The sequence below is a fragment of the Psychrobacillus sp. FSL H8-0510 genome, assembly GCF_038008345.1.
Lineage (GTDB): Bacteria > Bacillota > Bacilli > Bacillales_A > Planococcaceae > Psychrobacillus > Psychrobacillus psychrotolerans.
Window position 1 is genome coordinate 2,883,573 of sequence record NZ_JBBOYZ010000001.1, and the last position, 57,671, is coordinate 2,941,243.

At 36.1% G+C, this 57,671-nt stretch carries 63 protein-coding genes and 1 other annotated feature; of the genes, 20 read left to right on the forward strand and 43 right to left on the reverse strand.

Translation table 11 applies throughout. From position 1 onward, the window contains the following. Positions 1 to 17 precede the first annotated feature (17 nt). The 8 genes from MHI40_RS14640 to hemE form a co-directional block, all read right to left on the reverse strand. Positions 18 to 2,207, reverse strand: a complete 2,190-nt coding sequence (locus tag MHI40_RS14640) for a YhgE/Pip domain-containing protein (protein WP_340763260.1) — start codon at positions 2,205 to 2,207, stop codon at positions 18 to 20. 67 nt (positions 2,208 to 2,274) lie between these two features. Then, the gene (locus MHI40_RS14645; RefSeq protein ID WP_093538610.1) at positions 2,275 to 2,844 is read right to left on the reverse strand and encodes a TetR/AcrR family transcriptional regulator; all 570 of its coding nucleotides are present in this window, start codon (positions 2,842 to 2,844) and stop codon (positions 2,275 to 2,277) included. A gap of 91 nt (positions 2,845 to 2,935) precedes the next feature. Then, entirely contained in the window at positions 2,936 to 3,400 is a 465-nt protein-coding gene (locus tag MHI40_RS14650; RefSeq protein WP_340763262.1) for a FixH family protein, read from the reverse strand. Between the two features lie 5 nt (positions 3,401 to 3,405). Continuing rightward, positions 3,406 to 4,791 (reverse strand): sensor histidine kinase, encoded by a 1,386-nt coding sequence (locus MHI40_RS14655; RefSeq protein WP_340763263.1) that lies wholly within the window; start codon positions 4,789 to 4,791, stop codon positions 3,406 to 3,408. Beyond that, on the reverse strand, positions 4,788 to 5,459 hold the full coding sequence (locus MHI40_RS14660) for a response regulator transcription factor (protein ID WP_340764533.1): 672 nt from the start codon (positions 5,457 to 5,459) through the stop codon (positions 4,788 to 4,790). Before MHI40_RS14660 ends, MHI40_RS14655 begins: the two co-directional genes overlap by 4 nt. Further along, entirely contained in the window at positions 5,459 to 6,394 is a 936-nt protein-coding gene (locus MHI40_RS14665; RefSeq protein WP_340763264.1) for a YncE family protein, read from the reverse strand. The genes MHI40_RS14660 and MHI40_RS14665 overlap by 1 nt, the downstream gene beginning before the upstream one ends. Positions 6,395 to 6,531: 137 nt before the next feature. Further along, positions 6,532 to 7,461: a ferrochelatase gene (hemH, locus tag MHI40_RS14670; RefSeq protein WP_340763265.1), complete on the reverse strand. Its 930-nt coding sequence runs from the start codon at positions 7,459 to 7,461 to the stop codon at positions 6,532 to 6,534. Between the two features lie 17 nt (positions 7,462 to 7,478). After that, positions 7,479 to 8,531, reverse strand: a complete 1,053-nt coding sequence (gene hemE / locus MHI40_RS14675) for a uroporphyrinogen decarboxylase (protein WP_093538605.1) — start codon at positions 8,529 to 8,531, stop codon at positions 7,479 to 7,481. A 200-nt stretch (positions 8,532 to 8,731) separates the two neighbouring features. Between hemE and MHI40_RS14680 the strand changes: the two genes are divergently transcribed. Further along, positions 8,732 to 9,226 (forward strand): antibiotic biosynthesis monooxygenase family protein, encoded by a 495-nt coding sequence (locus tag MHI40_RS14680; RefSeq protein ID WP_340763266.1) that lies wholly within the window; start codon positions 8,732 to 8,734, stop codon positions 9,224 to 9,226. 297 nt (positions 9,227 to 9,523) lie between these two features. Here MHI40_RS14680 and MHI40_RS14685 read toward each other — a convergent pair whose 3' ends face one another. Both MHI40_RS14685 and MHI40_RS14690 read right to left on the reverse strand, forming a co-directional pair. Then, on the reverse strand, positions 9,524 to 10,720 hold the full coding sequence (locus tag MHI40_RS14685; protein ID WP_340763267.1) for an ABC transporter permease: 1,197 nt from the start codon (positions 10,718 to 10,720) through the stop codon (positions 9,524 to 9,526). Then, positions 10,713 to 11,453, reverse strand: coding sequence for an ABC transporter ATP-binding protein (locus MHI40_RS14690; RefSeq protein ID WP_093538602.1), 741 nt, complete (start codon positions 11,451 to 11,453; stop codon positions 10,713 to 10,715). Before MHI40_RS14690 ends, MHI40_RS14685 begins: the two co-directional genes overlap by 8 nt. A gap of 121 nt (positions 11,454 to 11,574) precedes the next feature. On the opposite strand from MHI40_RS14690, the gene MHI40_RS14695 reads away from it, so the two are divergent. The 6 genes from MHI40_RS14695 (at position 11,575) to MHI40_RS14720 (ending at position 14,861) form a co-directional block, all read left to right on the forward strand. Next, a complete protein-coding gene (locus tag MHI40_RS14695) occupies positions 11,575 to 12,000 on the forward strand; it encodes an HIT family protein (RefSeq protein WP_093538601.1) in 426 nt (141 codons plus the stop codon). A 119-nt stretch (positions 12,001 to 12,119) separates the two neighbouring features. Continuing rightward, positions 12,120 to 12,644: a tryptophan transporter gene (locus MHI40_RS14700; RefSeq protein WP_093538600.1), complete on the forward strand. Its 525-nt coding sequence runs from the start codon at positions 12,120 to 12,122 to the stop codon at positions 12,642 to 12,644. 227 nt (positions 12,645 to 12,871) lie between these two features. After that, on the forward strand, positions 12,872 to 13,243 hold the full coding sequence (locus MHI40_RS14705; RefSeq protein ID WP_093538599.1) for a YtxH domain-containing protein: 372 nt from the start codon (positions 12,872 to 12,874) through the stop codon (positions 13,241 to 13,243). A gap of 176 nt (positions 13,244 to 13,419) precedes the next feature. Further along, positions 13,420 to 13,953, forward strand: coding sequence for an HTH-type transcriptional regulator Hpr (locus MHI40_RS14710; protein WP_340763268.1), 534 nt, complete (start codon positions 13,420 to 13,422; stop codon positions 13,951 to 13,953). A gap of 106 nt (positions 13,954 to 14,059) precedes the next feature. Then, positions 14,060 to 14,596 carry a DUF3267 domain-containing protein gene (locus tag MHI40_RS14715; protein ID WP_093538597.1) on the forward strand — a complete coding sequence of 179 codons (537 nt, stop codon included), beginning with the start codon at positions 14,060 to 14,062 and terminating at the stop codon, positions 14,594 to 14,596. 79 nt (positions 14,597 to 14,675) lie between these two features. Beyond that, positions 14,676 to 14,861, forward strand: coding sequence for a hypothetical protein (locus MHI40_RS14720; RefSeq protein WP_090570160.1), 186 nt, complete (start codon positions 14,676 to 14,678; stop codon positions 14,859 to 14,861). 112 nt (positions 14,862 to 14,973) lie between these two features. Here the strand turns inward: MHI40_RS14720 and MHI40_RS14725 are convergent, their stop codons facing one another. Continuing rightward, positions 14,974 to 15,084, reverse strand: coding sequence for a YjcZ family sporulation protein (locus tag MHI40_RS14725; protein ID WP_090570162.1), 111 nt, complete (start codon positions 15,082 to 15,084; stop codon positions 14,974 to 14,976). Positions 15,085 to 15,223: 139 nt separating this feature from the next. Between MHI40_RS14725 and MHI40_RS14730 the strand changes: the two genes are divergently transcribed. Next, positions 15,224 to 16,174, forward strand: coding sequence for a peptidylprolyl isomerase (locus MHI40_RS14730; RefSeq protein WP_093538596.1), 951 nt, complete (start codon positions 15,224 to 15,226; stop codon positions 16,172 to 16,174). Between the two features lie 256 nt (positions 16,175 to 16,430). Here the strand turns inward: MHI40_RS14730 and MHI40_RS14735 are convergent, their stop codons facing one another. The 7 genes from MHI40_RS14735 to MHI40_RS14765 form a co-directional block, all read right to left on the reverse strand. Beyond that, entirely contained in the window at positions 16,431 to 16,781 is a 351-nt protein-coding gene (locus MHI40_RS14735) for an NIPSNAP family protein (RefSeq protein ID WP_340764535.1), read from the reverse strand. A 144-nt stretch (positions 16,782 to 16,925) separates the two neighbouring features. Next, positions 16,926 to 17,192 (reverse strand): hypothetical protein, encoded by a 267-nt coding sequence (locus tag MHI40_RS14740; RefSeq protein WP_340763272.1) that lies wholly within the window; start codon positions 17,190 to 17,192, stop codon positions 16,926 to 16,928. A 229-nt stretch (positions 17,193 to 17,421) separates the two neighbouring features. Next, positions 17,422 to 18,360 (reverse strand): 3'-5' exoribonuclease YhaM, encoded by a 939-nt coding sequence (gene yhaM / locus MHI40_RS14745; protein WP_340763274.1) that lies wholly within the window; start codon positions 18,358 to 18,360, stop codon positions 17,422 to 17,424. Then, positions 18,357 to 21,071 carry an ATP-binding protein gene (locus MHI40_RS14750; protein WP_340763275.1) on the reverse strand — a complete coding sequence of 905 codons (2,715 nt, stop codon included), beginning with the start codon at positions 21,069 to 21,071 and terminating at the stop codon, positions 18,357 to 18,359. The genes yhaM and MHI40_RS14750 overlap by 4 nt, the downstream gene beginning before the upstream one ends. After that, the gene (locus MHI40_RS14755; RefSeq protein WP_340763276.1) at positions 21,068 to 22,279 is read right to left on the reverse strand and encodes a metallophosphoesterase family protein; all 1,212 of its coding nucleotides are present in this window, start codon (positions 22,277 to 22,279) and stop codon (positions 21,068 to 21,070) included. The genes MHI40_RS14750 and MHI40_RS14755 overlap by 4 nt, the downstream gene beginning before the upstream one ends. A gap of 97 nt (positions 22,280 to 22,376) precedes the next feature. Further along, positions 22,377 to 22,688 carry a hypothetical protein gene (locus MHI40_RS14760; protein WP_340763277.1) on the reverse strand — a complete coding sequence of 104 codons (312 nt, stop codon included), beginning with the start codon at positions 22,686 to 22,688 and terminating at the stop codon, positions 22,377 to 22,379. Next, positions 22,681 to 22,890 (reverse strand): helix-turn-helix transcriptional regulator, encoded by a 210-nt coding sequence (locus MHI40_RS14765; protein ID WP_093538589.1) that lies wholly within the window; start codon positions 22,888 to 22,890, stop codon positions 22,681 to 22,683. Before MHI40_RS14765 ends, MHI40_RS14760 begins: the two co-directional genes overlap by 8 nt. Positions 22,891 to 23,030: 140 nt before the next feature. Here MHI40_RS14765 and MHI40_RS14770 point away from each other — a divergent pair, with 140 nt between their 5' ends. Beyond that, a complete protein-coding gene (locus MHI40_RS14770) occupies positions 23,031 to 23,216 on the forward strand; it encodes a YhzD family protein (RefSeq protein ID WP_093538588.1) in 186 nt (61 codons plus the stop codon). Positions 23,217 to 23,391: 175 nt separating this feature from the next. Here the strand turns inward: MHI40_RS14770 and MHI40_RS14775 are convergent, their stop codons facing one another. Continuing rightward, positions 23,392 to 23,970 (reverse strand): DNA-3-methyladenine glycosylase I, encoded by a 579-nt coding sequence (locus tag MHI40_RS14775; RefSeq protein WP_340763278.1) that lies wholly within the window; start codon positions 23,968 to 23,970, stop codon positions 23,392 to 23,394. A 334-nt stretch (positions 23,971 to 24,304) separates the two neighbouring features. Here MHI40_RS14775 and MHI40_RS14780 point away from each other — a divergent pair, with 334 nt between their 5' ends. Beyond that, on the forward strand, positions 24,305 to 25,189 hold the full coding sequence (locus MHI40_RS14780; RefSeq protein ID WP_340763279.1) for a DMT family transporter: 885 nt from the start codon (positions 24,305 to 24,307) through the stop codon (positions 25,187 to 25,189). A gap of 129 nt (positions 25,190 to 25,318) precedes the next feature. Here MHI40_RS14780 and MHI40_RS14785 read toward each other — a convergent pair whose 3' ends face one another. From MHI40_RS14785 to MHI40_RS14800, 4 genes are all read right to left on the reverse strand, one after another. Further along, positions 25,319 to 26,098 carry an enoyl-CoA hydratase gene (locus MHI40_RS14785; RefSeq protein ID WP_445678326.1) on the reverse strand — a complete coding sequence of 260 codons (780 nt, stop codon included), beginning with the start codon at positions 26,096 to 26,098 and terminating at the stop codon, positions 25,319 to 25,321. A 214-nt stretch (positions 26,099 to 26,312) separates the two neighbouring features. Further along, the gene (locus MHI40_RS14790) at positions 26,313 to 26,657 is read right to left on the reverse strand and encodes a YlbF family regulator (RefSeq protein ID WP_093538584.1); all 345 of its coding nucleotides are present in this window, start codon (positions 26,655 to 26,657) and stop codon (positions 26,313 to 26,315) included. A gap of 19 nt (positions 26,658 to 26,676) precedes the next feature. Further along, complete coding sequence (locus MHI40_RS14795) at positions 26,677 to 27,819, reverse strand: DUF445 domain-containing protein (protein ID WP_340763282.1); 1,143 nt, start codon at positions 27,817 to 27,819, stop codon at positions 26,677 to 26,679. Between the two features lie 66 nt (positions 27,820 to 27,885). After that, positions 27,886 to 28,275 (reverse strand): ferritin-like domain-containing protein, encoded by a 390-nt coding sequence (locus MHI40_RS14800; RefSeq protein ID WP_340763283.1) that lies wholly within the window; start codon positions 28,273 to 28,275, stop codon positions 27,886 to 27,888. Between the two features lie 72 nt (positions 28,276 to 28,347). Between MHI40_RS14800 and MHI40_RS14805 the strand changes: the two genes are divergently transcribed. Beyond that, positions 28,348 to 28,551: a YheE family protein gene (locus tag MHI40_RS14805; protein ID WP_090570212.1), complete on the forward strand. Its 204-nt coding sequence runs from the start codon at positions 28,348 to 28,350 to the stop codon at positions 28,549 to 28,551. Between the two features lie 22 nt (positions 28,552 to 28,573). Here the strand turns inward: MHI40_RS14805 and MHI40_RS14810 are convergent, their stop codons facing one another. From MHI40_RS14810 to chrA, 4 genes are all read right to left on the reverse strand, one after another. Beyond that, complete coding sequence (locus tag MHI40_RS14810) at positions 28,574 to 29,842, reverse strand: MFS transporter (RefSeq protein ID WP_340763284.1); 1,269 nt, start codon at positions 29,840 to 29,842, stop codon at positions 28,574 to 28,576. A 332-nt stretch (positions 29,843 to 30,174) separates the two neighbouring features. After that, a complete protein-coding gene (locus MHI40_RS14815) occupies positions 30,175 to 31,914 on the reverse strand; it encodes an ABC transporter ATP-binding protein (protein ID WP_340763285.1) in 1,740 nt (579 codons plus the stop codon). After that, positions 31,911 to 33,653, reverse strand: coding sequence for an ABC transporter ATP-binding protein (locus MHI40_RS14820; RefSeq protein ID WP_340763287.1), 1,743 nt, complete (start codon positions 33,651 to 33,653; stop codon positions 31,911 to 31,913). Before MHI40_RS14820 ends, MHI40_RS14815 begins: the two co-directional genes overlap by 4 nt. Before the next feature lie 376 nt (positions 33,654 to 34,029). Then, on the reverse strand, positions 34,030 to 35,187 hold the full coding sequence (gene chrA, locus MHI40_RS14825) for a chromate efflux transporter (RefSeq protein ID WP_340763288.1): 1,158 nt from the start codon (positions 35,185 to 35,187) through the stop codon (positions 34,030 to 34,032). Between the two features lie 221 nt (positions 35,188 to 35,408). Between chrA and MHI40_RS14830 the strand changes: the two genes are divergently transcribed. Next, positions 35,409 to 36,743: a hemolysin family protein gene (locus MHI40_RS14830; protein ID WP_245762770.1), complete on the forward strand. Its 1,335-nt coding sequence runs from the start codon at positions 35,409 to 35,411 to the stop codon at positions 36,741 to 36,743. Positions 36,744 to 36,824: 81 nt separating this feature from the next. After that, positions 36,825 to 37,709, forward strand: coding sequence for a cation diffusion facilitator family transporter (locus MHI40_RS14835; RefSeq protein WP_340763290.1), 885 nt, complete (start codon positions 36,825 to 36,827; stop codon positions 37,707 to 37,709). A 147-nt stretch (positions 37,710 to 37,856) separates the two neighbouring features. On the opposite strand, the gene MHI40_RS14840 is transcribed toward MHI40_RS14835, so the two are convergent. The 4 genes from MHI40_RS14840 to MHI40_RS14855 all read right to left on the reverse strand — a co-directional run bounded on the left by MHI40_RS14840 (position 37,857) and on the right by MHI40_RS14855 (position 43,050). Further along, positions 37,857 to 38,504: a response regulator transcription factor gene (locus tag MHI40_RS14840; protein WP_340763291.1), complete on the reverse strand. Its 648-nt coding sequence runs from the start codon at positions 38,502 to 38,504 to the stop codon at positions 37,857 to 37,859. 12 nt (positions 38,505 to 38,516) lie between these two features. Next, positions 38,517 to 39,632 carry a GAF domain-containing sensor histidine kinase gene (locus MHI40_RS14845; RefSeq protein ID WP_340763292.1) on the reverse strand — a complete coding sequence of 372 codons (1,116 nt, stop codon included), beginning with the start codon at positions 39,630 to 39,632 and terminating at the stop codon, positions 38,517 to 38,519. 133 nt (positions 39,633 to 39,765) lie between these two features. Next, complete coding sequence (locus MHI40_RS14850; RefSeq protein ID WP_340763293.1) at positions 39,766 to 41,487, reverse strand: phospho-sugar mutase; 1,722 nt, start codon at positions 41,485 to 41,487, stop codon at positions 39,766 to 39,768. Between the two features lie 21 nt (positions 41,488 to 41,508). After that, positions 41,509 to 43,050, reverse strand: coding sequence for a carbon-nitrogen hydrolase family protein (locus MHI40_RS14855; protein WP_093538573.1), 1,542 nt, complete (start codon positions 43,048 to 43,050; stop codon positions 41,509 to 41,511). Positions 43,051 to 43,178: 128 nt separating this feature from the next. On the opposite strand from MHI40_RS14855, the gene MHI40_RS14860 reads away from it, so the two are divergent. From MHI40_RS14860 to MHI40_RS14870, 3 genes are read left to right on the forward strand one after another with little or no spacing between them, the layout of a single operon-like run. Then, positions 43,179 to 43,604 carry a disulfide oxidoreductase gene (locus MHI40_RS14860; protein ID WP_093538572.1) on the forward strand — a complete coding sequence of 142 codons (426 nt, stop codon included), beginning with the start codon at positions 43,179 to 43,181 and terminating at the stop codon, positions 43,602 to 43,604. A gap of 1 nt (position 43,605) precedes the next feature. Then, a complete protein-coding gene (locus MHI40_RS14865; protein ID WP_093538571.1) occupies positions 43,606 to 44,076 on the forward strand; it encodes a thioredoxin family protein in 471 nt (156 codons plus the stop codon). A 52-nt stretch (positions 44,077 to 44,128) separates the two neighbouring features. Next, a complete protein-coding gene (locus MHI40_RS14870; protein WP_340763294.1) occupies positions 44,129 to 44,986 on the forward strand; it encodes an RluA family pseudouridine synthase in 858 nt (285 codons plus the stop codon). A 151-nt stretch (positions 44,987 to 45,137) separates the two neighbouring features. Here MHI40_RS14870 and MHI40_RS14875 read toward each other — a convergent pair whose 3' ends face one another. The 11 genes from MHI40_RS14875 to queG form a co-directional block, all read right to left on the reverse strand. Beyond that, positions 45,138 to 46,853 (reverse strand): MutS-related protein, encoded by a 1,716-nt coding sequence (locus MHI40_RS14875; protein WP_340763295.1) that lies wholly within the window; start codon positions 46,851 to 46,853, stop codon positions 45,138 to 45,140. A gap of 85 nt (positions 46,854 to 46,938) precedes the next feature. Further along, the gene (locus MHI40_RS14880; protein WP_340763296.1) at positions 46,939 to 47,328 is read right to left on the reverse strand and encodes an NUDIX hydrolase; all 390 of its coding nucleotides are present in this window, start codon (positions 47,326 to 47,328) and stop codon (positions 46,939 to 46,941) included. Continuing rightward, the gene (locus tag MHI40_RS14885) at positions 47,283 to 47,417 is read right to left on the reverse strand and encodes an NUDIX hydrolase (RefSeq protein ID WP_340763297.1); all 135 of its coding nucleotides are present in this window, start codon (positions 47,415 to 47,417) and stop codon (positions 47,283 to 47,285) included. The genes MHI40_RS14880 and MHI40_RS14885 overlap by 46 nt, the downstream gene beginning before the upstream one ends. A 192-nt stretch (positions 47,418 to 47,609) precedes the next feature. Continuing rightward, positions 47,610 to 47,768, reverse strand: coding sequence for a hypothetical protein (locus tag MHI40_RS14890; protein WP_340763298.1), 159 nt, complete (start codon positions 47,766 to 47,768; stop codon positions 47,610 to 47,612). Positions 47,769 to 47,982: 214 nt separating this feature from the next. Further along, positions 47,983 to 48,534: an NUDIX hydrolase gene (locus MHI40_RS14895; protein WP_340763299.1), complete on the reverse strand. Its 552-nt coding sequence runs from the start codon at positions 48,532 to 48,534 to the stop codon at positions 47,983 to 47,985. A gap of 14 nt (positions 48,535 to 48,548) precedes the next feature. Beyond that, positions 48,549 to 48,767 (reverse strand): hypothetical protein, encoded by a 219-nt coding sequence (locus tag MHI40_RS14900; RefSeq protein ID WP_340763300.1) that lies wholly within the window; start codon positions 48,765 to 48,767, stop codon positions 48,549 to 48,551. Positions 48,768 to 48,786: 19 nt separating this feature from the next. Then, complete coding sequence (locus MHI40_RS14905) at positions 48,787 to 48,996, reverse strand: hypothetical protein (RefSeq protein WP_340763301.1); 210 nt, start codon at positions 48,994 to 48,996, stop codon at positions 48,787 to 48,789. Positions 48,997 to 49,227: 231 nt separating this feature from the next. Further along, positions 49,228 to 50,058 (reverse strand): aldo/keto reductase, encoded by an 831-nt coding sequence (locus MHI40_RS14910; RefSeq protein WP_340763302.1) that lies wholly within the window; start codon positions 50,056 to 50,058, stop codon positions 49,228 to 49,230. Between the two features lie 39 nt (positions 50,059 to 50,097). Further along, positions 50,098 to 50,280 (reverse strand): hypothetical protein, encoded by a 183-nt coding sequence (locus tag MHI40_RS14915; protein WP_093538562.1) that lies wholly within the window; start codon positions 50,278 to 50,280, stop codon positions 50,098 to 50,100. Between the two features lie 330 nt (positions 50,281 to 50,610). After that, on the reverse strand, positions 50,611 to 51,084 hold the full coding sequence (trmL, locus tag MHI40_RS14920; RefSeq protein WP_093538561.1) for a tRNA (uridine(34)/cytosine(34)/5-carboxymethylaminomethyluridine(34)-2'-O)-methyltransferase TrmL: 474 nt from the start codon (positions 51,082 to 51,084) through the stop codon (positions 50,611 to 50,613). Positions 51,085 to 51,096: 12 nt separating this feature from the next. Further along, on the reverse strand, positions 51,097 to 52,236 hold the full coding sequence (gene queG, locus MHI40_RS14925) for a tRNA epoxyqueuosine(34) reductase QueG (RefSeq protein WP_340763304.1): 1,140 nt from the start codon (positions 52,234 to 52,236) through the stop codon (positions 51,097 to 51,099). A gap of 56 nt (positions 52,237 to 52,292) precedes the next feature. Between queG and MHI40_RS14930 the strand changes: the two genes are divergently transcribed. The 3 genes from MHI40_RS14930 to MHI40_RS14940 are packed head-to-tail and all read left to right on the forward strand — an operon-like array spanning position 52,293 to position 54,712. Then, positions 52,293 to 52,988, forward strand: a complete 696-nt coding sequence (locus MHI40_RS14930; RefSeq protein ID WP_340763306.1) for a B3/B4 domain-containing protein — start codon at positions 52,293 to 52,295, stop codon at positions 52,986 to 52,988. Continuing rightward, positions 52,988 to 54,046, forward strand: a complete 1,059-nt coding sequence (locus MHI40_RS14935) for an ATP-grasp domain-containing protein (RefSeq protein WP_340763307.1) — start codon at positions 52,988 to 52,990, stop codon at positions 54,044 to 54,046. Before MHI40_RS14930 ends, MHI40_RS14935 begins: the two co-directional genes overlap by 1 nt. 39 nt (positions 54,047 to 54,085) lie before the next feature. Next, entirely contained in the window at positions 54,086 to 54,712 is a 627-nt protein-coding gene (locus MHI40_RS14940; protein ID WP_093538557.1) for a TerD family protein, read from the forward strand. A gap of 61 nt (positions 54,713 to 54,773) precedes the next feature. On the opposite strand, the gene proS is transcribed toward MHI40_RS14940, so the two are convergent. Next, positions 54,774 to 56,213 (reverse strand): proline--tRNA ligase, encoded by a 1,440-nt coding sequence (gene proS / locus MHI40_RS14945; protein WP_093538556.1) that lies wholly within the window; start codon positions 56,211 to 56,213, stop codon positions 54,774 to 54,776. A gap of 49 nt (positions 56,214 to 56,262) precedes the next feature. After that, positions 56,263 to 56,477: a binding site (T-box leader), on the reverse strand. A gap of 226 nt (positions 56,478 to 56,703) precedes the next feature. Here proS and MHI40_RS14950 point away from each other — a divergent pair. Continuing rightward, the gene (locus tag MHI40_RS14950; protein WP_093538555.1) at positions 56,704 to 57,486 is read left to right on the forward strand and encodes an alpha/beta fold hydrolase; all 783 of its coding nucleotides are present in this window, start codon (positions 56,704 to 56,706) and stop codon (positions 57,484 to 57,486) included. The last annotated feature ends 185 nt before the right edge of the window (positions 57,487 to 57,671 follow it).

Sequence of the window (57,671 nt, forward strand, 5' to 3'; positions counted from 1 at the left end):
CGAGATGGGTTAAAAGTTTAAGCCTCAACTGTTTCTTTAGAGTGGCGTTTTTTGAACATTAGCATGAAGTAACCAAAAGTTAAGGCAAAACATACTATCATAAACCCTAATAATACACTGTTAGTTGACCAGAAATTGCTCATGTTTCCTGTTGAAATGGAAGCTTTAAAACTTTGGACTGAATAAGTCATCGGTAAGAATTTATTAAAGATTTGTAACGGCTGAGGTATTAGCTCCAATGGGAACGTACCTGCACTAGTTGTCAATTGAAGTATTAAGATGACAATTGCTACAAAGCGACCTGGGTCACCTAGAACTGTTACAAGCAATTGCACAATTGCCAAGTAGGTAAAGCTTGTAATGATTGTTGATAATATGAATAACCCTACACTTTGCGGCTCTAATTTTAAGGCAAACAAAGCGATAGCTACAACTACTAATGACTGAATTATCCCTACTATTCCCAATACGGAGATCTTACTGAAAAACCAAGATGACCCGCTTGTAGGCTTAATCGCAGACTGCACGAATGGAAATACGATCGATATTAGTAATGCTCCAACAAATAATCCTAAAGATAAGAAGTATGGTGTAAATCCGGTACCATAGTTTGGTACTTCATTTACTCCTTCAACTTCCACATCTACTGGAGAAGCAACCATTTCGTAGGTTGACTCATTTGCGGATACCTCTTTAGATTTTTCACTAGCATCCATTAAGCTGGATTGTAAAGTTCCAGTTCCTTCTGCTAATTGTTCTGTTCCCTCCGTTAATTTAGCGGAGCCAGATGCTAACTCTCCAGATTTTTCTGCCAATGTTCCAGTTCCAGTTTTTAACTGATTTGAGCCAGATGCTAACTCATTCAGACCAGCTACTAAACTAGAGGAGCCATTATATGCTTGTTGAATACCTGTTGTAAAATCGCTCATTTTAGATGCAAGTGTACTAGTACCAGTTGCTAAGCTTGCAGAACCCTCTATTAATGCACTAGAAGAGCCATTTAGTTTGGAAATCCCTTGCTGTGCTTGTGTATAACCGGCACTAAGCTGATTTGCCCCGCTGCTCACTTGAGTAGTACCTTTTTCTAGTGCAGCTGTACCATTAGCTAGCTTTTCAAGACCCGCTGATACTGTAGAACTACCCGTTTCTAACTGTTTCACTGTTTCAACTAGTTTTGCTGCCTGTTCTGCTGGTAATGACTCAGATAACTGAGTTAACTGTTGAGATAGTGCTTGAATCCCAGCAGTTACTTGAGTAGAACCTTCGGATAACTGATTCGTACTGTTATTAATAGTTGCACTGCTAGACTGTAATGTAGCTAAGGAATTTATTAATTCCTTTTCTTTTTCACTTAATAATTGATAGCTATCATTTAGTTTAGCTACGCCGCTTGTATATGTTTGAATTCCACTATTTAGTTGAGCTGCACCAGTAGCTGTTTGATTGACTCCGTCTGCTAATTGCTTTGAACCACCTGAAAGTGTTGATAGTCCACTATTTAACTCGGTTGAACCAGTTGCAGCTTTCTGTATGCCATTTACAACTGTACTAGTACCATCTTGAAGCTTGATCGTACTGCTGGCCAATTGCTCTAAATAACCTTTTAAGTCAGATGCTCCCGTATTAATCTCTGCAGCACCATCTTTTAATTTACCAGCTCCATCCGAAGCCTCGGCAAATCCATCTCCCAGTTTTGTAATAGAATCAAATAATTGCTCCGCATAGGTTTCAGAGACTTGCTTATTCACCTCTGCACGTATTCGGTCCATTGCAGTTTCCCCAATTTGAGAGGATAGGAAGTTATATCCTTCATTTGCTTTGTATGTTATTACCATCTTTTGGGGCTCTTCATCTAACAATGTTGTTGCATGTTGTGAAAAGTTTTCAGGAATCTCGATTAATAAATAATAGTCCTCATTTACTAATCCTTCATCTGCGTCTTCTTTTGAAACAGAAATAAACTTAAACTGTTCACTTTCCTTTAACTTCTCTGATAGGTCGTCCCCTAACGATAGAGCAGTATCATTATACGTAGCACCTTCGTCTGCATTTACTACTGCTACAGGTAGATCACTTAAGTTTGCATAGGGATCCCAAAATGCCCATAGGAACATTCCTGCGTACATAACAGGTATAAACAATACCGCTATTATAGAAATGAGTAACTTTCTATTTGTGAAAATATTTTTCCATTCTGATTTAATCATTAATATTCCCTCCTAGTACTGTATGACCAATTCGTTCAGTTGGTCAATTTTCTCCAAAAAATAAGTCTCAAATAATGAGACTATGAAAAATGGTATCTTGAAAAAAGTCTGTTATTTCCTTTTCTGTTAACGGTTTTTCGTGTGTTAGATTCCAGTCGTTAACGAACGCCAAATACCCTTTTAATAGTAAGTATGCAACGAGTTCACTATTTACTTGACGAATTTCTCCTGCATTAATATACTTATCAACCTTCTGTTTAATAAAGGAAACAATTGCTTGCTCAATTTGCGCCCTTACCTGTATTACTGCGGGGGTTCTCCATTCCTGTTCCTCTGCAATAATTTTAGCAAACAGTTGGTGAGTGTCCCGGAATTCTAGCATTTTCATCAAAGCGGCATATGCATTTTCTTGGAAAGAAGCTTCTTCATTAATCACTTTTGTCGCTTCCTGTTTCATCTCCGTAATTACACGAAGTACAATTTCTTGAAAAAGTACTTCTTTATTTTCAAAAAAGGTATATATTGTTCCTTTTCCTACATTTGCAATTTTAGCTATTTGCTCCATCGTTGTAGCTTTAAAGCCAAACAAAGAAAAGGATTTAGTTGCAGCTTCTAATATTTCCTGCCTGCGATCCATTCGCTACACCCCAATCTAAAAAAATGACCAGAAAACCGTTTCGGTCATCTAGTCATTATAATACACCCATCTTATTTCATTGGCAAGGTATTTATTCGTGATTCATTTCACTCATTGAATTATCACTATCATCTGGCAATACCTTACTCATATCGGGTTCACCAACAATCATTTCCTGCTTTGGCATAACATGAAGTCCCCTTGCATTTGTATGAGCAAACATATAATAAACTCCATCATGATCAAATGAATAATTTGCTTCATATACGCCATCTTCTGTTAAATTTCCCTCTATCATATGCCCTTCGTCACGCAAGCCTGATTCCCATACCTCAAATTCAACGCTAGCATCATCCACTGCTTCATCCGATTGCGTTACTTTTGCAGATAAAACAACATCATCTACAGAAAGTGTTTCAGCTGTTTGGATGTCTACTATCACTTCTTCCAGTGTGCCTTCATTATTACTTGTTGATGGACTTTCCGATACTTCTTTATCTCCGCAACCTACAAGTGTCATCGTTGCAAATACTAGAACTGCTAATGTCTTTTTCATAAAAACTATTCCTCCCAAATTGGTAATGTTATATAAACCGTTGTTCCTTTTTCTACTTCACTTGTGAATATTAGCTTGCCTTTTTGCATTTCGATAAGTTGAGAAGCAATGGATAGTCCAAGACCAGTTCCCCCATCTATACGACTTCTAGCCTTATTCACACGATAAAACCTTTCGGTAATACGTGTCAAATGCTCCGGTGCTATTCCACACCCTTCATCTTGAATATGAATAGTTGTGTCATTCTTTGCTAGTTCATTTCCTATTTTGATGGAGGATGAGACAGGCGAATAGTGAATAGCGTTTTCTAAAATATTGATTAATATTTGTTTGGTCATTTGCTCATTAGCTTTTATAATTGTATCCTCGTCTATTGTAACAGTAAACGATATTTGCTTTTTATCTGCTAATGTTTTGACCAGCTGCAATACCTCCCGCACAATCTCCGATAACACTAAAGGCGATATATGAACTTCCTGATGCTGTTCAGAACGTGCTAATGTTAGCAAATCATTTGTCAGTTTCTGCATACGATTAGCCTCTTGCACAATAAGTGTATAAACCTCTTTTTTCTTTTCTTCTGGAACAAGATGTTGTTCAAATGCTTCCCCATACCCTTTTATATAACTAATCGGCGTACGTAGTTCATGGGATACAATAGATAAGAAATCTCTTTTTTTCTCATCTTCTTCCTGAATAGACGTTGCCATTTGGTTAAAGGTTTTAGCAAGTTCCCCAATTTCGTCGGTCGATTTCACATCAACTCTTGTGTCGTATTTTCCTACTGCCATTTCATTGGCTGCTACTTTTAGCTTATCTAGCGGCACGAGAACTTTTTGCACTGTCTTTAAACTGATCCATGCCATTAAAAGGAGTAGTAGAGATACTGTTATCAACAAAAAAATGACATCCTTCGAAGCCATTTCCGTCATTTTCGTTAATGGTACATAGACATAAATAATTCCTTCTAGCCTATTTTCATCGACTAAAGGATAAATAACGGATACAACTTCTCGGTTAAATCTCTTTTCATAACCTCGTTTAATGACTGCCTCACCTTCAATAAGCTGAGCGCGTTCCTCAGGACCAATTAATGACTCATAATCTATATCAAAAGGAATACAAGCACTAAGCTCTTTCGGATTTCGTACAGTAAAAACCTCTACGTCCGAAAATCGATTGAAATCTTCTGTTTGTTTGATGAAGTCATTTGTAACTGCCCCACCCTTATACGTACCCCGTAAGTTTTCTGCTATCTCTATCATGGAGGTTTCTGTATCCTCCACATAAAGTTCTTCATAAAGAAAATTAGTGAATATCATTAAGAAGACAATCGTGATAGTTATGAACAATAAAAGCAACATCCAAATTTTTACGGATAGTTTTTTCATTCTACTACCTCAAACCGATAACCTATTCCCCACACCGTCTCAATATATTTCCCAGCTTGTTCTCCCAGCTTTAAACGAAGTGTTTTAATATGCGTATCAACAGTACGCGTTCCGCCTTCATAATCCATTCCCCAAATTCGTTCTAATAGCTGCTCTCTGGAAAATGCTTTTCCTTCATATTTCATGAATATATGAAGTAATTCATATTCCTTTAACGTCAGTTGAATTTTTTCATTATTTACTGTAATTTGTCTACTTACTACATCATGTTCAATAATTCCTACTTTATGATGTTCATATGAGTTTATCCCAACTCTACGAAGTATAGCATTTATACGAGCCATCAATTCGATAGCTGTAAAAGGTTTGATGACATAGTCATCCCCACCAAGCTTTAACCCTTTGACTAAATCTGTTTTAGCATCCAGTGCAGTTAAAAAGATAATCGGTACTGGAGAAAATGTTCTTATTTTCTCACAAACCTCAAATCCATTCATGCCAGACATCATCACATCTAGCAGTATTAAGTCTATGTTGGACATTCGCACTTGTTCAATTGCGTCTTCTCCATTATCCGCGTGGAGGACATGATGACCTGCTTGATATAAATGAAGTTCAACTAGCTTGCGCATTTCTCTTTCATCATCTACGACTAATATAGTAGTCATCATTCAATCTCCCTTACGATTAACTGGAATGGGCCTTTTCCGACCTGCAGTTTTTTGGTAATCTCCCCAGACTGGATAAAATATAATTGATGATCATCATAACCAGCAAGCACCATACTATCACCAAAGGAGCTTATCCAAAACGGGTTTGCTCCTGCTTTGATAGAGTTTAAAACCTCACCAGTTTCGGATATTTCATAGACTGAACTACTACCGTGACTTACGGTGAAAACATGTCCATTTTTCGCTCTAGCCATATTAATAGGCATTAATGGAACTTCAATTTCACCTATTAGTTCACCAGTAGTTATATTCATTCTTTTAATAGAGCGATTAGGACTACTTCCTGCACCGTGGCCGCCTAACCAAAGTTCGTTGTCCTTTATAAATAGACCATGAGAAGAAGTCGGAATCGCCCACTCATCTACTTGTTCTAACTCCATAGATAGTTTAGAGAGGAATTCATCTTTAAAATTGACGACAAAAAGATTATTGCCATCAGAAATCATTGCCATTGGATAATTTCCAGTAGCTTGAGTCTGTATTTTTTCCCCTTTTGTATTATAAAGGGAAACTGTATTATCTATAGCATTGGTAATATAGATTTTTTCTTCATATACATACGCATAAGTAGAGCCTTCACCTACGTCAATAGTGGCTACCTGTTTACCTGTTGATAATTCAAGGAGCTCTGCCTTTTCAACGGTGTATCCATAAACTAGAAGTAAATCATCTGTTGCTAATGCAAAACCAGTGTAGGCCTCTTCTAGCTCCCATGACTCCATTATTTCAGCTTCATTTGATATAAAGTCTATGCTTCCGGCTAATGTATTCAAGCTAGCAATAAAATCCGTATCCGAGGGGATGGCTGGAAAGCTTGCCTCTGAACACCCTCCTATAAAGCAAAGTAATAAGAGCATATATAACTTTTTCACCTATCCACCCCCATTTCTTTCATTATAACGAGAATATGTGAAAAAAGTTTGAAATAGATTTCAATTTTTTGTTCCACCTAAACACTAAAAAATTACCCTAAACATCATTCAGATGTCTAGGGTAATTTAGGTAACTATTATTTTAAGTGTTTTAAAACGACATCTGCCATTGCATCGATAAATTGAGGTTGTGCATTTGGCATTTCAGGGCGTACATAAGTCGCTTGGATATCATCGCATACTACTTTACATTCATAGTCATTATCGTAAAGAACTTCTAAATGCTCTGCAACGAATCCTACTGGCGTGTAAACAAATGTTGTATATCCTTTTTGTTCGTGTAATTCACGAGTTAAATCTTGTACATCTGGTCCAATCCAAGGCTCAGGAGTTTGTCCAGCACTTTGCCAACCCACTTCGTAGTTTTCCACGCCTGCTGCTCGTGCAATTAAATCTGCTGTTTCTTGCAATTGTTCGGGATATGGATCGCCTAATTCTTTTATTTTTTCTGGTAATGAGTGAGCAGAAACGATTAAACATGCTTTTTCGCGTTGCTCTTCCGTCATTGCTGCGAATGCTTCGCTTACTCTGTCACTCCAGTATTGGATGAATTTTGGTTCATCGTACCAGCTTTCGATTGAAGTAATTTTAAGGTTACCCAGCTTTTCTGCTTCCTCTTTAATACGACCATTATATGATTTAATAGAGAAAGTAGAGAAATGTGGTGCCAATACCATTGATACTGCTTCTGTAATACCATCTTTATGCATTTCTGCAACTGCATCCTCTAAAAAAGGCTCGATATGTTTTAAGCCAATATATAACTTGAATTCAATCTCATCTTGCAATTCATTTAAACGGTCACATAATCCTCTTGCTTGGCTTTCAGTGATTTTAGCAAGTGGGGAAATACCTCCAATTGCTTCGTAACGTCCAGTTAAATCAGCCAGTTGCTCATCACTCGGTTTACGACCATGTCTGATATGTGTATAATATCGTTCAATATCTGCTTCTGAGTAAGGAGTTCCGTAAGCCATTACTAATAATCCCATTGTTTTTTTCATCATCTTCACCTCATAAAAATTTAGTTTGATTTTGCTGCGATTAGTTCTTTACTATAATCATGAACAAAAGAAGTTAAACGTTTAAGTGTTTCCGGTTCTACTTCTGGGAACACACCGTGTCCAAGGTTAAAGATATGCCCAGGCTGAGCCACACCTTGTTCTACGATAATTTTCGCGCGTTTTTCAATTTCATCCCAACTGCCAACTAAATAAGATGGATCTAAATTCCCCATTAAAGGCTTTGTCAGTCCTTTTGCACGGGCTTCTTCAATAGATAAGCGCCAGTCAATACCGACTACATCAACAGGAAGGTCATGCCATTCCTTCGCTAAGTGGCTAGCACCAACACCAAATGTAATAAGCGGAACGCCTGTTTCACGAAGCTCCGTGAAAATACGTGTCATAACCGGTTTGATGAAAATACGGTAATCTGCTACATTCAAAGCCCCTACCCACGAATCGAATACTTGAATAGCCTTCGCACCAGCTTTTACTTGAGCTTTGATGTAGACAATAATCATATCTGCAAGCTTGTCCATTAATGCAAACCAAGCCTGTGGTTCTGAAACCATAAATGCTTTTGTTTTGTTATAGCTTTTTGAAGGACCGCCTTCAATCATATAACTAGCAAGAGTGAATGGCGCCCCTGCAAATCCGATTAATGGAACATTTAGCTGCTCAGTCGTTAATAATTTAATCGTATCCAATACAAATGGCACATCATCTTCAGGAGATAAATCCCCTAAGTTTGCTACATCTTGAACTGTACGGATTGGATTAGAAATTACAGGGCCAACTCCATTTTTAATCTTTACATCTACGCCTATTCCAACAAGCGGTGTTACTATATCTTTATACAGAATTGCTGCATCGACGTTGTAATTATCTACTGGTAAACGTGTAACATATGCACAAAGTTCAGGTTCGTGTGTAATTTGCTCTAAAGAATATTTTTCTTTTATTTTTCTGTATTCAGGTTGTGATCTTCCCGCTTGCCTCATAAACCAAACTGGCGTGTGTTCAACTTGCTCTCCACGTGCTGCACGAAGAAGTGTATCGTTAAATTTAGTCATTAAAGGTACCTGCCTCTCATTATATAAACGTACTGTTTTTCCTATACGTTACAACTATAGACGTTCTTTTTTCTAAAGTATAGCCAAACAGTGCATTTGTCATAAATTTGTCCGGAATTCTGTATGATACTTGTGTATTATGTTTTTAAAATCATTAATATGGGAACGATATAAGAAAAGAGAGAAAGGGAGTTAATTTCATGAATTTATATATGACATCCGGGACTCCGGAATTTATGCAGTCCATAAAAAAGAAACATCCAAACGAAGAACTCTTCCTATTACACGGAACTGGAAATTCCGTTCTAATCCACGAAACCTCCAATAAATCAGTTTTTCAAGTGCCCAGAAAATATAAAGTGCTAGAATCGGCAGGGAACTTTTCACACAATGGTTACTTCGTTTTACAACATATTCCCATTACAGATGAAGGGAAAACAATTTTCGAGCACAAATACACAAACCTTGGTCCTACTGCGCAAAATGAACCAGGTTTTATCGCTTTAAGAGTGCTAGAACCTATTAAATCCGAAACATATATCATTTTATCGGAATGGACTAGTCCGAGTAGCTATGAAGTATGGGAAAAAACAGTCAACCTAGATTTTAGTATGATTGCAGATAAACAAAATTTGTTTACAAGCGCACCATATATATCTACTTACCAATCCATAGAAGAAGAGGAAGCTTTTTAAAGCTCCCTCTTTTTTTCTTACCATATAAGAAAGTATATAAAAGTACCGCAAGAACATCGGTTTTACAGGACTTTTTAGAATGAGTCTGCTGATTTCCGTTACATGTGGAGAACAAAGGCTAAAGTGCGCCACGTCCTGTGGCAAAGCCTTTGTGACCAACATCCTTTTGGCCTCCGCGGGCGAGGAAGAGGCTGAAGCCGTGCCCACGGAAAGCGTTCGCTCGCAGAGGATATCAACTGCATACCCAAGTTTCTGTTTTTAAAGGACTAGCCGTCTTTTTGCCTGGTTTTTATTATGTTATATTTTGCTTACCCGAAGCGTCAGTTCAGAAATAACGATCATCACAATCGGTATGAACAGTAACTCCATTATGAACCCTGCTTGTACTAAAATTACGATGAAGACGAAAATTGCCTGAATGAGTTGAATTATTCTTATCAGTTTATCAACAGCTTTTTTTCGTGTACCCTCTTTAATAGGAAACAGTAAATCCATTCGGAATTCTTCTCCTGTCGCTAAAGACTGGCGGAGTTGAATGACCGTAGCAAATGAAAGAGCACTAGTAAAGATGATCGCAACGATTGGAAACGGTATGAAAATGGCCCCGATCATAGCGAGCGCTGTAAGACGAACCCATAAATAGAAATAATCATTTGTACGGACAAATGTACGTACCACTAAATATAATTGTGTGTGTTTTTGTTCATAGGGTGCAAGTTTGTAAAGAATATCAAGCCACTTTCTTCTTTTCGTCATCCCCTGAATATGCGGGACATCTGTAAAGTAATTAGCAAAACGATAAAAACGCATCATACGTGCTTGCTCTACTTCAATGAAATGATCAAAAGGAAAAGGTACTTCTGCTTTTTTCTTCTTCCAAGCTATTAAATAGAGTATTTGAATAATAACGACCGCAAGTAAAAATAAATAGGTACCACTTAGTAAGAAATATAAACCGGCAAACAATAAAATCATTCGCATGAAATAATCTACCCACACATTTTTACCGTTGGATGCCCATCGATATTGGAATTCCGTTTGGATACTCCAATACTTCCAAATAAGGATCGCTCCGAAGAAGAATATTATTTCTTGTGATGTGGAACCAGCTATTCTTGTTAGCAGTGGTATCGACACAACCAATGCTGCTAACGGTACTATAATGGATGAAAAGAAAGTCCATGTAAGCGCGAGTTTTAAATATTCACCTAGTTTTGTTTCTAATGGAAGAAAGTAAACACTATCTGCTTTTTTCATTAACGTAACTGGCGTACTCAAAGCGAGTAAAATACTCACGATGAATGATACAACTAAAAAGGCGGGAAAATCCTTTGGAGCTGTATTCAACCATTCACTATACGTATAACCGGCTGCCCCAATTACGAATACAATGACAATTGCAATATGCCCAGAAATAATATACTTCAAGTATTTTTGCAATTCATTTATATAAAATATAAACCGTTTACTCCATACTTCACGCAAATTATTCATTTTGTTGTTCCTTCGTCATTTCGATGTAAAGATCATCTAATGTTGCATCAGGCATTTGAAATGCCGCCCGTAAATCGTCCATTGTCCCCTGAGCACGAATTTTCCCGTTATGCAAAAGTAGGATACGATCACAGTATTTTTCTGCAGTAGTCAATATATGTGTGGACATTAATATGGATGCCCCTTCATCTTTTCTTGTTTTCATCTGCTCCAGTAATGATTTAATACCTAATGGATCCAGACCTACAAACGGTTCATCGATAATGAACAATGTTGGATTCACTAGGAACGCACACATAATCATTACTTTTTGTCTCATTCCTTTAGAAAAGTGCGCTGGAAACCAGTTCAATCTTTTTTCCATACGGAATTCTTTCAATAATGCTTCTTTTCTTGCCTCAAAAACAGATTCATCTAAATTGTAGGCCATCGCTGTTAGCTGAAGATGTTCCTTTAACGTCAACTCATCATATAACACTGGCGTTTCAGGTATATAGGAAAACGATGTACGATATTGTGCTGGATCCTCTTTCAATGTTTTACCGTTAAGTAGGATTTCACCCTTTAGAGCGTTCATTGTTCCGATAATATGTTTGATGGTAGTACTTTTACCAGCACCATTCAACCCGATTAACCCTACTAGTTCTCCCTTTTCAATCGAAAAGTTTAAATCATGTAACACAGGCTTTCTTGTATAGCCACCTGTCACGTCTTTGACTTCTAATACAGTCATCTTACGCACCTCACTTCTTATACATAGTTTACCAAAAAAAACTCAAAAAATCTTCTATCATTCCACAGCCTGTCCTATTATATGTTAAACTTTTCATAACGATGAATATGGAGGCTATATGATGAGTGAATGTATTTTTTGCAAAATAATTGATGGTTCTATTCCAAGTGCGAAAATCTATGAAGATGAGTATGTGTATGCTTTCATGGATATAATGCCATTAACAAAAGGTCACACACTAATTATTCCTAAAAATCACAAAGAGAACGTGTATGATTTATCCGAAGAAGAAGCTAGTAACTTATTCAAAGTTGTCCCTAAAATTGCGAGTGCTTTGAAAGAAAGTTTCGGTCCAGTGGGCATGAACCTATTAAATAACAATGGAGCACCTGCCGGTCAGAGCGTATTTCATTTCCATTTACACTTCATCCCGCGTTACGATCAAACAGATGGCTTCCGTCCAACTTGGATCACAAAAGAGAAAACATTTACTCCGGAGATCATCCAAAATTTAGCAGGAGAATTATTTGAAAAATTGAAGAAGTAATTCTTGCTATTACTACATCGAGCAAGTAAAATCATATATAAGTTTCTTGCTAACGATCATGAGGATACGTTAGAGGAAAATAACAAACAGAGCATAGAATAGCTGAGGAGAGATGAGAAATGAATACGAAGAATTTAGTTTTGATGGCCCTTTTAGTAGGTGTCGGAGCAGTACTTTACATTATTATCCCAGGAATTAATGGTGGGATGAAACCAGACTTTATGCTGACAATGATGTTTATAGGAATACTATTATTTCCTAACGTAAAAAGCACATTCTTACTTGGTATTTCAACAGGTGTTATTTCTGGACTGTTTTCTACTTTTCCAGGAGGATTTGTTCCAAATATCATTGATAAAGCAGTAACAGCATTTGTTTTCTTAGGTCTTGTATTATTATTAAACAAATTAGCCAATAAGGTTGCAGTTGGTGTAATCCTTACAGGAATTGGCACACTAATATCAGGTACAGTTTTCTTATCAACTGCTATTTTTGTATTCGGAGCAGGTGCAATTTTCCAGGAATTATTTGTTATTGTAGTAATTCCAGCGATTGCTATAAATGCAATAGCATTCTTCATCATCTATCCGATTATAGGTAAATTGATTAAACGTACTAGTTTTGAAACAGCCCTAACCGTATAAATATAAGCTAACTGCTTTCCTTTTCGAAGGAAAGCTTTTTTTCTATAGAAAACTATCTAATTAGCGACATATAAATAAATTTCTAAAGTGATGCTCCGTCCAGACACAAGTGCCTTGCTGCTGTGCAAATTGCCTATCGTGGAGCTTGCCCTTTTGTTATATAAAATAATATGTTTTAATTATCATAAGGTAAGGAATAATACATATAAGCAAAGGAGTGAATTATTATGAAACTAGCACCATTATTTTACGGGTTAACAACTGGTTTACTAGTTGGGGCTTCTACTGTACTTATGACCACTCCAAAATCAGGTATGGAAGTTCGATCTTCCTTAAAGTCTACCTCTAATGATTTTAGAGACAAGCTTTCGGACATAAAGCTTCAACTAGCAGATGTTAAAAGTTCAATAAACAACTTAACAAATTCTTCAAAAGAAGTAGTACCAAGTACAATTGAAGACCTTAAATCTAGTATTGCCCAGTGGAAAAACGAAACTGCACCTCTTCAAGCCCATCTTCAAGCAGAAATTTCGTCTATTCAAGAAGCAATGGCAGATTTAGAAAGTAAGTTACCAAAGAAAAAAGAAGCAACAATATAATATGAAAGGAGGATATATTCCAAAATGGGATATATCCTTTTTTTTATAAACGGTTTCACTCTAAAATTATCCAAAATATTATTATAAAAATAATAATATTTATTAAACTTGTATTCACTTACTTACTTTCTTGCTATAATGTTTTTAAGAAATTAAATACAGAAAGCAGGGTTAACATGGCAGATCAATTTTATACGAAGAAAGAAGCAATGCTTTACAGTCAGCGGATAGCGCAACTATCTAAAGCACTTTGGAAAGCAGTAGAAAAAGATTGGCAATCATGGATAAAACCTTATGACTTGAATATTAATGAACATCATATTTTATGGATATCATATCACCTTAAAGGTGCAACTATTTCTGATATAGCAAAATTCGGAGTCATGCATGTCTCCACAGCATTTAATTTTTCTAAGAAATTAGAGGAACGAGGATTACTTTCATTTTCTAAAAGAGAAACAGATAAGCGAAATACGTATGTAGATGTGACCAAAAAAGGACAGGTACTTTTAGAAGAGATGTATGAAAATTACCATGAGACTCCACACGCTATACTGGAAGGCTCTCTCCCTATCAAAGAGGTATATGGAAAATTTCCAGATTTCATGGATGTAACTGCTGTTATTCGCAATATTTACGGGGACGATTTCATGGATATCTTCGAAAGATCATTAAAAAATCTCGAGAGTACAATTGTAGCAAAAGACTAATAATACGAGGTTAATAATCCCCCATAAATAAAGAGGTTGCTTTTTCTAATAAAAAGGATTATCTTATGTATCTAAATTAAATTTATATATATAGGAGTTGCATACCTTGCACTGCTGGAAAACAATTAATGTGAAAAAACAATATGGCTTAGAAAGATTATTTGTTCTTTCTTCTTTAGTAGTAATTATGGTTTTTTCTTTTGCATATGCCTTATTAGGAATTATTAATGATACACATAAATCGGATGATTACTTTTGGATATTTACGATAGCATTTTTGGGTGTTTATCCACTTCATAAAATATTTCATTTTATCCCAATGATTGGACTTAAAGAAAAAATAAAATTTATTGTCTTTAATCAATTTAGATTTATTCCCACTGTACATTTAAGAATAATAGAACCAATTCAAAAAGGTAGATTTCTTTTCATCTTACTAGCTCCTTTTATTTTCTTAAATGCTTTACTTGTCATAGGAGCGTTAGCAGTTCCTGTTTTTGCACACTATTTTACTATTTTGTTTGCTTACCATTGTGGAATTTGCTTAATCGATTTAATTTATGTAAAAAACTTAAGTAAATCACCTAAGTGCGCTTTAATCGAGGAAACAGATGCAGGGTACGAAATTTTAATAGCGGAATAAAACTATTAACAATATGTAACACTTGTATATCCTCCTCATTGTTTGTTATGCTTAGTCAGTATATGAAGGGAGTCTAGACATGATTATATTCACATTAGTTCTATTCTCAGCATTTTATTTGCTACAAATTAACCGAATGACATATGCTTTAGTAATGTCAAAAGAAATACCGGAAGAGAAACATCCGAAGATTTTTCGTACGATCAATATCCTGATCACGATTCTTCTTGTTTCCTTTTATGTTGAGCTAGTTTACGCAGTTTAAGAGAAAAAAAGTGGACCCAAATCTTCATAAGATTGGGTCATTTCTTTTTTTCACTCTACAAATACGAGAAACTAAGATCGTTTTTTAGACGATCTCAGTTTCTCCTATTTAATTAGTAGAGAAACGCTGCGCCTACAATGATCAATAGAATAAATAAAACTACGATCAAAGCAAACCCTGAACCACCGTTATATCCGCCGCCACCGTTATATTGTCCGCTCATTTAAAACACCTCCTTTTCCATGTATCCTATGCGGCATTTTAAATGTTCGGTAGGCAAATGTAAGGGAACTATTTTTGTTTTTATTTCGTTTATGTTATAGTAACTACGGCAACACATAGAAGTTAGGAGAGAATATTTCATGAAAAAAACAGTATTAACATTAACACTTGCAGCATCAGTTCTTGCTTTAGGAGCTTGTAGCGGGGACTCAGACAAAAACAGTGAAGTTATTGCTACATCTAAAGTCGGAGATATTACACAGAATGATTTGTATGAAGAGATGAAATCATCTATCGGCGATCAAGCATTCCAATTGCTAATGATTGAAAAAGTACTTGCAGATAAGTACGAAGTGTCTAAGGATGAAGTAAACACTCAGTTAAAAGCTGATAAAGAGCAGTACGGGGAAAGCTTTGAAGCAATGATTGCTCAACAAGGCTATACTGAAGAATCTTACAAAAAATTCTTAGAACTAAACCTATTGCAAGAAAAAGCTTTAATAGAAGATGTTAAAGTAACAGAAGAAGAAATTAAAGCAGAATATGAAAATATTAAAAATGAAATTAATGCTCGTCACGTATTAGTAGCAGACGAAGAAACAGCGAAAAAAGTTAAAGCTGAATTAGAGTCAGGTAAAGACTTTGCAGAAGTTGCAAAAGAATACTCTACGGAAGAAGCAGCTCAAACAAGTGGCGGAGAACTAGGTTGGTTTGGTAAAGGCCAAATGGTTCCAGAATTCGAAAAAGTAGCATTTGGTTTAGAGAAAAATGTAATATCTGAACCAGTTAAATCGGAATTTGGTTACCACGTTATTGAAGTAACGGATACTCGCACAATTGAGAAATCATATGAAGATAAAAAAGCTGAAATTGAAAAACAATTGAAGTTAGAAAAAGCAGACCAATCAAAATTATTACCAAAAGTGGCTAAAATGATGAAAGACGCTAAAATCGAGATTAAAGATGAGGACTTAAAAACATCATTAGATCAATTTTTAGCAGCTGCTGAAGAACAAAAAACACCAGCTGAAGATGCAGAAGCTAAAACAGATACAACTGAAGATGCTGAGGCAACTGAAGACGAAAAATAAATAACACAAGTAAAAAGGTTGAACATGACGGAAGTCATGTTCAACCTTTTTTATTTTGCTCTCGTTCTTTTTTCAGAATCCTATTATTCATGTGAGGAACGAAAAAGTGCAACTTAATACATAAAATAATTATCAATATGATCTTTCTTAAAGCACCTGTGTTTAAGAAGATATGTTTAATTTCCCTAGTAAAATGTGGAAGACGTGAATGAACCAACACGCATAAGCACCCAAAGATTTAAACACGTATTTAAGATTAATAATCTACTTTATTTAAAGTAGACACTAATGCTTCATTTTTCACTTCCAATATATAATCAGTAAAAACATGTTCCCTTCCACCATTTTTTTCATACCACTCTTTAATGCGTTTAATATGAGCATTGTCAGCTTTTACATTGTTCTCTATTTCTATATAATCGTTATAACTGTCATATTCCCAAATAGCAAATATTTCTGTGGTATTATCATTGTTATCCGACATCCATCGCCCTACCAAACGAGCTCCGTGCTTTAGTTGATTAGGTAAATTAGTATTGTTGAAGTGTTCATTAAACTTCTCTACAAATTCATTTTTTATAATGTAAAATTTTCTCCTATAAAATATATATGTACCTCCTATAACTTAAGTATTCTAGCACCATATTCTGAGGGCTCAGCTTATTTTAATAGTAATTTCTGTTATGCAATTTTATAGATATTGAGCGTATTAAAATCTTCATTGGGTGTGATAAGCTCACCAAATTAGTCATTAAATTTTACCGACAATTGCATAAAGAAAACCTATAAATAATGCACCCAACGAAACAGAAAGTAACGAGATATACTTCATTAACCCTTTTTCTTTCTTAAAGAAAGCACAGATGCCAAGCACTATGCCTGTTAGATAGATACCAAAGCCAATGCATATTCCCCACCAACCAAAAATATCAATATTAATGGGTGGGAATGCCATATATGCACCAAAAATTCCAACAATAATTAATATAATGGAAATCTTACTGAACTTTCTTTTCATGTGTTCATCCCCTTCAATTCTATCTATTCTCTATTCCTTTAAGATTTCCCTTGTTCAATTAATCTCTCTATACTTTTTAACTTAAAAGGGTGCTTTACTCCTTTATGAAGTAAGCACCCTTTATAGAATTAGTGCGTCTGTTAGTTGTAGCTTCACAAACTACGAAAATGATCGGTAATACAAAGCCAAAAAAAAACGTAAAGGCTTCGCACCTTTACGCTTTTTTTGTCTATTCAAATGTTGGCTTATAGAATGAACGGTTTTCTAATGGGAATAATCGCTCGGAGAATTCACCAGGGTTTGTTTTGTCTAATGCACGATTAAGCATATTCATCTTCGCATCAATATTATCGATATAATGGAGCATCTCCGCTTCACGAAGTGCAGGACGTTTTGGACTTCCCCACTCTTCTTTACCGTGATGAGACAGTACCATATGCTTAAGAAGCATTACCTCTTCTCCCTCGATTTCCAATTCTTCGGCAGCTTTAGAAATTTCAGTTACCATTATGGTAATATGTCCAAGTAAATTACCTTCCACTGTATATGTTGTTGCTACAGGTCCTGAAAGCTCCACTACTTTTCCAATATCATGTAAGATAATTCCTGCATATAAAAGATCCTTATTTAACGTTGGATACAAATCGCATAACGATTTTCCTAATTTTAGCATAGACACAACATGATCTATTAGTCCAGAAGCATAATCATGATGGTTTTTAGTCGCTGCAGGGAACGTCATAAATGATGTCTGATGTTTTTTCATCAGATGTCTCGTAATACGTTGTATTATTGGATTTTTCATTTCAAAGAAGTATTGTAAAAGCTCTTCCATCAATTCTTCTTTTGGTTTTTCTGAAGATGGAACTAAATCATTAATCGAAATGGTTTCTTCCGCTTTTACTGGGCGAATACTTTTTACACGTAACTGGAACTTTCCACGGTAATCTTGGATTTCCCCACCGACACGTACAATTTGACTCGCACCATAAAGCTTTTCATGCTCATCATTTGTATCCCACAGTTTTGCTTCAATATCTCCACTCTTATCTTGCAATATTAGTGACATAAATGGTTTTCCAACGGTTGTTACACCTTTTGTAGATTGTTTTATAAGTAAGTAGTGATCAACTGGTTCGCCTACTCGCAATTGTGTAATGCCTTTCATTTCACAACCCCTACCTTTCTAGGTAATAATGTCGCTACTTGTATGACGGATGCGTCTTCCCATACATATTGCATGTTGTCATGACAAGTAAAATAGAGTAATTGGTGTTCTTTTTGTAGCTCTGCCATTAATTGTACCACTTGTTGAAGTCTGACACGATCGAAATGTACAAATGGATCATCCATGATTATGGGAAATGGTGCTTTTCTTTGCAAGGAAACTGCTAGGGCCAGGCGTAAGGAAATATATGCTTGCTCTTTTGTCGCTTGACTGAGCTCTGCAATTTTAAAGCGTTGTCCAGTGGTTTTAACTGCCTCAAAGTTCCCTTCTGGTGATAAGATCAATTGTACATATGATTGGTTTGTAAGCAATTGAAAGTAATGTTGTGCATTTTCTAATACTTCTGGAAGTCGCTCTTCTTTTAACTGTTTCATCATCTGTTTAATCGATTCAACAACTACTTTTTGAGCCGCCCATTTTTTTACGAGCTCATGTAGTTCTGCTTTTTTCTGTTCTAATAATTGTAATTGTTCACTCTGCTCTTCATCCTCTAATAATCTTTTCGTTTGATAAGACAAAGTTGCTTTTTCATCATTATATTTATGTCTCTGTTGTTGTAGCTGATGTAGTTCTCCCTTACACTTGTCCTCAAATGTAATTTCAAAATCGTTCAAGTTTATATGTTTTCCAGCTAATTGCATGTGGATATGGCGTAATTCCTTTTCAAGCTCCACTTTTTTCTCATAGAGAGAATTTGCCGTATAATAATCGCTTTCTAAATCCACATTTGCCTCCTGATATAATAGGCGGATTTGTTCGGTAAAAGACTCTTGAAGTAAAGCAAGCTCTTTATATTTCTTTTGCAGCTCGGAAATCCTTGTCGCTTTATACTGCTGATCTTCTAACTTTTGCTTTTCAGCTAAATAGAAATCTCGTAATTGGTGGAATAGCATATCTTCTGAGAGATTAAAAGGAACTTTTTCCAATGCTTGTCTATACAATTCCTGTATTCGCAGACCAACTTCATAGAGCTTTGTTTCCATTTGGTCTAGCTGAATTTGCTGTTCTTGAATTAGGCGAAGTCGCTTAAATAGTTCAGGTAATAGACTTGGTGATAATTGTTCACTAATATGATAGCTTGTCAAAAACTCATTTACCTGTTTTGATATATTTGTTTTATTAGTTTCTAACTCATTAATTTTTTGCTTCAAATGTGAAATCTCTTGTTGTAGTGACTGCAGTTCCTTGTTTAATAAATCTGCATATATTCGAACATCATCCGATTGCTTCCATGTATTCATCATGAAAGTAAATCCTGCATATACAATTCCGCTAATGATAATAGCAGTAAGAGGAACTATCCAATTTGATTGTGCAACACCTATAATAACCCCGATAAGAACAATAGCTGCAATAATACCAAACATTATTTTATTGGTTTGTTGAGCCGAAGAGGATTTATTAACCTTTTTGGACTCTATCACTCTTTGTTGTAAATGGAGTAAGTCCTGTTCCTTCATTTGAAGTAATCTTTTTTCTTGCTGTATCTCAAGCTCCAAGTTTTTTTCAGTTTGAAGCGTCGTAACCAGTTTGTCCTCTTGCTGTATGGAAACATCTGCGTGGACTATATGCTGTAAGCTTTTTTCCCAGTTTACTCCTACTAGAGCTAACTGCTGCATTTGGCTTTGCAGTGTTTTACTTTGCTCCTCTTCTATTTGTATTCGTTTGGAGCGAAGCTGATGCCATTCTGCCTCTCGATTTAGAAATGATTGTAATCCCTCTATTTGCGATGAAGTTAAGCTAGTTGTATTAATCGTTAAAGAATCTAACTCTTTTTTCACTTGCTCCATCTCTATAGAATTACGATTCAACTTATCTTTCGTCAACTCAAATCTTCGAATACCATCTGAAGGAAAGGTCTGTTCTTTTACTAAGTCGAGCTCCAGATTTAAGTCCATTTCTGTTTCTTTCAATGGTTTCAGTTGCTTCCATTCCATATAGCGTTGTAACTGCTGAGAAATCTCTTTTTCTTGTTGATCTAGTTCCTCAACTATCGTTTCTATTTCGTTCAGACGTTTTATAGCAGGTTCGTATTTTCCTACTTCTTCTAGCTGATGCTTGTAGGCAGTCTCCAGTTCACGTAGTTCTTCTATCTTTTGATTGATTAAAGGTTTTCTGCCAGTGGGCTTAAATAGCTCTCCCATATCTTTTATAAATTGATTTTCGACAATCGCTAATGTATCGATGCCGGTTGTTCCTGAAGATAATAACGTTTTCGTAAGCTCTTCTTCTGTCATCTTCTCGAAGCCCTGTAACTGAAGTAAAGAAAAAGAAAAAATGGCTTCAAAGTCTGAGCGTGAATAAGCGTGGAGAATACTAGACAGCTCCCTTTCGCCTCCACGGGTCCCATCTGGATAATATAATGTAACCTCTCCACTTGCTTTCCCTTTAACTCGCTCAATCGTTACAAGCTGTCCTTGATCATCAATTATTTCGACTTTACCTCCATAAGTAGCACTGCTTTTAGGTTCATAGCGAAGTAACTGTGCATTTCTTTGCGGAAATCCAAATAAAATATGCAGGATGAATTGTTGAATAGTAGTCTTTCCTACCTCATTTTCACCAAAGAACACATTTATACCATCGCTAAGTTTAATCTCTATATTTTCATGCTTTCCAAAGCCATATATTTGAAGCTTTACAAGTTTCAATTGCTACCCCTCCTTGCAATAGCCTCTAAAACTAATGATTCTGCTTCTTTTACGACGTCATCCATAAAAACTTGATCTAAGGGCTGTAAATATCTACTCCCTCTAGAATGCTGATAAAGTTCATTTAAAGCGAGCTTCCATTCTGAAGTGTTCCATTCATTCAAAGAAGATAATAGCATAGTAGATTCAGGGCTTTTCTCAATGGGAGTTTCTATATACAGTTCTTTGATTATTAAAAAGTTATTTGCTTGTTCGAGACTCTCCTGGATTAATACTTGCCAATCATCTTTATTGCTAGATTTTAATAATTCAATCGTTTCATCTGTCATCCCATTTAACGTAAGTTCCAAGATTGCTTTTCCGTGTATTTCACTGTAATTTCTTAGTGCAGTTTCAATATGGATGATTAATTCATTTGCATGGATTATATCTGCACAATCTATAGAAAGTTTGTCATAAATAAAAGCAGATGATGGGACAAATTGAAGGTCTACTTGATTGTTAAGTAAAGATACTTCATAGAAGCCTTTTATGCCACTTTCATTGCGGTGCCTACTTTGCGTATTTCCGGGATAAACAATAGGTGGTTCGGAATGGATTATTTGACGCTTGTGTATATGACCAAGCGCCCAATAATGATAGCCTTTCTCTAGCAGATCACTTTTTCTAAATGGTGCATATACATCATGCTCCTTATTGCCTTCTACACTACCATGGAGCATCCCAATATGAATTTCCTCATGATTAAAAATTGGAAAGTGGCTATGCATTGGTTCCTGAATATGACGTTCTTTATAACTAAATCCTGTAATATGGACTTTTTCTTCTCTTATTAAGAGTGTTTTGGTTTCTACCTTTTCGCCAAATACATGAACATTTGCAGGCAATTGAAAACGAACCCAATTCCCACTTAAATGATCATGATTGCCATGACAAATGTAAACCGGAATATTTTCTACATTCAGAGCTTCCATTCCTTGTTGAAATAAATGCTGTGCACGGAGACTCCGATTTTCCCCATCATAAATATCGCCAACTATTAATACAAAGTCCGGTTTACTTTCCACCGCGTAATTAATCATGTTTTGAAACGCTTGAAAAGTACTCTCCCGTATTTCTTTCCACCTTTTTTTAGGAATAGAGGAAATACCTTTAAAAGGGCTGTCCAAATGTAAATCTGCCACATGTAGAAAACGAATTCTTGCCATCAAGTACACCTCATCCAAAAATAGAATATTTGTTCTTATTTTACCATAAGGAAAAGACTGTATACAACTAAATGTGTACAGTCTTCTACGATCCTTCTTAGTTATCTTGATTTGCAACAAATGCTCCGATTGTATAGGAAAGCATATGAACCACCCAAAGACCCGTTAATAAGAAAAAGGTCAGCCCAGGTCCCTCCATTACTATGACAATCATCCAGACAACTAAGATTGCAATAGTCGTCGCTACCCATGAATAGGAACGTGCTTTTTCATGTATTCTATTGTATCGTTCATCAAACCATCTCTTTTTCTTACCGATTTTCCGATTGATCATGAAAACTATACCTATTATTACAATTGCTAATGGCAAACCGATTAAAAATGTAAGTAAATCAAATTTTTCATACATCCTTCTCTTCCTCCTCGTAAATGAATAGATCCTCAATCGTACATGTAAATAGTCTGGATAACTTAAAAGCCAAATTAATCGATGGATTGTATTTTCCTTTTTCTAACGATATTATTGTTTGTCTGGATACATCTAGCTTTTCTGATAGTTCATCCTGTGTCATTCCAAATGCCATCCGTTTATCTCGAACGTAGTTTTTCAACTTGCCCCTCCTTTTTTGTAAAGTTAGCTTTACGTAAAGTTTACTTTACTTCTCACTTTATTGTCAAGCTAGCTTTACATTTTGTTTTCATAATTTTTTGTGTATAATATATAGTAGAATAATGAAGGGGTGTTTGACTCATGAAACCATACCGATTTACTGCCTTTGAACCAACCGGAGAACTAATTTTAGAGGAAACTTGGGAATATGAAAATGACGAAGAAGCAAAGGAAAAAGGAGAAGCAATTATTGAAGAAAAAGGCTTTTCCAATAAAACACATCGTTTAGTAAATAGTTCTGGGAAACTAGTATTATTTCATGTATAGAACAACAAAAAGGACTTAACCATTATATTGGCTAAGTCCTTTTTTTATTTTTCATATAGACCCGATAGGCTTCAATAGTGCTCATTTGAGTAAGCCCGTAGAATATTCTTCGTTAATGCAAATTTCTAGTAAATTATCATTTCCACCCATCAATATATTGTTTGTTAAAGTCATATCAAGTCTTTTCATGAATTATTTGATTTAAAGTATGATGATCGCATGATTTAATATGATCATCTACTATGCCTATTGCTTGTAAAAAGGAATACGTTGTAACAGGTCCCACAAATTTGACGCCTCTCTTTTTTAACTCTTTGCTAACCTGTACTGATAATGGAGATTGAGCAGGGATTTGAATGTCTGTCTCCCAATTATTAATAATTGGTTTAAAATCAACAAAGTGCCATAAAAAATTGGAAAAACTCTTAAATTCTTTTTGTATCCTCACTACTGCTTCTGCATTGGTGCGAATGGATTGAAGCTTCGAAAAATGTTTAATGACATTGTAATTTTCTTTTATAAACTCTAAATCCGTGTCACTCAGACTAGCACAATATTCGATGTCAAAATTTTGAAAAGCATCTTTGTAAGCTTCGCGTTTTGCTAAAACAATACTCCACGACAATCCAGCTTGTGCCCCCTCCAACGTCAACATTTCGAAAATATACCGGTCATCCCAACTAGGTCTGCACCATTCTTCATCATGATAAGCTTGCATAAGCTCACTGCTTTGCGGCCATAAACATTGTTCCATTAATAGCTTCACCTCTTTCATCTTGTTAAACTTACTGTACCATTCTTAATAAGATAACTGCATGTCATATTTAAATCGAGTATTGGTCTTGTCCGTAGCATACCTAAAACAATATCATTCTTTCAGCATTTAATCCGATCAACTTTTTCAGTTGATAGTTTTGTAATCTCCCATACTGAGCAAGTCAAAAGCGGTTAAACATCAAAAACGGAGAGATTGATTTAATGAAGACATATTGCACCATAATTGTATTCCATATTTCGACCGTAGTTGAAATGTTTAGAAGTTATAATAGACATAAATAACTCAGTATAATATGTAGGGAGATAAAAAAATGAATACTTTCAAATTTACATTGTTAATACTCTTAACGACATTTTTAATGGGTTCTTCTTTTGCAGTAGGTAAAATAGGTTTGTCTTATTCATCCCCTTTGTTATTAGCAGGATTACGCTTCACACTTGCTGGATTCATAATGGCGGTAAGTGTTATCGTTATAAAAAGACCGCACCCAGTATCTAAAGGAAACTGGATAAAGATGCTTATTATTGGTACTTTCCAAACTGCCGGTGTTATGGGTTGTATTTTTTTGAGTTTACGAACCATTACAGCTAGTGAATCCTCAATTCTTACATTCACTAACCCGTTACTTGTTGTTGTATTCGGTACCTTATTTTTAAAATCACGCTATAAATTTTATCAATGGATTGGTGTACTTTTAGGGTTAGTAGGGGTAAGTATTGCAGTAGGTGCCCAAATTGAATTAAAGATTGGCGTTCTTTTTGGCATTCTTTCTGCTGTTTTTTGGGCAATTTCCACATTATTAGTTAAAAAATGGGGGGCACTTTTCAATACGTGGGTTCTATCCGCTTACCAGATGCTTTTTGGTGGATTACTACTTCTACTTGGCAGCTTTATTCTTGAAAAACAAGTCTTCATTTTGAATAGTAATTCATTGTTCATTTTATTATGGTTAAGTATTATGTCTTCTATTGTCCAATTTGCCGTCTGGTATTATCTTTTACAAAAGGGGGATCCAGGAAAAACGAGTGCCTATTTATTTTTGGCACCTTTCTTCGGTGTATTATCTGGTTGGTTACTATTAGGGGAGACGTTATACCCTTCTATCATCGTTGGTGGCTTGTTTATTATTATTGGTATCTATCTTGTAAATAGGACTTTTCAGAAGAAAAATAACCTAGTTAAAAGAACTTTATAAAAAGTTCACTTATCTTAATTTCACAAATTATCCCAGCAGTTTAATTGTCGCTTCCATCCTCTTTTGTTATTAATAAAGTATGTAATCAAATGAAAAGGAGGATCAGCTAAATGATCCTCCCTGTAAATCTTATCTTCCTTTAAACTCGGGTTTTCTTTTTTCAACAAATGCTTTAATACCCTCTAAATGATCTTCGGTTCTTCGCATTGCGGATTGCGTAACAGCTTCTTTTTCTAGAACAGTTTGCAATTCATTTATCTTCGTTGCGTGTAAGATTTCTTTTGATGCGATCATAGCAGCAATTGGAGATTGGATTAGTTTTTGTGCATAGGATGCTGCAGTTGCAGAACCTAAACCATCGGATGCAATTTCATCCACAAGTCCGATTTTTTGTGCTTCTTTTCCAGAGAAAAGCTGCCCGCTCCACATCAGTTGTTTTGCTTTTGGGATCCCTACTCTTTCCTTTAAGAAGAAATGGCCTCCACCGTCTGGAACAAGCCCAATTCCGATAAAATTCATAGCGAGTTTACTATTTTCCTCTGCTATGATAATATCGCAGCCTAATACCATACTAAAACCTAATCCAGCAGCAGCGCCGTGAACTGATGCAATAGTAATCTGTGGTAACTTATATAAAGCTGTAGCAATTCTTGTAAGATACGTCATCGCCTCGTCAATGTCTAAAGGATTCTCTTTATCTAGCATTGCTTTAATGTCTCCACCAGCAGAAAATGCTCGCCCTTCACCTTTTATAACTAACACTTGAACTGATTTTTCTGTTTGCAGAGATTCTAGACTTTCTGCTAGCTCTCTCATCATTACCCCATTCATCGAGTTCATCGCTTCTGGACGATTCAATGTTAAAGTCGCAATACGACCATCTTTTTCTAACAATATAGTTTTGTACATATACATTCCCCTTTATAAGTGAATAGTCATTCATTCTTGTTAAATTCGCCATTATACTATTAAAGTCCTTCTTAGAAAGGGGAAAACTATTTATAGCTTTTAGTTACCCGCATTCGATGAGGATTTACTAGCGCAACGGAGTATTTATCCATTTCTCCTGTAAATGAAAAAAGGAACCTCTCCATAGTAGGAGAAGTTCCTTTCATTTGTTTTCTTAGATACCTTCATAAAGTTCTTGAACGGGTTTGATCAATACACGGTTTACTTCTTCAATAAGTTGGCTCAAAGCCATTTCAGCTTGAAGCATATGGAAAATCTTTTCGTTTCCTTGTGCGAGCTGAGCCGTTTTTTGTGCATACTCAATCTCTTCTCCAGAGATTTCTTCACCATTCATTTGCTTCTCTTGAAGAGACATTTGAACTTTGCGGAAACTTTGGAATAATACTAGAGCCTGTTCGTCAGCTTTTACAGATTCTACTGCTGTTTGTACGTTGGAAAATTCATCTGTTTGACGTAGTGTTTTTTCAAGTTTGTTAATGTCATCATAAATGTTAATCATGTTGTAAGCTCCTTTAGGGTTAATTAGTAAAGAAAACGATTAGTCCTTGAATAATACCGATAAGTCCACCAAGAACACCACCTAGAATGGTGATCATTTTGAACTCTCTTTTCGATATACCAAGAACAATTTCCTCTAAGCGAGATACTGGGAAAGTATCTACTTGCTCTTTTACCATATCTTCTAATTTCATTTTACGCAAGACTTCTTCTAGCTTTGTTTCTGCTTCATGGAATGCAAATGTCGTCACTTTAGGTATAAGATATGACTCTGTCCATCCAGTTGCTCCAGGGAAGTAATGGAGGAAATTATAGTTTAATCTTTCTTCCACAGCCAATTGTCCTGTTAAGTATACTTTAACGTTTTTAACAATTGGTTCAAAGTCAAAGCCGTCCATCATTTCATTGAGCGGGCGATCTTTTAACTTCTCCCATTCGCTTCGTACTATTTTTTCTAACATATTTTTAGTACCTGGAGCTCTTAGGAATTTTAGTATTTCCGGCTGAACTTTTCCAGCAAGTGATGAAGATTCCCCCATGAACATTTGTATCATATTGCCAAGCGTCCCTTTTGTAGAAAGGAAATCATCAATTAGATTTTTCACCGTCATTCTGCCTTCTTCTGATTCGAAGAAATCTTCACCTTTGAGTAGAATGTACGAAACTATTTCTCCGACTTTAGTGTCCGCTTTTAGTTGCCAATCTATTGGTGCAAGTTGACGTATAGTTTCTTGTTCAAACCTAGTTTTTAATTGACTAAATTGAACGTCCACCTGTTCTTCTATTTTATCATTTACAATAGTCGGAACATTTTCTAGTCCAGCAAGCTTTAACCAATCTGTTATCGTTTTATCCGACTGAAAGATTTTATCGTTTAGTTGCTCGGTTAAAAAATGATTTGCCTTTTGTTTCATTTCTTCGTTAAAATATTTTTTCTTGAAAATATCAGGTGTCAGCAAATGTTGAATTACTGTATTACCTAATTGTTTTGCAAGTTCATCACGTCTCTTAGGGATGAGACCAGGTGTGAATGGAATGCGCCAAGACCCTATATATTTTGCCTCATGAGGTCTGAATAGCATTTTAATAGCAAAGTGATTAGTTACCGCTCCGATTGCTGCTCCGACCACTGCCATAAATGTGATTGTCCATATAAAATTCATCAATTTCACCTTTTTCCTCTAGCTTCTAGATTATTATAGCAGAGGAGAGGCAAACACTAAAAGAATTTACAATAGATGAAGCAAAGTAGTAAGACGAATTGCATGCTCCGTTTCATCGTGCATCGCAACAAATAGAGGAGCATATGCTTGTTGGATTGGTATTTGTAAGAGCATTTCCTTATACAGTTCTGCAGCCTCTAATTCATCTCTTATCGCATTCTTTAAACACTCTTCCATGTCTGTACATAAAGTGGGTTCTGGAAAGTTTTGTACAAATGTACCAGTGAGCATATAATAGAGTTGTTGGAACATTTCGTAATGGCTTTTTTCATCCTCATAAATATGTTCGATAAAACCTTGCCAGTATGGATCATCCGTCAATTTATACATAGAACGATAAAAATGATAATCCTGATATTCATTAAGTATTGCTTGCCTTAGCTGATCATTAAACAATTCGATGCTCCTTCACTAATCATTTATATTAGTGTATGCGAACAAATTCACTCACATGAAAGGTTGATATTCTTGCTACAACACTTTAGCTTCAAACCACTCTATGAAAACAAACAACTACCTGGTTGGTCCGTCTCTTTCTTTTATAAACAACAAAGATACGCTGCAGAATATGAACCGGATGGCACGATTAAGTGGCTAGGTGAAACACCTGCTGATGAAGAAACAGTAAAAAAAATGATACATGAGTTAATGCTATTTCACGTGTATGACTGAGGTGTCACTGTGCAAGAAGCACTCATACTTGTTTCTTGCGCAAAGCACGCTTACGCCCAAACAGTAAATAAAAATAAGTAGATGCAATAATATAGAGAATCCCTGTAATTGTAAATGTATAAGCATATCCCCAGTAAAAGCCAAATGTCATAACAAGCCCTGTCGAAATTGCACCAGTACTTGCCCATCCTACATTAAAGACCATTTGATTTACCGAGTTAGCAAGTCCTTTATATTTATCTTGTACTAGTTCCATTGCAATTGCACTTTGGATAGGATTCCCCGCGTTCATTAGAGCTTGGCGCATCAAAAATGCAATCGAAGCGATGATTAATGAATTGGTGTAACCTGTGATGAACAGAAATGGAATCGATAGTAGCTGAAAAATGACCAATGCCTTAACTTTCCCTACCTTCTTCACAAGTGCTGGTCCAAGTAGCATCGCCACGGCTGCCATCGCTGATCCGAGTGACAAGATAATTCCAATATAAGTGTTCGATGCATCGAATCGGTTCGCAAAGTATAAGTTCAAGTAAGGAATAACTAGACCAGACCCTGTTCCTATTAATAGATTTGCAACTCCAAATAACACAATAACCTTCATATTTTTTCTGAACCCAGTCGGAGCATTTCCTTCTGATTCCTCGGTACTTGCCTCTGTTTGACCTTCTATTTTTTGCGTTGGTTTCAGCTGAAACAATGGAACTATGCCCATCGTAAATATAATCGCTCCAATAATTAGTACATACATAATAGAATCTACTGTGGAGATATTCCCAATTAAATGAAGCGCATCTGCTAATACCCCTCCTCCAAGACTTCCAATAACACTTGCTATAGTCATCAACGAAAAATGAATACTAAAAAGATGCATTCGTTCTCCAGCAGTGGAGTTTTCAGCAAGAAAAGGAACACCGGATACTTGCACCAATGCCATAAACAACCCAGTAAAGAAAGCTGCATAAACTAAGCTTTGTTCGCCGGTGACCAAACTTCTATAAAATAAAGTACCAGCAGCAAAAATTGCACCAGTAATAATAATTCCTTTCCTACCTAGCCGGTCGCTTAGATATCCAGCCGGTATTAACATAATCGCTGAAGCAAGAGATGTCATAGAGATGATTTTACCGTTCAATGTTTCTGGAAACCCGAGTTCCTTTATATATAGATTGTACATAACTAAAAATACACCCATCCCCACTTGAATGAGTACATTGGCAAGCATGAACATTTTTATATTTCTATTGAATAAAGCGATGCTCTTTTTCCAATTTGCAAACCAATAAATCATAAGGTACCTCTTCTTTTTTTTTATTTCGGTACACTAAATATACGATTATCGTTAGAAAATTTCAATATATAATTGCGAGCTTGGCGGATAAATATTTCGATTGGATTCTTGGAGATGTTTGGTGGGCGGATAAGTGCATTGTTCGGGCACATGGCTTGTTCTCTCGGGCGGATAACCTATTCGCTCGAGCGTTCGGCCGCTTGATGAGCGGATAAACGGGCTGCTCGGGCGCATAGCTCAGTTTCTCTGGCGGATAACCTACTTTCTCGGGGATTCGACCGTTTGAGGGCGGATAACCTATTCAAGAAAAAAAGGGAATATCCCCGCATGTGTTATACATGCTGAGATACTCCTGCTTGTAGTTTATACATTTGTTCATAGCGACCTTGTAGCTCTATTAACTCGTCGTGCGATCCACTTTCTACAATTTCTCCACGGTCTAGTACTAAAATGCGATCTGCATTCTTAATAGTAGAAAGTCGATGAGCAATGATAAAAGTAGTTCTTCCTTTTTTCAGTACATCCATTGCATGTTGTATAATTTCCTCTGTTTCTGTATCAATATTAGATGTCGCTTCATCCAAGATTAATATAGCAGGATCAAATGCAAGTGCTCTAGCGAAGGAAACAAGCTGTCTTTGACCAGATGACAAGGTGCTACCCTTTTCTATTACAGGCTCATCTATGCCTTTTTCTAGATTCTTCAACACTCGTTCCCCACCAACAGCTTCTAAAGCTGCTATAACCGTATCTCTAGAAATACGAGGATCACTTAAACTCACATTTGACTCTATCGTACCTGAAAACAAATAAGGGTCCTGCAACACGATGCCCATATGATCTCGAATTGTTTGTCTAGGTACAGTCGTTATATCTATACCATCGATTAGGATTTTACCTTTAGAAGGATCATAGAAACGGAACAATAAATTCATAATGGAACTTTTCCCAGATCCTGTATGACCAACTAATGCTACTGTCTCTCCTTTGTTGGCAACAAAGTTTAAATTTTTCAAGACATATTCATCTGCTTTATAGGCAAATGATACATTTTGAAATTCTACATTCCCTTCATATCGTTCCATACGTTCGTCTTTTACATCTTCTCCAGTTTCATCTAGTAATTGAAATACTCGATGACCAGCAACCAATGATCTTTCTAACTGAGCAAATTGGTTTACAATCCCAGTGATTGGATTAAATAAACGAGTTGTATAGTCTACAAAGGCATAAAGCATACCTGCTGAAATGATTGTATTTGGTTCCATGGATAAGCTTCCGAAATACCAGATGAACATGACGAACATAATCGTACGAAGCACACTTACTAAGTTAAACGAAGTTGCTGAATCTAATGTAAGTAACTTTTTCTGGTACGTATAGTGTTCATCATTCATCTCTTCAAATTCGCGTTCCATCTGCTTCTCACGTTTAAATGCTTGAATAATAGACATCCCTTGGATGGATTCATTTAGCATTGCATTCAAATCTGCAATTTTCGTACGAACTACGTGATTATATTTTGATGCATACTTTCGATAAGCAATCATCCACACATATACAATAGGAACAACAAAAAGTGCCATGAGAGCCATTTGTACATTTAAGATGAACAAGGCAACATAAACCCCTGCAATCGAAATGATACTAGTCGCAAACTGAGAAAGTACTTGCACATACAAATTACGAATAGCTTCTGTATCATTCGTAACACGCGCAACTACTTTTCCTGCCGGCAAGTTGTCAAAATACTGTATCGGCAAAGTTTGAATATGTTGAAAAACATCATTACGCAGCTTTTGAACAACGCGGTTAGCACCAACCTGTAAGTTGATGAACATAAAATATCTAAAGATCGCTGTGACAATGGCTAAACCAAAGTAGACAGCAAGTAACATTAGTATCGGCTGAAGGTTAATAGCCCCTTCTGTGATATGGTCGTCAATAATTTTCTTTGCAATAAATGGACCAGTTAGATCTGCAAACACTGCAATAGTTAAAAAGATTAGACCAAGGATAATTGGTTTTTTATAAAATAACGCATAATGGTAGAGTCGTTTCCCTGTACTCATGACGACACCCCCTCTAGCTGCTGACGATCAAACTGCTCTTTGTACCAACCATTTTGTCTTAGAAGCTCTTGATGTGTTCCTTCTTCTATAATAAGACCTTCATCTAAAACGATAATATGGTCTGCATGTTGGATACCAGACAATCGATGCGTCGTAATAATTGTTGTCTTTCCACTGCGTTCATTTTGTATATTTTCAATAATTTTGGCTTCTGTCTTTGCATCTACTGCAGAAAGTGAATCATCTAACAGTAGTATTTCTGGATTTTTAATAAGTGCTCGAGCAATGGATACACGTTGTTTTTGTCCACCGGATAATGATACCCCTTTTTCTCCAACTAACGTTTCTAAGCCCATCGGTAAGTTCATCAGATCCTGTTGGAAATGCGCTAGGCGAATTGCTTCCTCTAGTTCATCTTCTGTTGCATCCTCTTTACCAAATAGAATGTTTTGACGAATGGTTCTCGAAAACAAGACATGATCCTGCGGTACATATCCAATCCACTCTAGCACCTGATCTTTCGTTTGTGCGGAAATTGCGGTCTCTCCAATTGTTAGCTGTCCAGCACCAATCGGATATTCCTTTAATAATTGCTTCATAAAGGTAGTTTTCCCAGAACCCGTTTTCCCTACAATCCCAAGTGTCTGACCTTTCTCTAAGTTCACTCGAATATCTTGAAGATTTTTCACTTGGGACAATGGGTATTGGAATCCAACATCGGTAAAACCAATTGACTCCACATTGTCTAAGTGAACTGGTGAAGTTGGATCTTTTACATCCTGCTCATAGTCTAATGTTTCGTGCACGCGATCAAGCGAGGCATTTCCGCGTTGCATTACATTGATCAGTTCCCCGATTGCAAACATTGGCCAAATTGCCATACCTAAGTAAACATTAAAGGTGATTAAATTTCCGACTGTCATTTCACCTTTGGATACTAGATAAGCACCATAACCTAGTGCAACTACATAACTGATACCAGTTCCTACCTTCGTAATAGGACCAAAAAGAGCATCAATACGTTCTACAACCATATTTTTCTCATAGACTTCTTCACTCATATCAGCAAAGTTCTTTTCATCTGCTCTTTCCTGAACATAAGCGCGTATAACTCGAACCCCGGCGATCGATTCTAGAACACGGTCATTTAAATCACCAAATGCATCTTGAGCTACCATATATTTTTCATGAATAATTTTCCCTAAATATTGCATTATAAAAGCTAAAATAGGTATTGGTAAAATTGCAAAGATAGTAAGCTTCCATGAAATGATAAAGCCCATTGCCAGTATTAGTGCAGCCATGTACATAGTAGAATCGATTAATGTCATAATCCCAAATCCTGCTGTAGTTGCTACTGCGTTCAAATCATTCGTTGCACGAGCCATTAAGTCACCCGTACGATTTTTTTCATAAAATGTAGGAGTCATATTCAAAAATTTCAAATTTAACTTTGACCGTAAAATACGCTCGATTGTAATCGAACCACCAAACAGTTGGTATTGCCAAACAAAGTTTAATATATAACCTACTATTATTATTCCAATAAAATAGAATACATATTGCATTAACGACTCTCTAGTCATATCTCCCATAGTTATGGAATCGATCGCTTCCCCAACTAACCACGGTGGTAAAACCTCCAGAGCACTAGCAATTATTAGCAAACTAACTGCTACTGTATATCGCTTCCAATGATCCTTAAAAAACCACTTCAATTTAAATAAAACAGAAAACATTATATAACCCCTCTTTTCTTCTTTCTACACATTACTTAATAACTAGCCACCTTCAAGAGATTCCTTTAATAAAATTTGCTTTGTCCGTTGAATTGTTTCCATAACCAACACTCCTTTTTATTTTTCACCAAAAATTGGAAGTCAAAAAGACAGAAAAAAGCGCATTACCCATCTAGAGGTAATGCGCTCAATAATAGACAATGGAATACAAAAGTCTATTATTAAATCATTTCCGATCTAATGGAAGGTATGAACAACTTATTAAGTTAACAGCGCTATCTTTTAAACGAATCATTTGTCATACCTCCATTTCCATTTTTTTGTGTATATTAACATTAGCATACCGAAATTTTAATTGTCAATACTTTTTGAATTTTTATAATGAATGAACAATTGCGCCTAACACAATACTGATGAGTACTACTTTGAATGGCGCTAACTTATACACCACTAAAAGTGTAAAAGTAATTAACACAATTACAAAATGAAACGTACTATTTACCGCACTTGTAAAAACAGGATCATAAAGTGCCGCAAGAAGAATTCCAACAACGGCTGCATTCACTCCCTTTAAAGCTGCTTGAATCCCTTTTTTTGAACGAATAATAGACCAAAATGGCAATGTTCCAATGACCAATAAAAAGGAAGGTAGAAACATCGCAAAAACGGCAAGCAATGCTCCACCTGTACCAGCAGTTATCTGTCCTAAAAAACCAGCGATCGTGAATAATGGTCCCGGCACTGCTTGTGCTGCTCCGTAACCAGTCAGGAACATATCAGCAGATAGCTCAACCTCTCTTTGTAGCATTGGTAATACAACATGCCCACCACCAAATACAATAGATCCAACGCGGTAATAAGTATCGAATATCGCATAATAGACAGATTGTACAAACGGTTTTAGTAATGGAAGCAAAGTGAGCAATGCGAAAAATAATACCCAACTAATAATGCCAGTCTTTTTACCAAAACTTAACTTCATTTCAGGTGCTGGTTCTATTGCGTCATTTTTATAATAGAAAAAACCAAAAATACCCGCTATGAGAATAATCGTAATTTGTCCAATTGCGGTAGGAATAAGCAATGTTAATATTGCGCATCCTATGGCGATACTTATTCTTATACGATCTGGTGCTAATGATTTTTGCATACCTATTAACGCATGCGCTACTACAGCAACAGCCACTATTTTTAGTCCTTGAATCCACCCACTATCAAAAGATCCTGAACTCGATATGAATGCAGCAAATAACATTAAAATAATTACAGACGGCATTGTAAAACCTATCCACGAGATTATACCTCCCAATAATCCCCCTCTTAATAATCCAATAGAGATTCCTACTTGAGAGGAGGCCGGTCCAGGTAAAAACTGACATAGCGCAACGATATCCGCATATAACTTGTCATCTAGCCATTTTCTTTTTTCCACATATTCTTCCCGGAAATAACCAATATGAGCAGCTGGTCCTCCAAATGAAGTTAAGCCAAGCTTAGTAGATGCTTTCAGTATGTCGATATATTTATTTTTCATTTTTACCTCCTCTACGGGCATAATCTTTATTATCTAATAATTTTTAGCGTCTAAATGTTAAGATTTTGTAAAAATTATTAATAGAATATCTCTATTTAAAGTAGAAAGATTTGTAATTTCTTTTTTTATATTTTATTATTAAACGTATAAACTATTTTTTAGAAAACAGGAGGTGTACACTTTGTCTTACCCCCCATTTGGGTTAGGGACAAAGTAATTATTTGGACATAGCCATACGATTGGCAGCATTTGCTGTCTTAATCGCATTCACTGCATTTTTCGTTGCGAGTGAGTTTGCAATTGTAAAAGTAAGAACTACAAGAATTGATCAGCTTATAGCTGAAGGAAACACTAAGGCGATAAATGCCAAAAAAGTAGTTTCCAATCTGGATGAATATCTATCTGCATGTCAGCTCGGGATTACCATAACAGCTTTAGGGCTAGGTTGGCTCGGAGAACCGACAATTGAACGGATTTTACATCCGGCATTTACTTATTTTGAGCTCCCAGAGAGTGTTTCCTCTTTACTTTCATTTATTATTGCATTCTCTCTTGTAACTTATATACATGTAGTTGTAGGAGAGTTAACACCAAAGACGTTTGCTATTCAAAGGTCTGAACAAATTACATTAGCGGTAGCAAAACCGCTTATCATTTTCGATAAACTTATGTATCCAGTTATTCACGGGATGAATGGTTCTGCTCGTTTCTTAGCAACCAAAGTATTTGGTTTAAATGCTGTATCAGAGTCAGAAGTAGCCCATTCCGAAGAAGAACTTCGTATGATTCTTTCCGATAGCTTTAAAGGCGGAGAAATCAACCAAGCTGAATACAAATATGTTAACAAAATCTTTGAATTTGATGATCGTATTGCAAAAGAAATCATGGTTCCACGCACCGAGATTACTTCTATTGATAAAGATTTTACATTAGATGAAGTATTTCAGTTGATCGGTGTGGAACAATATACAAGATATCCAATAACTGACGGTGATAAAGACCATATTATTGGACTTGTAAATATGAAAAACTTGTTAACTGCATATATAAAAGATCCTACGAATGCAACCACACCCGTAAGTGATTATATGCAACCGATTATCCGAGTTATTGAGAATATGCCAATCGCTGATTTATTACTTAAGATTCAACGTGAACGAATTCATATGGCAATCTTAATGGATGAATACGGTGGTACTTCAGGACTTGTAACTATAGAAGATATTATCGAAGAAATCGTAGGAGATATACGTGACGAGTTCGATACTGATGAACTTCCAGAAGTTCAAAAGTTAGAGGAAAATCATTATATTCTCGATGCGAAAATGTTAATAGAAAATGTTAACGACCTACTTGGTATAGATATCGATGAAGAGGATATAGATACTATAGGTGGTTGGTTTATGACTAAAAGCTACGAAACCATTAAAGGTGAAAAGATTCAGGAACAAGGCTATGATTTCATGATTAAAGAAGTTGATGGGCATCATATTCAATATCTAGAGATTATTAAATCTGCACCTCCAGTTGAAGAACTAGAACCGATAGTGGAATAAAAAAATTATTAGATTTCAAAAAACGACTCTCAAATGAGGGTCGTTTTCCTATGTCTATAATTGTTGAAGTGAGGAAACATTGTGGAACTATATACAAACTTACGTGAAGGGGAAAAAGGTGCTTGGATTAGCATTGGCGTATACTTACTTTTAAGTACACTTAAGTTAACTGTTGGTATTATCGGTTCATCTGAAGCCTTAAAAGCCGATGGTCTAAATAATTTTACAGACATCATTGCGTCCGTTGCTATTTTAATCGGATTGCGAATTTCTCAAAAACCACCAGATAAGCATCACCAATATGGACATTTACGGGCAGAAACCATTGCCTCCCTTGTTGCCGCTTTTATTATGGCGTTTATCGGTATCCAGGTTCTCATTCAAGCAGTACAACATCTTGCTAACCCTATCCAAGAGTCACCTTCCCTTTTAACCGCAATTGTTGCCTTGTTTAGTGCCATTATCATGTATATTGTTTATAGATATAATTTAAACCTTGGAAACCGTATAAATAGTGCTGCTCTAAAAGCGGCAGCTTATGATAATCGCTCTGATGCACTTGTTAGTATCGGTGCAACTATTGGTATCGTCGGCTCTATTTTAGGTTTTCCTCTTTTAGACGGTATAACTGCCCTGTTAGTTGGTATCATCATTATCTATACCGCCTATACTATTTTTCATGATGCAGCATATACGCTATCCGACGGTTTTAATGTGGACGAAGCTGAATCCCTCTCTACGATAGTACGACTAGTCGAGGGTGTGGATGAGTTAACCGATTTTAAAGCGAGAATGCATGGAAATTTAATGTTTGTCGATATTACGGTTACAGTGGATCCAAATTTAAACGTGTTGAATAGTCATCGTATAACAGAAGAAATAGAACATCGTATTATGAAGGTCAAACCTTTTTCAGTTATCTTAGTCCACATTGAACCAAATATGGACTTGCTCGATCAGCAGTAGATAGTTTCTGCTGATCGAGCGATTTTCTTGCCTGATGGATCGATTATTGCGGAGGATCGATCGATTCTTAGTTGCCATCGATCGATATGTTAATCAGAACAAAAAAAGCACGGAGAATCGCATAGTCATTGCGATTCTCCGTGCTTTTCATCGTCCGCTTGGTTCTGTTAGGCCGTGTTTTACTGCGTATAGGGCGGCTTGTGTACGATCTTGAACATATAGCTTCGCGAATATATTAGAAATATGTGTTTTGACTGTTTTTTCGGTGACAAACAAGGAGGATGCTATTTCTCTATTACTCTTTCCTTTTGTCAACTCAGATAATACATCCTGCTCTCTAGGTGTTAAAGGATGTTCTTCATGTGGACTTGGTACAACGGGCTCCCACTCTTTTTCTAATTGAGTTGTTGCCTCTGGATGTATCGTATTTTCTCCGCGCATGAGCTTACGAATGGCATCAGCGAGGTCATCCGGTTCTATATCCTTTAACTGATAACCCGCTGCGCCAGCTTTTAAGGCAGGAATTACATGATCTCTATCTGAAAAACTAGTGAGCATTAGTATTTGAATTTCCGGATTAGTAGATTTTATAAGTTTCGTTGCTTCAATTCCGTCCATTACCGGCATCACTAAATCCATTAATATAACATCGGGCTTTAAACTTTGTGTTAGCTCCATCGCTTCTTTTCCGTTAGTCGCCTCCCCTACAATATCCATATCCTTTTGGGTTTTCAGAAAAAACATTAATCCTCTTCTTACTACATGATGATCATCAGCTATTAATACACGTATCATAATTGCACCCTCCTAATAAGGTAATCGCACTAATATTTCTGTTCCTTTTTCGCAACCTGTCACCCAATCCACTGTCCCACCAACAAAACTAGCTCTATCCTTCATACTCTGTAAACCAATTGAACGGAGCTTATTGGGTTCCTTCATATGAAATCCACAACCCTCGTCTTTCACAACTAACAATACATCTGTAGAAGTGACCGTTAAGTATAGTTCTGCTATGAGTACACCAGAATGCTTCCGAATATTATTCAGTGCTTCCTGAGCAATTCTGAAGAGTGTTTCTTCTATAATCGCAGGTAAGTTAACAACGCCCTTTACTTTCACTGTCATTGTAAGCCCTAGAATATCACCATATCCTTTAAGGCCTTCAATAATTCCTGATTCTAATCCTTTGGGGCGTAGCTGCCAAATGAGGGCGCGCATTTCTGTTAGTGCTTCTTGCGTTAAATATTGAATTTCTTTAAATGTATCTTTAATATCCGGCTGCTCTGTCATTTCAATTCCTCCACGGGCAGTAAGCGTGACGGAGAATAGTAATTGGTTAACGGAGTCATGTAAATCTCGTGCTAATCGGTTTCTCTCCTGTACAAGAGCTACTTGCTGCTCCTGTCTTGTGAGGAGAATCCGCTTAATTGCTGACCCAATTTGAAAAGCCACCGATTCGAGCAACGCAAGCTCGCCGTCTGAAAATCGTATCGTGTTTGGAGTCGCAACATTTAATAGACCAAAGCTTTCTTGTCCGGATTGTAAAGGAACAGTTGCATGATGCGTGATGCCCCCACTGTCCTCATTACTCATTTTTCTTGCGTTTACTATTCTTTTACACTCAATAATATTGGAAGCTTTTTTTAACTCACCCTTTTGAAACCTGGACACACACCAGCAGCTATCCTTTTGCAAATGTCTGCAGTCATCCTGCTTTAACGCGTTCGGTAAATTTTCATGTGCAATTAACTGTTGTTTTCCTTTTTCATCAATAAAAAATATCCATCCAGTTTCAAATAAGGTACCATCTAATAGTTTTTGCAAGGCACCTTGTAGCATTTTCTCCATTTCCGTTTCTTCATTTAACAATTCCGCTATTTCTTTTAGTAATTCTATGTTCGAGAGTTCATTTGATAACATGTAAACTCCTCCAAGTATGTAATTCAGATAATTCCATAGTATCACTTATTTACTATTCACTGTAGGGTATGCGCATCATACTTTTGACCGAAAAAAAACAGGAAAAGAGATTTCACTTTTCCTGTTTTCTATATTAATCTACTAAGTATTGATTCATCTTAAACGAAAAATCTTCCTTCAAAGAATTTAGTTTTTCTTTACTTTCTACTTCTGTGCCACTAAGTACACCAAAATAATATTTGATCTTAGGCTCGGTTCCACTTGGTCTTACACAAACCCATGAGCCGTCTGCAAGGAAGTACTTAATTACATTTGATTTTGGTAAGAATAATTCCTCTGTTTCTCGTCCATCGGTAAACATTCGAGTGGAGTGTAAGTAATCCTCTTGGGAGGTAACATTTATCCCTGCTACTTCCGTAATCCTATTTGTCCGAACCTGCTCTAGTAAGTTTTTAATGGCATTCGCACCACTTACTCCTTTTTTCGTAACAGATTGAAGCCCTTCTAAATAGAAGCCATGTCTTTCATATAACATTGCTAAAACATCGAGTAAGGTCTTTCCTTGTTGCTTATAATAGGCAGCAGCTTCTACTATCGCTAACACGCTTTGCACCGCATCTTTATCACGTGCAAAATCTTTTATCAAGTAACCATAACTTTCCTCATAGCCAAATAGAAACTCAAACTCTTTTGTCTCTTCGTATTTCTTAATCTTTTCACCGATAAATTTGAAGCCTGTTAATACATTCTCTGAACTTACTCCGTAATATTCGGCAATTACACGACCTAGATCAGAAGTAACAATCGTTTTAAATATGCGACCATTAGCTGGGATGTTAGCCTTTGCTTTACGTTGTGATAATAGATATTCGATTAATATCGCACCGGTTTGATTGCCAGTTAAAAGTTCATACTTAGAATCCGATTTTACGGCAATACCAACGCGGTCCCCGTCTGGATCGACTGCTATTAGAATATCTGTATGATTCCTTTCGCCGTACTGAATTGCGTATTCAAAAGCACTTTGCTCTTCCGGATTTGGAGATTCCACTGTCGGGAAGTCTCCATCTGGCTCCATCTGTTCTTCTACATAGGAAATATGCTTGTAACCAACTTCGTTTAATATGCGTTGGACTGTTTTACCAGAAGCACCGTGTAAGGGTGTGAATACCACCTTCAGATCAGAAGAAGATGCTAATTCTTCGTTTTCTTGCACTGTTTTTAAGGCTTCCAAATAAGCTTCATCCAATTTTTCATCTAATTGAATTATTAATTGTTTATCAGGATTTCGTTGATCGATATGGAGTGCATCTCCTGCATCATTGACATGCTCAATAACAACCTCAGCGTCCTCAATATTTAGCTGCGCACCATCCTCGCCATATACTTTGTATCCATTATATTCAGGAGGATTATGACTTGCAGTAATAACTATCCCCATAAATGCGTGTAAATGTCTAACCGTAAATGACAGCTGAGGTGTAGTTCTAGGTTCCATATATAAATACGCTTTAATACCATTAGAGGCTAGTGTATTCGCTGCTTCACGCGCAAACTCTGGAGAATATCTTCGACTATCATAAGCGATAACTACTCCACGCTCCATAGCTTCTGCTCCAGCTCCCTTAATATAAGAAGCTAGACCTGTAGTCGCTTTACGAACAGTGTACGTGTTCATACGATTCGTTCCAGCACCAATTTCTCCACGCATTCCACCTGTTCCGAATTCTAGATCACGGTAAAATGCATCCTCTATTCTTTTTTCATCCTTGGCTAGGTGTTGAAGGTTCTCTTTCCAATCGGTTTCTAACTCTGAGAAGTTATTCCATTGGTCAAATAGTTGTCTATAACGCATAGGAAAGTCAACTCCACTTCATTATTTTTTATAATCGATACTGTATACATCATGACGTCTATCTTTTAAATGCTTAACTGTCCCGTCTTGACGTTGACGACGGAGGATTTCTAAATCTACATCCCCTATTAAGACCATCTCAACGTTTGGTTCTGTTTCTCCCACAATACCATCACGTGCAAATTCAAAATCAGAAGGTGCGAAAATGGCAGACTGTGCATATTGAATATCCATATTTTCTGTTTGTGGCAAGTTTCCAACTGTACCTGAAATAACAGTATAGATTTGGTTTTCAATAGCACGTGCTTGTGCACAATAGCGAACTCGTAAGTATCCTTGACGATCCTCGGTACAAAATGGAGCGAAGATAATATTTGCACCCATATCAGTAGCTATGCGGGCAAGTTCTGGAAACTCTATATCATAACAAATTTGAATCGCAATTTTCCCACAATCCGTATCAAATACTTGTACAGAATCGCCTGCACTAATTCCCCACCATTTACGTTCGTTCGGTGTAATATGAATTTTATATTGCTTATCAATTGCACCATCTCGGTGGAATAAATAGGCGATATTATAAATTTCCTCGTTTTCTTCTTCCACGAAGTGAGAACCAGCAATAATATTGATATTATAACGAATAGATAAATCTGAGAATAACTCCATATATTGCGGAGTATATTCTGTCAGTTTACGAACTGCCTGACTTGGCGATGGTTCATTCAGGAAGGACATTAGCTGTGTAGTAAAGATTTCCGGGAACACTACAAAATCAGATTGAGCATCGGAAGCTACGTCCACAAAATATTCACATTGGTTAGCAAACTCTTCAAATGAATTTATTTTACGCATCATATATTGCACTGCACAAATTCGTACAGGATAGCTTGTTTTAAAGTGACGTTTAGAAAGTGGAATATAATCGACATTATTCCATTCCATCAGCGTTGCATATTTGGCAGACGCCATATCATCCGGTAGATAATTTGGGTTAATACGCATTAGCGTAAAGCCATTCATCAATTGGAAGGTAAGAACTGGATCATATATTTTGTGGCGAGAAACAGATGTCACATATTCTCTTGGAGACATTTCTTCTGCAAATTTATGATAGTTAGGAATGCGCCCTCCGATTATAATGGACTTTAAATTGAACTGTCTTGCAATATCTTTTCTGCCTTCATATAAACGTTGACCAACCTTCATTCTTCTATATTCAGGATGCACCATTACTTCAATACCATATAAATTATAGCCATCTGGATTGTGGTTCGTAATGTAGCCTGCATCTGTTACATCCGACCAAGAATGACGATCATCATACTCATCAAAATTTATAATAAGACTAGAACAGGAACCAATTACTTTGCCGTCTAGTTCTGCAACCAGTTGGCCTTCTGGGAAAATAGTTAAATGGCTACGTAAATGAGATACTTCCCAAGGGTCCATACCCGGAAAACATTGTCGTTGTATTTCTAAGATCGACTCTATATCGGAAAAAGACGTTTGTCTTATAATCATGCTTTGTTCGAATGGGGATAAATCAAATTCTTCTGTCATTGTATCGGCTCCTCTTTCATCAGTATCTTTCATTATATAGCTATTTGCTCTTCAGATAAAATATTTTACATGTATTTAAAGAAGGATTATACTTTAATTTGAGTTCAAAGTAATTTAAAGGAGTTCCTATGACAAAAAAACTGGAAAATCTATTACTATTTATGTGGACAGTTTCCCTTACTGCAACATTAGGTTCACTCTACTTTTCAGAAGTAAGAGGATACGAACCATGTGATTTATGTTGGTACCAGCGTATACTCATGTATCCACTTGTGCTAATATTAGGAATTGCATATGTTCAAAAAAACCCTAAAATTGCAGTAACAACTTTTATATTCTCCGTGATTGGTGGATGTATATCTGCTTATCATTATAGCATTCAAAAACTTACTTTCATGCAAGAATCAGCACCCGCATGTGGTAGAGTAGCGTGTACAGGAGAATATATTAACTATGCAGGTTTTATAACCATTCCATTTTTAGCTCTTATTGCATTTATTATAATTGCAATTACAAGTGTTTTAGTATGGAGGGACATCAAGGAGGAAAAGTAACTTGAAAAAACTACTTATTTTTGGTGGTATTATCGTTGCAGTCTTTGTATTAATCTTTGTGTTAAACTCTCAGAAAAACAAGGATGCATTAGCGAATAATCCATACGATACGGATGATCTAAGACAATCTACTATTGATCTTATCGATGATCCGAACTATCAAAATATTATTTTACCAGAAGAATTGGAAAAAAAGATTGCTACTGGAGAACCTGTGACAGCTTACTTCTTCAGCCCAGAGTGTGTACATTGTCAAGAGATGACACCACGACTGACACCGCTTGCTAAAGAAAATAAAGTTGAAATTGTAAAATACAATGTACTTGAGTATGAAAAGGGTTGGAATGATTACCGTATCAAAGCAACACCAACAATGATCTATTTTGAAAAAGGCCAAGAAGTAGTTCGAGTAGAAGGTGCCATATCTAATAGTCAAATTCAAGGATTCTTTGATGAAGTCGTTTTAAAATAACCAAAAGGGTCATGTCGAGCTGACAGACCCTTTTTTTAAAGGAGTTAGGAAGATGATTCATACATTAACGTATACCGTACAAGAAGATGGATTAACCATCAATAATCTATTTCAAGAGAAATGGAAATTAGGCAAGAAGTTAATACATGAGTTACTTATGCAGAAAGCCGTAAGCAACAAGAGCGGAGAACTTTTACAATGGAAGCTTCCAAACAAAAAAGGTGATGTACTCGTTATTAAATGGGAGGGTGAATCTTCAAACTATCTCCTTTCCGATCAGATTCCTTTATATGTAGCATATGAAGATGAGTATTTACTAATCGCTTCTAAACCACGCGGAGTATCGACGCATCCTAACGAAGATGGTCAAAATCATACCTTTATGAACACTGTGACAAATTATTTACACAATAAAGACCATCATTACGGCGAACATGTACATCGCATCGATGAAGGCACAAAGGGATTAGTAGTTATTGCAAAAAATCCACTTGTCAAAGGTATGCTCGATCGTATGCTGGAGAACAAAACAATTGTCCGCACGTACGAGGCAACTGTAGAAGGTCAAGTGAAAAACCAGCATGGCACCATTCGAGCAGCTATCGGTAATGATCGCCACCATCCGACGCGCAAAAGAGTTTCTCCGTCTGGGCAAAATGCTATTACTCATTATGAAGTTGCAGGGAAACATGAACAATTCACGAAAGTACATGCCATTTTAGAAACTGGACGTACCCACCAAATTCGAGTTCACTTAGCTCATCTAGGACATCCAATTGTTGGAGACGAACTATATGGTGCTAAAAGAACACCAACTAAAATGTATGAGCTGCATGCATTTAAAGTCCAATTTAATCATCCCATAACAGGTGAAGTACTCGTTATAGAAGATAAACGCCAACAGAACTAGGTTGATGCTAGGGCAGTAAATCAGTGGATGTTGCGAATAAGTAGTGAAATGTTGCTTCTATACTAACCGACGTTGCGAGTATGAATTCAAACGTTGCACAAATGAAAATGCAGGTGAGATTTTTATTTCTCATCTGCTTTTTTTAATTGTTTCACTTCGAGTTTACTTGAAACTTTTCATCGGTAAACATGTTACTTTCTCTGAGAATACTCCATTTACGTTGCTCATTAAACTGCTGTGCCACACTATTTGCTTTGTCTGTGATACTTTGTGGGTAGGCAAGTATTTCAAGTAACTTAATGGCATTCCTCGATTTTGAAGGACCTGAATGAATATTGTAATCAAATCGAACTTCACCATTTTCTACCGTTTCTCTAAAATGATAATTATCATACGTCTTTTCCACAATTTCTGTTAGTTCAATATCATGTGATGCAAGAATATTGATACCATTGTTTACAGATAACCATTCCATAATTGCTGCGGATGCCGCAATTCGTTCTATTGTATTTGTACCCTTTAAGATTTCATCAATGAAAGAGAGACAAGGTTTTTCTTCTTCTATTAGACGAATTATACGTTTTAGGGATTTTATTTCTGCAATAAAATAACTATCACCGTTTAGCACATTATCTTGAACGGCCATGGATGTAACGACATAACTAGGTTTCATACGCCAACTTTTTGCAACTGCAGTATTTACTGTCTGAGCTAAAATCGCATTAATAGCAACGGCTTTCATATATGTGGATTTCCCCGATGCATTAGAACCAGTAATTAGAGTTGATTTCCCTAAACTAGATGTATTTGAAACTGGTTTTTCTATAAGTGGATGAATCATATTCTCGAAAAATAAACCATCCTCATCAGTAAAAGTTGGAGTGCAATATATATCTAGTGATTTGCGATAATACCCTATTGCAATGGCTGCATCCAGTTTTCCTATTAGCATCCAAATTTCACGAAATTCCTTTTGATGAGAAGCAATCGTTTTACTAATACTATTAAATGAAATAAAATCCAATAAAAAAAGGATCCGTATATATTCAAATAAAAGATCCAGTTCTCCAGTACCTCCACTTCCAAAAGAAGCTAACCTATTAAAAGTTATTACTTTTTTAATAGGTCTTACATTCTCTTTGAGGCCATCTAGATGTTTAAATAATATCGAGTGCTTAAGAGAAGCTATACGGTTCCCACCGGATATAATTGCAGCTGCGTATCCAACAGAATAAAGATTACTTTCTAACATAGTTTTATTTCGATAATAAACGATTCCATTTAATGTAAAGGAACACAACAGACTAATAATTCCATACTTAAGATTAAGGAACATTAAAAGTACGGATATAACTGGTATTAGAGCTAAAAGCACATAAATAGAAGCATACTTTATCTTGGTCTCTTTCTTCTCCAAAAAATAAGATGAAGAATTGGTATAATTTAATTTACCAAGACTTGATAAAATTAGAAGTATTTCTTCTCTTACCCCTTGTTCTGTCGATAATAACTGATAAAGTTCCTCATTATTTTGTTGTCCAACTCTGGAGGGTTCAATGTCTCTTAGCTGGTTAAATAAATACTCTGAGCCGACAGTAGATTGCGTATAGTTCATCTTCCTGAAAACTTCATCCATCCCTAAATCATCCCAAGTTAATTGATCTATTCCGTCATAATGCCTATAATGATTTCTTTTGTTCGACCAAAATGATGAAACTGAATTAAAATCTATATTCTGTGAAACAAATGTTCCAGTATCCCATTCTTTCCGAAATCTATTCAGTTTTTTCCTATTTTTGGTTGCTAAATGATAAACCACAATAGAAACCACAATAATTGCAACGACAACTAAAATTATTTTTGTCACGATAAACACCCCTACATAAATCAGAAATATATCCATATCTAACGCTTGTTTACTTGGTCTCCATAACTCCAATTATATTCTTCATTTATTTATCTAATTTCACTTCAAATTGAGGTTTCGTAACATATTCCATGTATTTTACTGAGCCATTATAATTTAAATACACTTCATATCTTGTTCTAATAGCAGGAGCAGTTATGAACTCTAATACGCTTTCCTTTTTAACCCAACAGGATTCAGAATTTTCTTCAGATGTACTTAACACTCCTCCAGTAGGCTTACATACAAAATCGAACATTACTTTTGTAGGGACGTCTGTAACTTCGTCATACCATCTATAAACTCCTGTGTTGGAATAGGTTCCTATTAAATGACCTACCTCGATATCAATTCCACTTTCTTCTTTAACTTCTCGAACTAATGCATCTATTAGGTTTTCCCCCCAACCTCCACCTGTCCCCCGGGATAAACCCATCCGCCATGGTGTGTTTTTACTAAAAGTATTTCTCCGGTCTCATTTTCAACAATTCCTCCAACAGCCACAATATGCGTGGGCATCATCATTTTACTTACCCCCTTCGCTTTCTAATCTTTCGTAAAAAGATCTAAGTAAAATATCCTATTAAAATTACATATCCAAAATTCCTAATAATAGGATGACTTTCTATCGGTAAAACTAATAAGACAGCAGAAATAATCATAGTTGGCTGTATAGTTTAAAACCAAATACGAACAATAGGATTGCGAAAACCCACTTCAAAACAATCGTCCTTCTGCATCTACTTCTTCTCTATTTTTCTCTAACTTTTTCCACTTTAAATAGTTATAAGAAAAATCCCAAACAATCATTACAAAACAAAAGATAGAGAACAGGAGAATTAAGTACGATGGCCATTCACTAACTTTCTTTATCATAATTAAACAAAGAATTAAAAAAGGAGCTGTCCAAAGTGTTCGTACCATTTTTCTTCTATAGGTTAGCTTGTGATAAACAAATACAAAACCCTTATCTACTTTTTCCTTGTCTTTGTACAGTTTCGACAAAATAAAATTGAAAAGTATACTTACGAGAGTAATTACAAATAATATGAAGTAATCTGTGCTAGAAATAATAATCACTCCTCTACTTTTACGGGTTTTCAGAAAGGAAAATCTTTGTCAGATGATAAGCATGAGCAGTAAAAAGCTGTGTTTTGATCTTATTTGTTTTTATAAGAGAACCTAACGATTCAAAATCTAACAATTGTACACATATCTCCTCGGTTTCGTCTAGTTCTTGATCAAATTGTTTATATGCATCTAACAGGAGGTAGGTTCTAATTTTATTGGTTTGTGTAGCAGGATTAATCATAAATTCACCTAGCAAAATAGGTGTTTGTCGTGAAATGTACCCTGTTTCTTCTTTAACTTCTCTTATAATGCCTTCCTCATCCGTTTCCCCATGTTCTCTTTTACCTGCAGGAATTTCTAAATAGATATCATTTCCGGCATGTCTATATTGCTTTACCAGTAGTATTTTATTTTCCTTAGTTAGTACAACAGCATTCACCCAATCGGAATACTCATTTACAAAATAATCATTAATGACCATACCATTAGGTAGCTCACATATATCTTTCCTAATATTTCCGTATGAGCTTTTATGGACGTATTCTGTTTTTAACGTTTTCCATTGCTTCATAACCCCGTACTCCTTTACCTCATCATCTCCATAAAAATATATAGATTGTATATTGCTGGAATTAGCAAACTCAATGCGAGGCAAATAACTGCTCCAAGTTTGGATTGTTTAGTTAAACGTGCATCCTCTTGTTTTAAGTATTGAAAAAAAGTAAGTGTAAAATAAAAGCATAATACTATAAAAACGATAGATAAGATGCCTAGCCAATTTCCTGTTCCCATAAAACCTTCCATTAAAGTCTCCTCCTAACACTCACCACTTAAGGATTAAAGCAAATAATATATACAAAGTCCCTAACACTACTTCTCTTATTATCACTTTTTTATTTTCTTTTTGAAGATAACTTTCTATAGCATCTACCATAAAGTTAATCCCTGCTAATATGAATACTAATCTCACATAAAAAATATCTAAATTATTCCATATGGTCATTATTAGCATTGCAATCATCAAACTTATCAATAGCACCTTTAATATTATGAACGGCTTACTACTTTTTTTCTTGTAAGTCTTTTCAAAAAATATATTCATTATTGACCTCATCTAAAATTTATTCATGTATTATTACTAATACGCTTAAATATGTAATAGGTTTCATTATTTCGTAATATTTTCCAATATAAATAAAAACACGATAGTTTCTCTTCCAAATCAGGAGAGATACTATCGTGCAATATTACTTAAATCATCTTATTAAAAACTAAAGTTATCTGGATCTTTACCAGTACGCTCATTTAAGTTAAGTGCATCTATATTTTTCATATCCTCGAATGATAACTCAAAATCATATACATCCATATTTTCGGCAATTCTAGATGGATTTTCTGACTTTGGAATGACGATTAAATCATGTTGCAGGTGCCATCTTATAATGGTTTGAGCAGTAGACTTACCATATTTGTTACTAATACGTTGTAATGTTGGTTCCTCTAATATTCGTCCTCTTGCAAGTGGAGACCACGAAGTTATCGCGATTTCTTGTTCTGCACAATACTCACGTAGATCAAACTGCGTAAGGCGTGGATGACATTCAATTTGGTTAACCATTGGTTTAACGTTTGCTTTAACAGAAATAGCCTCCAAATGATGCTGATGATGATTGGCAACACCTGTAGCTCGAATTAGCTTTTCATCATATAACCGTTCTATTGCTCGATATGTATCTACAAAAGTTTCTGTAATTGGCCAATGCGTTAAATATAAATCTACGTAATCCATCTCTAAGAGCTTTAAAGACTTTTCAAATGCTCTGAGAGTTTGATCGTAGCCTTGATCTGTATTCCACACCTTTGTAGTAATGAATATATCTTTGCGTGGAACAATCGATGATCTAACTGCTTCGCCCACTTCTTTTTCGTTGGCATATAAACTTGCCGTGTCAATATGACGATAGCCATAATCTAGAGCAGCGGTCATTGCTTGAATTGCCATATCAGGTTCAGTCATTTTATAAACGCCTAATCCTAATCTAGGCATCTCAATTCCATTTGATAACTTTTTTGTTGAATGTATATTTAAAGCCATAGTTCTCATCCTTTCTTAGGAGGAAAACGACTGAGTTACTCAGTCGTTTTCTCTTTTCTTCATGGAAGATGTATCTTCGGATTGGGCTGGATCGGACACTCGATTATCTTCTTCTAGCTCTTTGTTGTCTCTCATTCTATCCATTTGTTTTCCTAACTGCTTTACTTCTTCCATGTTTGTTGCCATTGAACCGTTCTCTGGACCATTTTTGAATTCGTTCATATCAAAAATCACTCCTTTTCTTTATGTTAGTAGAATATTCGAAAGGTTGCAACATTCAAATGAACGATTTTTGTCAAATTTCGTTTTTTTGAAATATTTCTTTTTCAAACAAATTAGGGTATACTAGGTGCAGAATACTATAGAGGAGGCACTCCATATGAAACTAATCCTTATTCTTGGTGTTAGTATTTCGTTCCTTGTGGCAATTTTCACAGCAGGATACGATGACAAACCAGGTGCATCTGAAAAATAATCTATTGTTAAAACGGACGAGTCATTTATGACCTCGTCCGTTTTTTTAGTGAACCCAATCATGATACCTAGCTCTTCTTAGTGCAAGTTTGGATAGTTTTGCTGACGTAATGCCTCGTAAACTAGAATGGCTGCTGTATTCGATAAATTTAACGAACGAATATTATCGTTCATAGGAATTCTCAATGCACGATCAGGATGTGCATCGATAAACTCTCTTGGCAACCCTTTTGTTTCACGTCCAAAAATAAAGAAATGATCCTTCTCCGTATCACTAAAATCAAACGTAGTATGTGGCTTAGCCCCAAACTTTGTAATTAAATAGTATTCGCCAGATGGATGTGCTGCAAAAAACTCATCGAGACCATCATAATAAGTAATATCTACATGTTCCCAATAATCTAATCCTGCTCGCTTTAGCATCTTATCATCTGTGGAGAATCCTAAAGGTCGGATTAAATGTAATTTAACATCTGTTCCGGCACAAGTTCTAGCTATATTCCCTGTATTAGCAGGTATTTCTGGTTGATATAAAACAACATTAATACTCAAATATTCCACTTCCTAATTCTCTACTGTATAATATTCTAACCCTTTTCGAATCTCTTCTAAAACTTCATCCACTTGTTCACTTTGTTCAGCCTCTTGAAGGGCTAGCAAGCCTTCTTGTGTATTTATTTTACCTATTGCCCACGCTGCTGTACCACGGATGACTGGTCTAGCATCATGTTGCATTAAATCTATTAGTGCTGGAACAGCTGCCTGCTCTTTAAAATGAGCTAATGCAATTATAGCATTTCGCTGAATTGGATTCTTCCCTCGCCAAGCACCGGACATATGACCATATGTTTCTTTAAATGTGCGATTCGTCATTTTAAGTAAAGGTAGTAGCAAAGGTTTCACTAACTCAGGTTCTGGCTTAAACGCTTCTTGGTGAAGATTGGCTTTGCCTTTGTTTTTTGGACAAACTGTTTGGCATGTATCACAACCATATATGCGATTGCCAATTTTTGCTCGAAATTCATCTGGAACCATTGTTTTCGTTTGGGTTATAAAAGCAATACAGCGCTGGGCATTTAGCTGACCACCTTCTATTAAGGCTCCTGTTGGACAAACATCTAAGCATAATCGACAATCACCACATTGGTCCTCCATCTGCTCACTAGACTCAAAAGGAATAGACGTAATCATTTCTCCTAAATAGACATAAGAACCAAACTCAGGAGTAATAATAGCGCAGTTTTTTGCACTCCATCCTATTCCGGCGCGCTCTGCTACGGCACGATCCGAAAGTTCTCCCGTATCTACCATTGAACGCAATTTAGCATCTGGAATATGCGATAAAATATATAATTCTAACAGTGCTAACTTTTCACGTAAAACTGTATGATAATCTATACCCCATGATGCGCGTGCGAAGATTCCTCGTCTTGCACCTTTCACACTTTGAGGGGCATCTTTCATTTTTGAAGGATACGCAATTGCAATAGATATAATACTACTAGCTTCTTCTGACAAGTTTTCAGGATGCACTCTTTTCTCAATATCAGGTTCTTCGAATCCAGAGGCATACCCTAACTCCTGCTGTCGGATTAATCGATTTTTTAATTCATGAAATGGAGAAACAGAAGTAAATCCAATTTTGTCAATTCCAATGGATGCTGCATAATCTATGAGGTTTTCTTGAAACTGAATGATATTCACAAATGTTCTCCTTTCTTATGCTACACTTAAGAAAAATAATTGTAAGGATGGTTGATATGTTAGTAAAATTGGATGATTCAATTACTGAAATAGAGCCCTCATTTAAAATAGGCATTATTCATTATACCAAAATTATTGTTACTTCCTCACCCCAAATGCTTAAAGGAAGACTTCAATTATTTCAAGAGCAACTTTTCTTTGAAATGGACGACAAGCCCGTAAATGATTTCGCGGGGATTAAAGAATGGAGAGCTCTCTGGAAAAAGTTCGGAGCAGATCCTAATCGTTATCGCCCTTCAATGGAAGCTATGTATAGAAGGATTGCAAAACAAAATTATATCACACCCATGCATTCTGCTGTAGATTTAAACAACTTCTTCTCTATGCAATATGAAATTCCAATGGGTATATATGATGTGGCGAAAATTCAAGGTGAAACAAACATCACTATTGGAACCGAAGAAACAACTTATGTCGGGTTAAATGGCAGAGATAATACATTAAAAAATATTATAACTCTACAGGATGAGGCAGGACCATATGGAAGTCCATTTGTAGACTCTGCGCGAACAGCTGTAACAGAAGATACTACAGAAGCATTACAAATCGTATTTCTACGTCCTTCCTTAAAGGTAGAGGAAAGTAATAAATTACTTGAATCTATGGCTTCCATGTTTACTCAAATACATGGCGGTGATTTTAAAACAAATATTTTAAATACAAACTTTCATACGAGCAAAGGAGAATTATAATGGTCCTCAATATTTGGTTTAATAGATGGTTTTCAACTGTTTCACACTACATGGAGTTGATACGTCATAATCCCGATCAACAAGAATTTATCATTCATGGAACACATCCTAATTCTGACACTGTATATTTCAATTATTGTGATGTGTTTAGTACAGAGCCAGATATTGAGGGCGAGGATTATATACAGTTTTGCTTAGACTATTGTATACAAAATCAGATTCATATATTTGTTCCACGAAAAGAAAACGTGCTTATATCTCGGCACTTAGAAAAGTTTGAAGACATCGGTGTGTCAGTGTTGGTTTGTCCGGATGGTGATTTAATGGCCATGGTAGATAACAAAGCAGCGATGTATCAATCTTTACAAAACCAAGAAAAGGAAGGTAACTTTATCGTTACTATTCCATCCTATCAAATTGTTAACAATGCGCTGGAATTTAAAGAAGCCTATAAACAATTAAGTAAGGATAATACGAAACTATGCATTAAACCTGTCATTGGAGAAGGAGCAAGCGGATTCCGAATTATTGATAATGATGCAGATACGATTCCTTTTATATTCAATACTGCTTCTTCTCAAAAAATTTCATATGAAACTGCTCTTAGAATCTTACAAACGCAGGAGCATTTCCCGGACTTAATGGTTTTGGAATATTTGGATGGCTATGAGTATAGTATAGACTGTTTAGCTGATGCAGACGGAACACTACTTACCGCAATACCTAGGAAAAAAGCAAATGGACGTATTCGAGAAATTGAATACAACAAAGATTTAATCGAAATCGCAGAGAAAATGGCAATACAATATAAAATTCCTTATGTATTTAATATCCAAGTTAAATACAAAGACGGTATTCCTAAGCTACTAGAGATTAATCCCCGGATGAGTGGTGGATTGCATATCAGCTGTCTAGCAGATATCAATTTCCCCTACTATGCTATTAAACTATTGCTAGGTAATCAGTTGGAGCCTCTTTATCCTAAATTTGGTTTGAAAGCAACACACATAGAACAGCCAGTAATCCTATCTTCAGAAGATTCTTCGGTTTTAGTTTAAGTAGACAAAATGGTGAAATTAGAAAAGGAGTGATTATTGATGGTAAATTTGAACAAGATTGAGCTTAAGAAAAAGGGACAGTCCATTAATCTTACTAAAAACAACAATAATATCGGAGAAATTTTAGTAAATCTCCAATGGGATCAACAAGTTAAAGCAAAATCTACTGGATTCCTTTCTTCCCTACTCGGTGGAAAACCTAAAGGTGTAGACTTAGACCTAGGTTGCTTATATGAATTAAATAACGGCGAAAAAGGCTGCGTACAAGCTTTAGGTAACGCTTTTGGCACACTAAAGCAAGCACCCTATATGGAACTCGATGGTGATGATCGTACTGGTTCCCTATCAGGAGGAGAAAACCTGAGAATTAACGGAAATAAAATAACAGATATAAAAAGAATTTTGGTGTATTCATTTATCTATCAAGGGGTAGCCAATTGGGCAGAAGCAGATGGAGTTGTTACATTAACATATCCGGCTGGCCCAGCTATTGAAGTGAAGCTAGATGAACATCGTAATGGACAAATAATGTGTGCAGTCGCAATGATTGAAAATGTAAATAATGAGACATTTAAAATTGAACGCTTAGTAGAATACTTCAAGGGGCATAAAGAGATGGATCATGCGTATAACTGGGGTATGAATTGGGTAGCAGGATCAAAATAATATGTTTCGTCATCAAAAAAAACAACCACTTAGGGTTGTTTTTTTTAATCACTACTATTTTTTAGTAGGCACGACCGAACCATACAGTATGTTTCGAATCCTTCCCACAGTTAATACATGTTGCTTTTTCTGCTGGTGGGTTGAATGGAATATTACGAGTCGTAAATTTCGTTTCATTCTTCACATTCTCTTCACAAGCATCCTCCCCACACCATCCTGCAAGAATCCATCCAGGAATTGTGCCATTTTCCGTTGAATCCGTAAGATGTTGTTTTAACTGCTCTAGAGAATCTACATTTGTATGGGAATTCTCATCACGGAATGCACGAGCTTTCTCCAGTAAACGTGTTTGCATAGTAGTTAACTCTTCTTCAATACGTTCTACTATAACAGCAATTTCTACTGATTCTTTTTCTGTCAGGTCACGTACTTTGATCAGCGCTTGATTGTTCTCTAAATCACGAGGTCCTAATTCAATACGAACCGGTACACCTTTAAGCTCCCATTCATTGAATTTATAACCAGGAGATTGATCTGAATCATCAAGACGAACACGGATACCTTTTGCTTTCAATGCAGCGTATAGCTCATCTAGTTTCTCCATAATAGCAGGGTTCTTCTTCCAAGGACCCACAGGAATTAGCACTACTTGGGTTGGTGCAACACGTGGAGGTAATACAAGACCCTGTTCATCACCATGTACCATAATAACTGAACCGATTAAACGAGTAGATGTTCCCCAAGATGTTGTATGCACATGCTGATGCTTGTTTTCTTTGTTTAAGTATTTGATATCAAATGCTTCCGCAAATTTTGTTCCAAGGTAATGAGAAGTCCCAGCTTGAACAGCTTTTCCGTCTTTCATCATGGCTTCGATAGAATAGGTATCTACAGCTCCTGCAAAACGTTCGGAAGGTGTTTTTTGACCATCATATACAGGAATTGCTAAAAGCTCCTCTACAACCTCTTTATAGATGTTAAGCATCTGCATTGTTTCCTGACGTGCCTCTTCCTCGTCTACGTGTGCTGTATGTCCTTCTTGCCATAAAAATTCAGAAGTACGGATAAACGGAAGTGTTTTCTTTTCCCAACGAAAAACGTTAGCCCATTGGTTAATAAGAACTGGCAGATCACGATAACTCTTAATCCAATTCGAATACAAATGACCAATCATTGTTTCTGATGTTGGGCGTAATGCTAAACGCTCTTCTAATTTTTCACCAGCTGCCTCAGTAACCCATGGTAATTCTGGCGCAAACCCTTCAATATGATCCTTTTCTTTTTGGAAAAAAGATTCAGGAATTAGCATTGGGAAATAAGCATTACGGTGACCTGTTTCTTTAAAACGTCTGTTCATCTCATCTTGAATATGCTCCCAAATTTCAAAGCCATCTGGTTTAAAAGCAATACACCCACGAACTGGTGTGTAATCCATTAAATCTGCCTTTTGAATGGTGTCAATATACCATTTAGTAAAATCGTTTTGCTGTTGATTTGTCATTTATATTCCTCCTATTTACATCAATGAAAAAAGCACAAAGTCATCCTCGTAAAAGGACGTCTCTGTGCTGAATAGACGTGGTACCACCTTAGTTTAGCTTAAAAATTTTAAGCCCTCTAAACGTTTGTTAACGAAAACGACTCGGTTATGTTTACATAACATCTCCGTGATAGGTTTCAATAAGAAGCGGTGGTATAGCTTTCAGCATTGGCTATACTTTCTGTTTCACAATTCTCATTTACTTGGTCACTTCGTAGATTGTATTACTAATAATATACCAAATATCCTACTTTAATACAATGTGAATAAAGCTCTGCTAATAATTTTATGTTTTTTTATAAAAGAGCAAGCCTTGGAACTTGCGATTATCTTAGGCGAACTTGCGATTAAAAAAATCTAATTTGCGATTTGTGGTTAGTATCTTGCGAATCACCCATTTAAACACTTTCGAGTATCTTAACCTATAAAACTTTTTCATGGAGGAATTGGCGTGGGTTACTTTGTAAACGTAGAACAAGGTGTGAATTTATTTGTAGAGGATATTAATCCTAGTGCAAGCAAGACAATTGTATTTTTACATGGTTGGCCTTTAAACCATGAACAATTCGAATATCAGTATGATGTTCTCCCATCAATGGGCTACCGCTGTATAGGTATTGACTGGAGAGGTTTTGGAAAGTCAGATAGACCAATCCATGGTTACAACTTTGACAGACTAGCAGATGACATCCATGCAGTAGTTAAATCACTCCAGTTAACCAACTTTACTCTAGCTGGCCATTCTACAGGAGGAGCAATCGCTATACGATATGCGACTCGTCACAATGCTTACGGATTATCGAGACTGATTCTAATCGACGCCGCTGCTCCAACTGGATTTACACAAGAAACAGCGAACCGACTTCTTACAGAAACATTAAACGACCGACCTAAAATGATGCAAGGTGTAACAGATACTTTCTTCTTTCAATATATTTCTGCCCCATTCTCTAATTGGTTTAATGGATTAGGACTACAGGCAGCTGGATGGTCCACTGCAGCAATTATCAACACTTTAAGAGATGAAAAGCTTGATACTGATCTTCCTAAAATAACAGTTCCTACATTAATCGTTCATGGTGTGCATGACAAGCTTGTGCCATTTAAACAAGCTCAAGAGCTTAACGAAGCCATAAAAAATTCGCATCTCGTTCCATTTCACTATAGCGGACATGGGCTTTTCTGGGAAGAACGAGAAAAATTTAACGAGCTAATCAAACAGTTTGTTGGATAGGTTTTACTTACTATTAGAATTGGTTCACGGGAGGGCTTAATAAGCTATCTTGTGAATCTTTTCAAACTCTACCTTTAAGAGTCTCACTTACTAAAGTACATATATAGTTTAAAAAATTAAATGAAAGTGGGTCTTTATTCAAACAATAATAAATTTTACATGTTTGCACGAGCAAACTTATATGC

Excerpts from the sequence above, each read along its gene's own strand:
- MHI40_RS14725 (WP_090570162.1), bottom strand. The coding sequence starts at position 15,084 with ATGAGCGGACAATATAACGGTGGCGGCGGATATAACGGTGGTTCAGGG.
- MHI40_RS14900 (WP_340763300.1), bottom strand. The coding sequence starts at position 48,767 with ATGGAAGGTTTTATGGGAACAGGAAATTGGCTAGGCATCTTATCTATC.
- hemH (WP_340763265.1), bottom strand. The coding sequence starts at position 7,461 with ATGATGAAAAAAACAATGGGATTATTAGTAATGGCTTACGGAACTCCT.
- MHI40_RS14785 (WP_445678326.1), bottom strand. The coding sequence starts at position 26,098 with ATGTACAAAACTATATTGTTAGAAAAAGATGGTCGTATTGCGACTTTA.
- yhaM (WP_340763274.1), bottom strand. The coding sequence starts at position 18,360 with ATGAAAGGCATTACACAATTGCGAGTAGGCGAACCAGTTGATCACTAC.
- MHI40_RS14935 (WP_340763307.1), top strand. The coding sequence starts at position 52,988 with ATGGTCCTCAATATTTGGTTTAATAGATGGTTTTCAACTGTTTCACAC.
- MHI40_RS14680 (WP_340763266.1), top strand. The coding sequence starts at position 8,732 with ATGAATTTATATATGACATCCGGGACTCCGGAATTTATGCAGTCCATA.
- MHI40_RS14820 (WP_340763287.1), bottom strand. The coding sequence starts at position 33,653 with ATGTTTTCTGTTTTATTTAAATTGAAGTGGTTTTTTAAGGATCATTGG.
- MHI40_RS14710 (WP_340763268.1), top strand. The coding sequence starts at position 13,420 with ATGGCAGATCAATTTTATACGAAGAAAGAAGCAATGCTTTACAGTCAG.
- hemE (WP_093538605.1), bottom strand. The coding sequence starts at position 8,531 with ATGACTAAATTTAACGATACACTTCTTCGTGCAGCACGTGGAGAGCAA.
- MHI40_RS14915 (WP_093538562.1), bottom strand. The coding sequence starts at position 50,280 with ATGAACGAATTCAAAAATGGTCCAGAGAACGGTTCAATGGCAACAAAC.
- MHI40_RS14940 (WP_093538557.1), top strand. The coding sequence starts at position 54,086 with ATGGTAAATTTGAACAAGATTGAGCTTAAGAAAAAGGGACAGTCCATT.
- MHI40_RS14775 (WP_340763278.1), bottom strand. The coding sequence starts at position 23,970 with ATGGAACAATGTTTATGGCCGCAAAGCAGTGAGCTTATGCAAGCTTAT.
- MHI40_RS14840 (WP_340763291.1), bottom strand. The coding sequence starts at position 38,504 with ATGATACGTGTATTAATAGCTGATGATCATCATGTAGTAAGAAGAGGA.
- MHI40_RS14685 (WP_340763267.1), bottom strand. The coding sequence starts at position 10,720 with ATGAATAATTTGCGTGAAGTATGGAGTAAACGGTTTATATTTTATATA.
- MHI40_RS14890 (WP_340763298.1), bottom strand. The coding sequence starts at position 47,768 with ATGATAAAGAAAGTTAGTGAATGGCCATCGTACTTAATTCTCCTGTTC.
- MHI40_RS14860 (WP_093538572.1), top strand. The coding sequence starts at position 43,179 with ATGACAAAAAAACTGGAAAATCTATTACTATTTATGTGGACAGTTTCC.
- MHI40_RS14740 (WP_340763272.1), bottom strand. The coding sequence starts at position 17,192 with ATGAAAAGAAAGTTCAGTAAGATTTCCATTATATTAATTATTGTTGGA.
- MHI40_RS14695 (WP_093538601.1), top strand. The coding sequence starts at position 11,575 with ATGAGTGAATGTATTTTTTGCAAAATAATTGATGGTTCTATTCCAAGT.
- MHI40_RS14755 (WP_340763276.1), bottom strand. The coding sequence starts at position 22,279 with ATGGCAAGAATTCGTTTTCTACATGTGGCAGATTTACATTTGGACAGC.
- MHI40_RS14780 (WP_340763279.1), top strand. The coding sequence starts at position 24,305 with ATGAATACTTTCAAATTTACATTGTTAATACTCTTAACGACATTTTTA.
- MHI40_RS14690 (WP_093538602.1), bottom strand. The coding sequence starts at position 11,453 with ATGACTGTATTAGAAGTCAAAGACGTGACAGGTGGCTATACAAGAAAG.
- MHI40_RS14700 (WP_093538600.1), top strand. The coding sequence starts at position 12,120 with ATGAATACGAAGAATTTAGTTTTGATGGCCCTTTTAGTAGGTGTCGGA.
- MHI40_RS14770 (WP_093538588.1), top strand. The coding sequence starts at position 23,031 with ATGAAACCATACCGATTTACTGCCTTTGAACCAACCGGAGAACTAATT.
- proS (WP_093538556.1), bottom strand. The coding sequence starts at position 56,213 with ATGACAAATCAACAGCAAAACGATTTTACTAAATGGTATATTGACACC.
- MHI40_RS14650 (WP_340763262.1), bottom strand. The coding sequence starts at position 3,400 with ATGAAAAAGACATTAGCAGTTCTAGTATTTGCAACGATGACACTTGTA.
- MHI40_RS14645 (WP_093538610.1), bottom strand. The coding sequence starts at position 2,844 with ATGGATCGCAGGCAGGAAATATTAGAAGCTGCAACTAAATCCTTTTCT.
- chrA (WP_340763288.1), bottom strand. The coding sequence starts at position 35,187 with ATGAAAAATAAATATATCGACATACTGAAAGCATCTACTAAGCTTGGC.
- MHI40_RS14910 (WP_340763302.1), bottom strand. The coding sequence starts at position 50,058 with ATGGCTTTAAATATACATTCAACAAAAAAGTTATCAAATGGAATTGAG.
- MHI40_RS14845 (WP_340763292.1), bottom strand. The coding sequence starts at position 39,632 with ATGTTATCAAATGAACTCTCGAACATAGAATTACTAAAAGAAATAGCG.
- MHI40_RS14655 (WP_340763263.1), bottom strand. The coding sequence starts at position 4,791 with ATGAAAAAACTATCCGTAAAAATTTGGATGTTGCTTTTATTGTTCATA.
- MHI40_RS14640 (WP_340763260.1), bottom strand. The coding sequence starts at position 2,207 with ATGATTAAATCAGAATGGAAAAATATTTTCACAAATAGAAAGTTACTC.
- MHI40_RS14930 (WP_340763306.1), top strand. The coding sequence starts at position 52,293 with ATGTTAGTAAAATTGGATGATTCAATTACTGAAATAGAGCCCTCATTT.
- MHI40_RS14795 (WP_340763282.1), bottom strand. The coding sequence starts at position 27,819 with ATGAATTTTATATGGACAATCACATTTATGGCAGTGGTCGGAGCAGCA.
- MHI40_RS14790 (WP_093538584.1), bottom strand. The coding sequence starts at position 26,657 with ATGATTAACATTTATGATGACATTAACAAACTTGAAAAAACACTACGT.
- MHI40_RS14895 (WP_340763299.1), bottom strand. The coding sequence starts at position 48,534 with ATGAAGCAATGGAAAACGTTAAAAACAGAATACGTCCATAAAAGCTCA.
- MHI40_RS14815 (WP_340763285.1), bottom strand. The coding sequence starts at position 31,914 with ATGAGTACAGGGAAACGACTCTACCATTATGCGTTATTTTATAAAAAA.
- MHI40_RS14855 (WP_093538573.1), bottom strand. The coding sequence starts at position 43,050 with ATGACAGAAGAATTTGATTTATCCCCATTCGAACAAAGCATGATTATA.
- MHI40_RS14760 (WP_340763277.1), bottom strand. The coding sequence starts at position 22,688 with ATGTATGAAAAATTTGATTTACTTACATTTTTAATCGGTTTGCCATTA.
- MHI40_RS14880 (WP_340763296.1), bottom strand. The coding sequence starts at position 47,328 with ATGGGTTTATCCCGGGGGACAGGTGGAGGTTGGGGGGAAAACCTAATA.
- MHI40_RS14885 (WP_340763297.1), bottom strand. The coding sequence starts at position 47,417 with ATGATGATGCCCACGCATATTGTGGCTGTTGGAGGAATTGTTGAAAAT.
- MHI40_RS14660 (WP_340764533.1), bottom strand. The coding sequence starts at position 5,459 with ATGACTACTATATTAGTCGTAGATGATGAAAGAGAAATGCGCAAGCTA.
- MHI40_RS14705 (WP_093538599.1), top strand. The coding sequence starts at position 12,872 with ATGAAACTAGCACCATTATTTTACGGGTTAACAACTGGTTTACTAGTT.
- MHI40_RS14810 (WP_340763284.1), bottom strand. The coding sequence starts at position 29,842 with ATGATTTATTGGTTTGCAAATTGGAAAAAGAGCATCGCTTTATTCAAT.
- MHI40_RS14730 (WP_093538596.1), top strand. The coding sequence starts at position 15,224 with ATGAAAAAAACAGTATTAACATTAACACTTGCAGCATCAGTTCTTGCT.
- MHI40_RS14870 (WP_340763294.1), top strand. The coding sequence starts at position 44,129 with ATGATTCATACATTAACGTATACCGTACAAGAAGATGGATTAACCATC.
- MHI40_RS14850 (WP_340763293.1), bottom strand. The coding sequence starts at position 41,487 with ATGCGTTATAGACAACTATTTGACCAATGGAATAACTTCTCAGAGTTA.
- MHI40_RS14720 (WP_090570160.1), top strand. The coding sequence starts at position 14,676 with ATGATTATATTCACATTAGTTCTATTCTCAGCATTTTATTTGCTACAA.